Genomic DNA, 57671 nt, shown 5'->3' with positions numbered 1-57671 from the left:
CAGCCTCTGCCGGATTGAGGATCGCGTTCGGGTTCGAGATGCGGAAGACATCGGTGGTGGGCAGATCGGCATAGGGCGGTAGCTGCCAGAGCTGACCTTCTGCAACGGCCGGCGCCGTCAGGTGATCTGGAAGCATACCGATACCGACATTGGACATGATCAGCCGCATGACCTCTTCGACATTGCAGGAGACGGCGCGGACCTGCTGGCCGAAGGATCCGACCGCGCGCACCGCGGTCACAGAGTTCATGTGCTGGCCACCCAGCACGTCGGCAATGAAGGCGATATAGGGATTGCCCCTGAGGTCGTTGAAATCGATGCCCTCGGCGCCGAACAGCGGATGACTTCGGCCGCAATAGAGGGCGTAGCGCTCGCGCACGTGGAAGCGCTTGTTGAGCCAGTCGGGGATGTTGCCGTCGCAAAGGCCCATCGTCGCAACATTGCGTTCGACCGCGCTTAAGACGTCGACGGTCGTCGCAACTGTGACCGACAGGGTCACCTTCGGGTGCAGGTGGAAGAAGCTTTCGAGCTTGCTGTCCCAGGCGGGATTGTGGGCGTGGCTGACGGAGTGGATGTTGAGGTGGCCGGTGACTTCTTCGCCGGCGGTTTCGAGAACGTTCGGCAGCCGGATCACGGCGGCGAAGATGTCGCGGCACTGGGCATGCAGGCGGGCGCCGGCGTCCGTCAGATTGAAGCGCCCGGGGCGCCGGTCGATGAGCTTCTGGCCGACGGTCTGTTCCAGCCGCTTCAGCGCCATGCTGACGGCTGGCTGCTGCAGGAGCAGCCGGTTTGCGGCAGCCGTGATGCTGCCTTCCTCGACGAGCACGACGAAGGTGCGCAGCAGATTCCAGTCGAGATTGTGCGCGAAGCGTTCGAGGCGGTCATTGGCCATGGTTGTGGCTTGCTTCTAATCTCTGGCGTTGCACTGGCCCTTCGTTCTGCAATGGGGGCCGGCAGAGCGAAAGACGTCCGTTCTTGTCGTCATATTCTAGCGAATTTGCAACATGAGGTGGCCCGGCCGGATGCGGGGCCATTCCCTGAACGCATGAGGCGGTGCCTCAATTTCGTTTGAAACAGCATGCACCCCTTGCGATAAGACAGGCGGAATAATCCGATGGGAGAGAAACATGGCCGGCAAGACGCAATTTCAATGGGATGATCCGTTCCTCCTCGAAGATCAGTTGACCGAGGACGAGCGCATGATCCGCGATACCGCGCGGGCCTATGCGCAGGACCGTCTGCAGCCGCGGGTCATCGACGCCTATCGCGAAGAATCGACCGATCCCGAAATCTTCCGCGAGATGGGCGAACTCGGCCTGCTCGGCGTGACCGTCTCCGATACCTATGGCGGCGTCGGCGCCTCCTATGTCGCCTATGGCCTCGTCGCCCGCGAAGTTGAGCGCGTCGATTCGGGCTACCGCTCGATGATGAGCGTGCAGTCGTCGCTGGTGATCTATCCGATCTATGCTTACGGCTCGGAAGAGCAGAAGCAGAAGTACCTGCCGAAGCTGATCAGTGGCGAGTGGATCGGCTGCTTCGGTCTGACCGAGCCGGATGCCGGTTCAGACCCGGCCGGCATGAAGACGCGCGCGATCAAGACCGAGAGCGGCTATCGCCTCGTCGGCTCGAAGATGTGGATCTCCAACGCGCCGCTCGCTGATGTCTTCGTCGTCTGGGCGAAGTCTGAAGCTCATGGCGGCGCCATCCACGGCTTCGTGCTCGAAAAGGGCATGAAAGGCCTTTCGGCCCCGAAGATCGCCGGCAAGCTGTCGCTGCGCGCCTCGATCACCGGCGAAATCGTCATGGACAATGTCGAGGTCGGCGAAGACGCGCTCTTGCCGAACGTTGAAGGCCTCAAGGGGCCGTTCGGCTGCCTCAATCGCGCTCGCTACGGCATTTCCTGGGGCGCGCTCGGTGCCGCCGAGTTCTGCTGGCATGCGGCACGCCAGTACGGTCTCGACCGCAAGCAGTTCAACCGACCGCTCGCACAGACGCAGCTCTTCCAGAAGAAGCTTGCCGACATGCAGACGGAAATCACGCTCGGCCTGCAGGGTTCGCTTCGCGTCGGCCGCCTGATGGACGAAGGCCGCATGGCCCCGGAAATGATCTCGATCGTCAAGCGCAACAATTGCGGCAAGGCGCTCGATATCGCCCGCATGGCCCGCGACATGCACGGCGGCAACGGCATCTCCGAGGAATATCAGGTCATGCGCCATATGGTGAACCTCGAGACGGTCAATACCTATGAAGGCACGCACGACGTCCACGCGCTGATCCTCGGCCGCGCCCAGACCGGCCTTCAGGCCTTCTTCTGAGCGGTGCCGACATGGAAGCGCCGTTGAAGGGCATTCGTGTCCTGGAACTAGCCCGCATTCTCGCGGGCCCCTGGATCGGCCAGACTCTGGCCGATCTCGGAGCCGACGTCATCAAGGTCGAAAGCCCGGCGGGCGACGACACCCGCACCTGGGGCCCGCCCTTCGTTGCGGGCGATGATGGCGAGACGCTCGACGCTGCCTACTTCCACGCCTGCAACCGCGGCAAGCGCTCCGTCGTGCTGGATTTCACCACGGAGGAGGGGCAGGAGGCCGTGCGACGTCTTGCGGCGCAGTCGGATGTTCTGCTCGAAAACTTCAAGGTCGGCGGGCTCACCAAGTATGGGCTCGACTACGAGAGTCTGAAGAAGGTCAATCCGCGGCTGATCTATTGCTCGGTCACCGGCTTCGGCCAGGACGGGCCCTATGCCCACCGCGCCGGCTACGACTATATCGTCCAGGGTATGAGCGGCATCATGGATCTGACCGGCGAGCCCGAGCGCGAACCGCAGAAAATCGGTGTCGCCTTTGCCGATATCTTCACCGGCCTCTACGGCGTGATCGCCGTGCAGGCGGCCCTTACCCAGCGCGAGCGCACCGGCGAGGGACAGCAGATAGACATGGCGCTGCTCGATTGCATGACCGGTGTGCTTGCCAACCAGGCGCTGAACTTCCTGGTCTCAGGAAAGGCACCGCGCCGCCTCGGTAACGCTCATCCGAATATCGCGCCGTATCAGGTCTTCCCGACATCTGACGGACACCTGATCGTCGCGGTAGGTAACGACCGGCAGTTCGTGAAGTTCTGCGCATTGCTTGGGAGAGCCGATCTCGCAGCCGACGAGCGTTATCTGACCAACGCCTTGCGGGTGCAGAACCGCGAAACGCTGACACCCGAACTGGCAGCCGAGACCGCGAAGATCGAACGCGACACGCTCTTGAAGTTGCTGGAAGATGCCGGCGTTCCCGGCGGTCCGATCAACACCGTCGCCGACGTCTTTGCCGATCCGCAGATCGAGCATCGGCAGATGCGGGTGGATACGCCGCACTCGGGCGCTGCTGCCGGTACCTCGCCGGGTGTGCGGACGCCGATTCGCTTTTCGGCCGCTGAGCTTGCGCTCGACCGTGGGGTGCCACGGCTCGGAGAGCATACGGCCGAGGTATTGGCGGAAATTGGAATGCAAATCCCAACATCCGAGTAACATCGCGTGAGCGCCGAAAAAGCGTGCTAAGGTGACGCTGAAGAAAACAGAGAAAAGCCCTGGAAATCCAAGAGATTTCCAGGGCTCTTTTGTTAGGATTTGAGCGCGCGATCAAAGACGCGCGACAGCCGTTCGGCGAAGCCGCGCGGGTCCTGCGGCTTGTCGCCGTCGAGCACGCGTGCCTGGTCGAGCAGCAGTTGAACAGCATCTGCCCGGAACGCCGTGTCGCCAGCGGGGCAGGCGGCGATCGCGGTGATCAGCGCGTGGTTGGGATTAATCTCGAGGATCGGCTTGGGAGCCTCATCAAGACGGCCGGCACCCTGCAGCATCTTTTCGAGCTGACGATCCGGTCCGTGCTCCGGCGCCACCAGGCAAACTGCGCTTTCCGTCAGCCGCTCCGAGGTGCGAACATCCGATACGCTGGTGCCGAGCGTCTCCTTGGCGAAGGCGACGAAATCGATGACCAACTGGCTGGCTTGCGGGGCATCTTCCTTGCTGCCTTGAGGCTTGGCGATGTTGCCGAGATCCGCAGCACCTTGCGTGATCGACTTCCACGGCTTGCCGTCGAAATCGGGAGCCGACGTCACCCAGAAACTGTCAACCGGATCGGTCAGAAGCAGCACTTCGATGCCACGGGCGCGAAAACCTTCGAGCTGCGGCGAGGCCTTCAGCTGGCCGACATTGTCGCCCGTCAGATAATAGATCGCCGACTGGCCTTCCTTCATGTCCTTGACATAGTCGGCAAGGCTCCGCCGGCCTTCATCCGAAGTGGTGGTGCGGAAGCGCGACAGCGCGATCAACTGTTCGCGGCGCTCGTAATCCTCGTAGATGCCTTCCTTCAACACACTGCCGAAGTTCTCCCAAACCTTGTCGAAGGTCTCGGGTTCGCTTTCCGCCAGTTTCTCGATCGCCGTCAGCACGCGGTTGGTCACGCCCTTGCGGATGCTCGCGAGCAGCGGGCTCTCCTGGATCATCTCGCGCGAAACGTTCAAGGGCAGGTCGGAGGTATCGACGAGGCCGCGCACGAAGCGCAGATAGCGCGGCAGCAATTCCGCCTCGTCCGTGATGAAGACGCGCTTGACGTAGAGCTTCATTCGGCCCTTGCGGTCCGGGTCGAAGAGATCGAATGGTTTCGAGCCGGGCACGAAAGCGAGCGCCGTATATTCGTGGCGGCCCTCGGCACGGAAGTGAACCGTGAGCGCCGGGTCGTCATACTGACCGGCAACGCCGCGGTAGAAATCTGCGTAGTCTTCCTTGCTGATCTCGCTCTTCTGCTTGGTCCAGAGTGCGGTGCCGTCGCCGACCTGAACCGGTTCTGCACCGGGCTTTTCCAGAATGGAGATCGGCACCGGTACGTGGCCGGACTGATCCTTGACGATGCGCTCGACAGTCCAGCGCGACGTGTAGGTCTTGGCGTCTTCCATCAGGTGGAGCGTGATGCGCGTGCCACGCGCGGGAGCATCGGCAAGATCGGCGGCAGAAACGGTGTAGCTGCCCTTGCCGTCGGAGGACCACAGCCAGGCGTGTTCCGACCCGGCGCGGCGTGACACCACGTCCACCTTGTCGGCAACCATGAAGGCGGAATAGAAGCCGACGCCGAACTGGCCGATCAGCTGCGCGCCTTCCTTGCCCTGCGCGGCCTCGATGCGCTCCATGAAGGCGCGCGTGCCCGAGCGGGCGATCGTGCCGAGCGCTTCGACCAGTTCGTCGCGGCCCATGCCGATGCCGTTGTCTTCAACGACGAGGCGGCTGTTTTCCTCGTCGAGTATCAGAGTGATGCGGGAAGTGGCGTCGCCGGCAAGAAGTTCGGGCGAGACGATCGATTCATAACGCAGCTTCTCGCAGGCATCCGCGGCGTTCGAAATCAGTTCGCGGAGGAAGACGTTCTTGTCGGAATAGACCGAATGCACCATCAAATGGAGCAGTCGCGCCACATCGGCTTCAAAGACATGTTTCTCGACGGACATTTCGGTTTCGCTCATCGCCTTGGCAACTCCTTTGCTTTTGCGCCCCAATTGGCAAGCTGTGTCGTGAATTTCAAGGGTCGTCTTGCGCGGTACCCATTTCTGTATGATGCTGCACTGCGAAAGGAGCGCTGAGCACCGCCAAAACGTATGCACCTTCAACGCGGTTCAAGGCGAAGACGCAGCGAAGGCGACAAATCGCCGTAACACTCCACTATTATGATCTTGAGGCCCGGGCAGACGTTCTCGGGTCATCTAGGCCGAGTTCATACCGCGGCTCAGCCGCCTGGCTCTTTGACTAAGGTCAATGCGAGACGAATTGCGTCGTTGTATTGGCTTTGACGACGGGGCCGGCCTTCAATCGCACCGAGGAGTGGACATCATGCCCAAGCATTCCACGATCCCGACAATACCGACATTCGCTGATGCCTATTCCTATTCGCTCGATGCCTGGCAGCGATCGGTCCTCTTTCTTGACGTGATGCGGCAGCGCGGCGCTCAATACGAGGAGCATCGGACGCAGACGGCTCCGAACGTGCTGGAGTTCGAGGCACAGCTTGTGCGCGACGGGCGCACGCTTGCGCGGCCGGTGAACTACGCGTTGGTGAGCATAGTTCCGCCCGAGGGCGTGGCGATCGATCCGTCGAAGCGCCCCTTCGTTGTCGTCGATCCCCGCGCCGGGCATGGCCCGGGCATCGGAGGCTTCAAGGCAGATAGCGAGATCGGCGTGGCGATGAAGGCAGGCCATCCCTGCTATTTCATCGGCTTCCTTCCTGATCCGGTTCCCGGGCAGACGATCGAGGATATCGCTCTTGCCGAGGCCTCATTCCTCGAAACCGTCATCGATCGCCATCCGGACGCGGACGGCAAGCCCTGCGTGATCGGAAACTGCCAGGCGGGCTGGGCCGTGATGATCGTTGCTGCGCTGAGGCCGGAACTCTTCGGCCCCATCATCATCGCCGGAGCGCCGCTTTCATACTGGGCCGGTGTCAAAGGGCAAAACCCGATGCGATACTCCGGCGGGCTTCTTGGCGGCAGTTGGCTAACCGCGCTCACAGGCGATCTCGGCGCCGGCGTTTTCGACGGCGCCTGGCTCGTCCAGAATTTCGAGAACCAGAACCCGGCGAATACGCTCTGGACCAAACAGTACAATCTCTATTCGAAGATCGACACGGAGGCGGCCCGCTACCTTGGCTTCGAGCGCTGGTGGGGTGGGCATGTGACGCTGAACGCCGAAGAGATGCAGTTCATCGTTGATGAACTCTTCGTCGGCAACAAGCTCGCGGCAGGCGAGATCCGGACATCCGATGGCACTGCGATCGATCTGCGCAACGTTCGTTCGCCGATCGTCGTGTTCTGCTCGAAAGGGGATAACATCACCCCACCGCAGCAGGCGCTCGACTGGATCCTCGATCTCTACGACAGCGTCGACGAAATCCGCGCCTACGGCCAGACGATCGTCTATACCGTCCACGAGACCGTCGGACACCTCGGCATCTTCGTATCTGCCGGGGTCGCTCGTAAGGAGCATGACGAATTTGCCTCGAACATCGAACTGATCGACGTGCTGCCGCCAGGTTTGTACGAGGCGGTGCTGACGCCGGCAAGCAACGTGGCCGAGGGCAGGGAACTCGTCTCCGGCGAATGGCTGATGCGTTGCGAGGCGCGAACGCTCGACGATATCCGTGCGCTCGGCGGCAACGACATCGAGGACGAGCGTCGTTTCGCTGCCGCGGCGAAGCTTTCGGAAGTCAATCTGGCGCTCTACCGCACCTATCTGCAGCCGCTGGTCAAGGCAGCGGCGACGCCACCTGTCGCAGAGGCAATGCGGAGCATGCACCCGCTGCGGCTGCAATATGCGTTGTTCGGGCCGGACAATCCCCTCATGGCCTGGACGTCAGCGCTCGCCGACTATGTCCGCGAAAATCGCGAGCCCGCGGCCGCGAGCAACCCGTTCATCGCCTGGCAGGAGGCTCTGTCGCAGCAGGTTGTCGACGGTCTCGACACCTGGCGACGGACCGCCGAGTATCTGTCGGAACAGAGCTTCCACGCCATCTACGGCGCTCCGACCCTGCAGGCCGCACTCGGTATCGATACGAATTCGGACCAGCCGCCGCGCAGGGCCGGGAAGAGCCTGCTTCATCAGGCGCTCGTCGAAGCGCGGATCGCGGACCTCAGAAAGAAGTTTGCGGACGGCGCAACCTGCGAAGGTCTGGCTCGGGCATTGATCTTCGTCGGCATGGCGCGTGGCGGTGCCGATGAGCGCGGGCTCGAAGCGGTTCGCAGGCTCCGGCGCGCCCATCCCTCGGCAAAGCAGTTGACCCTTGCCCAGTTCAAGGCCGTGATGCGCGAACAATATTTCATGCTGCTGATCGACGAGGACGGGGCCCTTGCTGAGCTTCCGAAGTTGCTGCCGGAAGCGATCGAGGAGCGCCGTGCCGCCTTCACCGCTCTTCGCGAGGTGCTTGAGGCCTCCGGCGCGCTCACAGGTCTTGCGGCCGAGCGGCTGCAACGGGTGGCGACGTTGTTCCGGCTGGACAGCGAGCCGCCTGTAGCGATCGACGCCGGCAAGGCCGTCCGCAATCGTGCCGCATCCTGATCGAGAAGGAGATTCGATGTGCCCGAGGTAGCCGCACTGCCGCTTGAGCAGTCCAAATACGATCTCCTGATTGCCACCGCGCGCGATGAAACACCGGCGGTGACCATTGTCGCGCACCCTTGCGACGAAACCTCGCTGCGCGGCGCGTTGGAGGCAGCCGAGACGGGACTGATCACGCCCGTGCTCGTCGGCCCGGAAGCGAAGATCCGCAGCGTCGCTGCCGAACACCGGCTCGACCTCGGAAGCTACGAGATCGTCGATGTGCCGCACAGCCATGCGGCGGCAGCGCAAGCAGTGGCGATGATCCGCGAGGGCCGCGGCGAGTTGCTGATGAAGGGAAGCCTGCATACGGATGAGCTGATGCGCGAGGTCGCAGCCTCCGCGACCGGTCTGAGGACCGATCGAAGGATCAGCCACGTCTTCATAATGGATGTGCCGGGCCATGCCGAGACGCTTTTCATCACCGATGCGGCCATCAACATCTTCCCGGATCTCGAAGCCAAGCGCGACATCGTGCAGAACGCGATTGATCTCTGGGTCACGATCGGGCTGGGCGAGCCGCGTGTTGCCATTCTTTCGGCTGTCGAAACCGTGACGACGAAGATCCCGTCGACGATTGAGGCCGCAGCCCTCTGCAAGATGGCCGAGCGCGGCCAGATCACCGGTGGCCTGCTCGAAGGCCCGCTTGCGTTTGATAATGCGATCGACCCGGAGGCTGCGAAGATCAAGGGCATAGAGTCCCCAGTTGCCGGCCGTGCGCAGATCCTGGTGGTGCCGGACCTCGAAGCCGGTAACATGCTTGCCAAGAACCTGACCTTCCTGTCCCATGCCGACGCAGCCGGAATAGTTCTCGGTGCCCGCGTGCCGATCGTGCTGACGTCGCGGGCAGACTCTGTGCGCACACGTCTCGCCTCCTGCGCCGTGGCCTCGCTCTACGCGGCACGGCGGCGCACTGCGCAAGTTGCGGCGGTGTAGCCATGGACGCACTTCTCGTCGTCAATGCCGGATCGTCAAGTCTGAAGTTTCAGGTCTTCGGGATCACAGATGCCGGCCCCGAGCGCCGGGTGAAGGGTCAGATCGGCGGCATCGGTACGCGACCGCGCCTGCAAGCGAAAGCGGCCGACGGAACGGTGCTCATCGACCGGAGCTATGAAGCCGGCGTTGTCCGCGACCTGCCGGCGGCCATTGCCGCGGCGCGGGACTGGCTGCTCACCCTTGAAGGCTTCACATTGCGTGCGGTGGGCCACCGGGTGGTGCATGGCGGCCCCGACTATGCCGAGCCGGTGCTGATCGATGCCACGGTGCTCGATTGCCTGGCGAGTTACCAGGATCTCGCCCCGTTGCACCAGCCCAACAACCTGGCCCCGATCCGCCAGGCCATGGCGATCAATCCGGATGTGCCGCAGGTCGCCTGCTTCGACACCGCCTTCCATCACGGCCATCCGAAAGAGGTGAACTGTTACGCCATGCCGCACAGCTATTATGACGATGGCGTGCGGCGCTACGGCTTCCACGGTCTGTCCTACGAATACATCTCGGAACGCCTGCGCGAAGTCGCGCCTCAGGTGGCGGGGGGCCGCGTCATCGTTGCGCATCTCGGCAGCGGCGCCTCGATGTGTGCCCTGCGCAATGGCCACAGCATCGAGAGCACCATGGGCTTCACCGCGCTCGACGGCCTGCCGATGGGAACGCGGCCCGGACAGCTCGATCCGGGCGTCGTGCTCTATCTGATCCTCCAGCGCGGCATGAGCGCGCAAGCCGTCTCGGATCTGCTTTATCATGAGGCAGGCCTCAAGGGGCTCTCCGGCGTGTCGAACGACATGCGCGATCTTCTTGGCAGCGAGGATCCGCATGCCAAACTCGCGATCGACCATTTCCTCTATCGCTGCGGGCTCAATGCCGGCATGCTCGCGGCCGCGCTTGCCGGTATCGATGCCTTCGTCTTCACGGCGGGCGTCGGCGAAAACTCGGCGCCGATCCGCGCCCGCATCGCAGAGAACCTTACTTGGCTCGGGGCCGAACTCGATCCGGCGGCGAACGCAGCGGGTACTACGCTGATCTCCACGCCTTCAAGCGGCGTCGCACTCTACGTCATTCCGACCGACGAGGAACTGATGATCGCGCGCCACACGCTGGCACTCCTCCAAACCCGTGCTGCCTGATTCACCGGAGACAATCCATGTCCATTCCTGTCGCAAAGGCCAAACTTCTGGACGGCCGCAAGGGTCTGATTGTCGGCATCGCCAACGACCGGTCGATCGCCTGGGGCTGCGCCCGTGCCTTCCACGCCTTCGGGGCGGAGGTCGCAGTCACCTATCTGAACGACAAGGCCAAGCCCCATGTGGAACCGTTGGCGCGTGAAATCGAAGCGCCGATTTTGATGCCTCTCGACGTTGCCGTTCCGGGTCAGATGGAGGCGGTGTTCGAGAAGATCGAGAGAACCTGGGGTGAGCTCGACTTCGTCGTGCACTCGATCGCCTTTTCGCCGAAGGATACGCTGGGCGGTCGCGTGGTCGACGTGCCGCGCGACGGTTTCTTGAAGACCATGGACATTTCCTGCTGGTCCTTCATCCGCATGGCGCATCTCGCCGAGCCGCTGATGAAGAACGGCGGCACGCTCTTCACCATGACCTATCATGGCTCACAGGTGGTGGTCGAAAACTACAACATCATGGGCGTCGCCAAGGCGGCGCTCGAAAGTGCGGTGCGCTATCTGGCGGCCGAACTTGGCCCGAAGGGCATCCGTGTCCATGCGATTTCGCCCGGAGCGCTTGCAACGCGCGCCGCCTCCGGCATCCCGGAATTCGACGCGCTGCTCGAAAAGACCAAGGTCAAGTCACCGTCCCGCGAACTCGTCGACATCGACGACGTTGGGGTCGCGACGGCTTTCCTGGCGCATGATGCCGCCCGGCTGATAACGGGGCAGGTGCTTTATGTCGACGGCGGCTACCACATCATCGATTAGCCGCCGTCTAAGTCTGCTTGGGTCAGATGTTGCCCATGCAGAGGTATTTCATCTCGAGATAGTCTTCGAGCCCGTGGCGGGAGCCCTCGCGGCCGATGCCCGATTGCTTGATGCCGCCGAAGGGGGCGGCTTCCGACGACATGCGGCCGGTGTTGATGCCGACCATGCCGTATTCCAGCGCTTCCGCCACATGCCAGACCCGCTTCAGGTTCTCCGCGTAGAAATAGGCGGCAAGACCATAGATCGTGTCATTGGCTTCCGCGATCACCTGCTCGGCGGTCTCGAAGCGGATGATCGGAGCGATCGGACCGAAAGTTTCTTCCTGGGCGACCCGCATATCGGTCGAAATGCCGGTTAGTACGGTCGGCTCGAAGAAGGTGCCTGAGGTGCCGATCCTGTGGCCGCCGGCACGCACCCTGGCCCCTTTGGAAACGGCGTCGGCGACATGGGCCTCGATCTTCTCGATCGCGTGCTTGTCGATCATCGGGCCGATGGTGATGCCCGGGGTGAAGCCGTCGCCGACAGTGAGCTCGGCGACGCGTTTGACGAATTTCTCGGCAAAGGCGTCGTGGACGCCCGATTGCACATAGATGCGGTTTGCCGACACGCAGGTCTGGCCGGCATTGCGGAACTTCGCCTGAACGGCGCCATCCACGGCCTCGTCGATGTCGGCGTCGTCGAAGACGATGAACGGGGCGTTGCCGCCAAGCTCCAGGCTGACTTTCTTGATCTGGTCGGAGCACTGCCGCATCAACAGCCGCCCGACTTCGGTCGAGCCGGTGAAGCTGATCTTGCGCACCTTCGGATTGCTGCAGAGTTCACGGCCGATCGCAGCGCCTTCCGAGGCATAGAGCAGGTTGACGACGCCCATGGGGAAACCGGCCTTTTCGGCTAGCACGAACATGGCGCCGGCAACGAGCGGTGTCTGCTCGGCGGGCTTCAGGACGATGGTGCAGCCGGCGGCAAGCGCCGGCGAGATCTTGCGGGCGATCATCGAGGCCGGGAAGTTCCAGGGCGTAATGGTGCCAACGACGCCCACGGGTTGCTTGATGACGAGCATGCGCCGATCGTTGGCAGGTGCCGGGAAGGTCTCGCCATAGATGCGCTTGGCCTCTTCCGCATACCACTCGACATAGGCTGCGGCGTGCAGCACTTCGCCCTTCGATTCTGCGATCGGCTTGCCCATTTCGGCGGTCAGGATCGCCGCGAGGTCGTCGGCATGTTGCACGATCAGGTCGTGCCAGCGCCGAAGCACCGCGCTTCTATCTTTGGCGGGCTTTGCCGCCCAGAGAACCTGCGCCTTTGCCGCGGCTTCGATCGCCGCATGCGCCTCTTCGATACCCATGTCTGGAAGGGTTGCCAGCAGCTCGCCGGTCGACGGGTTAAAGACGTCGAAGGTTGCGCTGGTCCAGCCGGCGGCGGCATGTGCAATGGTGTGTAGCGGCGCGAATAGGTCGGCGGCGCGCAGGTGCTTGGTCAAGGCGGGGGGCAAGGTCATGGGCGGGCATCCTCCGGCGATGGCCCACCGTGAGGCGGCAGGCCCGCTTTTGCTTGTTTTTGCGGAGGCCGATTGATGTCGGCACCCGAGCTTCACATGTCTGGATTGACGCGCAGCATCTGCCGCGCCGCGCGTCCTTCAAGATACGCCAAGCACTTTGAACTGCTGCACAATTTTGCCCTCAAGTCGATCCCGATTTAAGGAATTATGCAGCAGACAATCGCGTTAGCGGTCGCCCGTTCGGGCGTCAACCACGCGCGGCGAGGATCGACGCTTCGAGAATGTCGAGCGCTTCGGCGAAGACCTCGTCCTGGATGGTGATCGGCGCCAGGAAGCGAATGACGTTGCCATGCACGCCGCAGGTCAAGAGGATCAGGCCCTTTTCCAGCGCGATCAGGCGCACCTTGTTGGCAAAGTCGGCACTCGGCAGATTGGTCTTCACGTCGTTGAACTCGACGGCGTTCATGAAGCCGGGGCCGCGGATGTCGGCGATTTCGGGCGCTTGCTCGCGGATCGCGGCGAGGCGCTGCTTGAGCCGACCGCCGAGATGCTCGGCGCGCTCGCAGAGCTTCTCCTCGGCGATGACATCAAGAACCGCATGCGCGGCGGCGATGCCGAGCGGGTTGCCGCCATAGGTGCCGCCAAGGCCGCCGGGGGCAGGCGCGTCCATGACTTCGGCGCGGCCGGTAACGGCGGCCAGCGGGAAGCCGCCGGCGAGGCTCTTTGCCATGGTGATGAGGTCAGGCGCGACTTCGTGGTGGTCCATGGCGAACATCTTGCCGGTGCGGGCAAAGCCGGTCTGGACTTCGTCGGCGATCAAAAGAATGCCGTGCTGGTCGCAGATTTCGCGCAGCGCCTTCAGGAAGGCGGCAGGAGCGGGGTAGAACCCGCCTTCACCCTGCACGGGCTCCAGGATGATCGCGGCGACGCGGCCCGGATCGACATCGGCGGCAAAGAGCTTCTTAAGCGCGGCGAGCGACTGTTCGGTGGTGATGCCGTGCAGTTCGATCGGGAAGGGGGCGTGGAAGACGTCGCCCGGCATCGCGCCAAAGCCAACCTTGTAGGGAACGACCTTGCCGGTGAGCGCCATGCCCATGAAGGTCCGGCCGTGGAAGCCGCCCGAGAAGGCGATGACCGCCTGGCGGCCGGTCGAGGCGCGGGCGATCTTGACGGCGTTTTCGACGGCCTCGGCACCGGTGGTCACAAAGATCGTCTTCTTGGCGAAGTTGCCCGGCGTCAGAGCGTTCAGGCGCTCGGCGAGGTGCACGTAGGATTCGTAAGGCACGACCTGATGGCAGGTGTGGGTGAAGCGATCGATCTGCGCCTTGACCGCTTCAACGACCTTCGGGTGGCGATGACCCGTGTTGACGACCGCGATACCGGAGGCGAAGTCGATGTAACGGTTGCCTTCCTTGTCCCAGATTTCCGAGTTTTCCGCGCGCTCGGCGTAGATCTGGGTGGTCATGCCGACGCCGCGCGAGATAGCGGCGTTCTTGCGGTCGGTGAGGGTGGTCATGGCGCGTTCCTGTCACGTCTGGAGTTAATATATTGCATTTTTTCTGCAAGTTTATTCTGGAAGTGGTACACCTTTCACAGTCGATTGCAAATCAAATTTGGTGATCGAGACACCACGGGTGCTGATGCGCCGTTCTTGTCAGATCTCGATCGCGGTGGCTAAGGTTGCCGGCACTTTGGCGCGACATGGATTCGTGCCAGCGCCGACAGTTAGTGAAGGATGCAAAGAATGGGCGCGGTGCGCTACAAGGTTGCCGAGGCGGCGCGTCTGGCGGGGGTTTCCGCTTCGACGTTGAGGCTGTGGGAGACGCAAGGGCTGGTCGTGCCCGAGCGCTCGCCGACAGGACATCGGCAATATACGGAGGGTGATCTCGCGAGGCTGAAGCGCATCGCTTGGTTCCGGGCGGAACGTGGCCTGAACCCGGCGGCGATCCGCGAGTCGCTGGAGGCGGAGGTATCCGCAGACGATCAGGCAGGATCACCAGCGGGGGAGGGTTCCGACAACCAGGTGGGACGCAAACTTCGTAGTCTGAGGCACGCCGCGGGCAAGACGCTGGAGCAGGTTGCTGGCGATATCGGCATCGCCGCATCGGTGCTTTCGACGCTCGAACGCACCTCGCAGGGTGTTTCGGTCGCCGTGTTGCACAACATCGCGGAGTATTTCGGGACGACGGTCTCCAGTCTGTCGGGTGAGGAAGAGGCCGATGCGCGCGCTGTGGTGCGGGCCGGCGAATGGCGGACATGGCCGCGCACGACACCGGGCGTGACCGTGCAGCTCCTCGCCGATGGCCGCAATCAGATGGATTGCCACCGTTTCGTGCTGGAGCCGGGGGCTTCCAGTGAGGGCGCCTACCGGCATGAGGGCGAGGAGTTCGTCTATGTGCTGTCCGGCCGGGTCGAGTTCATCCTCGACAGCGATCAGTTCTACGACCTCGGCGTCGGCGATTCCCTGTACTTCGAGAGCAAGAGGCGCCATGCCTGGACGAACCGGCACGACGGCGAAACCGTGTTGCTCTGGGTCAACACGCCCCCGACGTTCTAGGGTGATCTCCGCGCACCGCCAGGCCAACACGTTCAGGATGCGTCACTGGACTGACGGCGATCGCCGGAGGTTCGGACCTGGCATTGCCTAGCAGTAATAGACACCGGCGGCACAACGTCGCGCGGTCCGGCGAGCGACCCCTGCCACGCTAACCGGCGTCAATGGCCGGCCAACTCTGGCAATGGCAGGGGTGACGAAGCTCAGGTCCGCTATGCTTGGCGTGTCGGTTGCCAATTCGCCGATGCAGAGTAGGGCGGCCAAGGCGAGCCAGACGAACCCCGCGCGTTTACAGAAGCTCATTTTTCATCTCCCACCACGAAATTATCCGGCAGTTCACTCAAACTCTGCTTGAGGGCGTTCACGTCGGCCTTTTCGGCATTCGTCGCATTCTTGAAGGCGAAATCATCCGCGGCCACGTCATTCCCCGATTTCCAGTCCCTGATCTGGATGCTGTACTCTGGCTCGCCCTTGACCTTGCTCGAGGTGATGACCAACCGGCAGGGGTACGGTTGATCGCCATGCGCCACCCAGATCTGGAAGTCCACGTCGTCCTTACGGAAGGCAAGGGAATCGCACTCCTTGCCGTTGACGACGCCGCTTCCCAGATCCTTGGAGTCATAGACGCCCTTCATCAACTCCTCATATGAATTGGTCATCAGCAAGTCTGCAGCTGGCAACGGCAGTCCGTGCTTGTCTTTCAACTCGTCTATCAGCTGATCGACCGTCCCATGCATTTCCACCTGTGTGTACTTGTTGATGTTCTTTCCAAGAAGCGTGAGCGTTTTTCCGTCGAACAAGGTCTCGGTATCGACAAATCCGCCCGAACGGGTCGTATGCACCCGGTCTGGCCGGCTAAGGTTCACGGTGCCGGAACTCGATAGCCCAAGCTTCTGGTCCGTGTTGGTGACGACCTGAAGATTGGCATCATAGCTGAACGACAGGGCCTTCTGAGAGGCCAGGTAGTCCGACATGGCCTTCAGTAATTTCTTGGCCTCGGGCGAGTCGGTAACTCTCATGAGTTCGACCCGACGGTTGAGAGCCCGACCTTCAGCCGTCTTGTTGCTGGCAACTGGCATAGTCTGACCGGCACCGGTGGCCATCAGCTTGTCAGCGGAAATTCCTCTTTTGACCAGCGCCGCCTTGATCATGTCGGCACGTTCTTGAGAAAGGCGTTGGTTGGTTTCCGCATTGCCGCTCGCATCGGTGTGGACGACAATTCTCAAGCTCCAGTCAGGGAACTTCTTGAGCACGGCAACAATGTCGTCAAGAAGCTGTTCTGCGCCTGCCCGCAAGGTGGACTTTGCTATGGCGAAGCGCAGGCCTGGCATATCGTACTGTTCTCGTGTCTGTAACGCCTGCTGCAAAGCTTCCTTGCTGTGCTGCATATTTGCGCCGCCCGTGTCCCGGGCCCACGCACCTGGCGCGGCGGAAAGAACAAGGAGCGCAAGGGCTCCCCGAGCGAGGCGTCTCTTGATCGATATATCTTGGCTGATTGTCCTGCGGAGGTTGAGGAGTTTTCCGCAATCAGGCAGGCAGGCTGGCGCACTCGACATCGCAACGATCCTTCTCAAGTTGCTGAGAATTAAATTACAATGCACTTGCAACGCTAACGGCGTGGAATTCTTGGTCCTCGCTGACCGTTTGGGTTCGGCCCCCGCGAGGCAAGGGATCAGTTCTCTCCGGTCCAGACGCAACTGTCGGCCCGCCTTCACCGAGCAAGCAGTGTTCGCTGGAAGAGGGGCCTCTGCCAAGCGGGCAGAGGCTCGAGATGCAGTGTGGTCGTCACGCCTCCGAAGCAACCACAGCCGCGTATGGTACATCTGCCCGATTGGCGCGCAATTCATCCTATCTGATTAGGGACAGTTACAGGCGAGAGTGGTGGCGCCGGCGCTGTCCGACGACTGTTCGCCCGTGGCTGCTGCCGATAGACCTGAAGTGTCCGGCCGCACAGCTTGCGGTTTCAGCCTTCTGTCGATCTCAGAAAACCACCGTAAAAAGATCGGCGCGCGCCCCGTGTGCGGAGCGCGCGCCGATCGATGTCTCTCTATATCCGGCTGCCCTGTTTCGACTAGCGCCGAAAAAGGACTGGGGGATCTATGGATCAGGCGGCCGCGTAGCGCTTTGCCATTTCCGACAGGCGCAGCGCGCGGATCTTCGAGGCCTTGCCGGCGGTGCGGAAGGCTTCGAAACGCTGTTTGCAGACTTCGGTCATCAGCGCGGTTGCCGGCTTCAGGTAGTTGCGCGGGTCGAAGTTCTCCGGGTTCTCGGCAAAGTTCTTGCGGATCGTGCCGGTCATCGCGAGGCGCAGATCGGTGTCGATGTTGACCTTGCGCACGCCGAGCGGGATCCCCTTCTGGATTTCGGAGACCGGAACACCCCAGGTCGGCTTCATCTTGCCGCCATAGGTGTTGAAGAGGTCCTGCAGATCCTTCGGCACCGACGAGGAGCCGTGCATGACGAGGTGCGTGTTCGGCAGCTTCTTGTTGATCTTGGCGATCGTCTCGATCGACAGGATGTCGCCATCGGGCTCGCGGGTGAACTTGTAGGCGCCATGGCTGGTGCCGATCGCAACGGCGAGCGCATCGACGCCGGTCCTGGAGACGAAGTCGAGCGCCTGGTCCGGATCGGTCAGAAGCTCTTCGCGCGACAGCTTGCCTTCGAAGCCGTGGCCGTCTTCCTTGTCGCCGGCGCCGGTCTCGAGGTTGCCGAGGCAGCCGAGCTCGCCTTCGACGGAAACGCCGGCCGCATGCGCGATCTTCACGACTTCGGCAGTGACGGCGACATTATAATCATAGCTCGCAACGGTCTTGCCGTCCTTTTCGAGCGAACCGTCCATCATAACGGAGGTGAAGCCGTTGGTAATCGCCGAGATGCAGGTCGACGGCTGGTCGCCGTGGTCGAGGTGCAGACAGACAGGGATATGCGGGTACTCTTCCGCAGCACCCAGGATCAGGTGGCGCAGGAACGCATCGCCTGCGTAGGAGCGGGCGCCGCGGCTTGCCTGAAGGATGACCGGACTGTCGGTGGCATCAGCAGCGCGCATGACGGCCTGAATATATTCAAGATTGTTCACATTGAACGCCGGCAGCGCGTAGTCGTTCTCCGCCGCATGGTCGAGCAGTTGCCGCAATGTGATCAATGCCATTCGCTATTCTCCCTTGGTGCTTAAGCGCACCTTCCCGGTGCACTACAAAAACAATCCGGCTTAAGACGCCGCATGGCATCATCGCGGGCAGCGATGGCCGGTTCTCCGTGCGGTGTGACGGCGTGCGCGAATTGGTCGCGCCCACCGAAGTCCGGCGCACAATAGTTCATCGAAGTGGTTTGACAACCGGGCAAAAGGCAGGTTGCCAGAGGTCGAAAGTCGCTTCAATCGATTTTACTGTGGACTGGATGCAACACCCTTCCGGTGAACTGGTTTCACTTTCTGGTGGTGCCCTCCAGTCGAGGGAAGTGGCGATCGTAAATGCAATCTATAGGGGCATAGAGATTGCTGTACACTATGTGAATGGGTGTGGTTGAGAAACAGTCTGTCGACAGGCTGTGAACGCCTCGCAAGAAGATTGCGGCGAAACGCTTCTTTCTTTTCGCACATTACGTAAACTGCGGCTGAAATTCACAAACTTTGCATTGCGGCCGATTCGCCATCTTCTCTGATCGCACTTCGCCGATAAAAATAATCGACCTAAAACGTTGCAGGAGATTTCGTGAAAATGCCGCGCTTGCGTCATATGTCCGTCGCAAAGGCGACGAAAAGAATCGCAAACGAAATACAACTATAAGGATAGGTCGAGTCCCGCTTTATAGATAAAGATGCAAACGGCCGCAGAATCCGCCTTGCCTTTGGGGGCGATTTGCACTTCTCTCCTGCGATCACAAACCCAAAACAAGGGGAAGGAGAGAAAGAAAATGGCCTCACTGAAACTCAACCTGCGTGCTGCTGCGCTGATCGGCTCGCTGCTCATCGGAGCAAGCCCGGCGCTGGCCGAAGCTGTCCTGCATCGCGGCAATGCGGGTGAGCCGCAGACGCTTGACCAGCACCACACCTCGATCAACATCGAAGCGTTCATCCTCAAGGACCTCTACGAGGGCCTGACGATCTATGACGCCTCCGCGAAGATCGTCCCGGGCGTTGCTGAAACGTGGGAGCTTTCGGACGACGGTACGGTATATACCTTCAAGCTGCGCGCTGATGCCAAGTGGTCCGACGGTTCGCCGGTAACGGCCGAAGATTTCGTCTTCTCCTTCCGTCGCGTCGAAGACCCGAAGACGGCTGCCGGCTACGCCAACATTCTCTTCCCGATCAAGAACGCCGAGAAGGTCAACAAGGGCGAACTGCCGACAGACCAGTTGGGCGTAAAGGCGATCGACGAAAAGACCGTCGAAATCACGCTCGAGCGTCCGACTCCGTTCTTCCTCGAACTCCTGGCGCACCAGACGGCACTTCCGGTCAGCAAGGCAAGCGTCGAAAAGAACGGCGCCGACTTCGTCAAGCCGGGCGTCATGGTTTCGAACGGTGCATTCACGCTTCAGGCCCACGTTCCGAACGACAGCCTGACGGTCGTCAAGAACGCCAACTACTGGGATGCGGCCAACGTCAAGCTCGACAAGGTCGTCTTCTACCCGATCGACGACCAGGCCGCTTCGGTCCGTCGCTTCGAGGCCAAGGAAATGGACCTGGTCTATAACTTCTCGGCTGACCAGATCGATCGCCTGCGCACCTCCTACGGCGAGCAGGTCCACGTCTCGCCGTCGCTTGCGACCTATTACTACGCCTTCGACACCCGTCAGGAACCCTATAGCGACGTTCGCGTCCGCCAGGCTCTCTCGATGGCCGTTGACCGCGACTTCCTTGCCAAGGAAATCTACGCCGGTTCGCAGCTGCCGGCCTATTCGATGGTTCCCCCGGGCATCGAAAGCTATGGCGAGCCGTCCAAGGCTGAGTTCGGCACCCTGTCGCAGCTCGACCGCGAAGACAAGGCCATCGCCCTGATGAAGGAAGCTGGCTACGGCGAAGGTGGCAAGCCGCTCGACATCGAGCTGCGCTACAACACCAACCCGAACCACGAGCGTGTTGCAACCGCTGTCGCCGACATGTGGAAGAACACCTTCGGCGCCAAGGTCTCGCTGGTGAACCTCGACGTGTCCTCGCACTATGCCTACCTGCAGGAAGGTGGCAAGTTCAACGTCGCCCGCGCTGGCTGGCAGGCTGACTACGCGGACGCCGAGAACTTCCTGGCGCTCAGCGTTGGCTCAAACAAGACCTTCAACTACGGCCACTTCGAGAACGCCGAGTTCGACGGCCTGATGAAGAAGTCCTACGACGAGCAGGATCCGGCAGCCCGCTCGAAGCTGATGCATGAGGCGGAAGCGCTGCTGATGAAGGAACAGCCGATCGCTCCGCTCCTGACCCAGGCCGATCTGTGGCTGGTCGCCAGCCGCGTCAAGGGCTGGGCGGACAATGCTCCGAACGAGCACCTCAGCAAGTTCCTGAGCATCGCCGAATAACGAACAGGAACGACGCGCGGCGAAAAGGCCGCGCGTCGCCTCCGGAGCACGTCCATGATTTCCTTCATCCTTCGCCGATTGGCGAGTGCGGTGCCGACCTTGTTTATCGTCGTCACCATTTCGTTTTTCCTGATGCGGTTCGCCCCTGGCGGTCCCTTCAATCTCGAGCGTCCTCTTCCGCCACAAACGATGGCGAACCTGATGAAGACGTATCAGCTCGACCAGCCCCTATGGCGCCAATACACGCACTATCTTAGCAATGCGGTGACCGGCGACTTCGGTCCGAGCTACGTCTACAAGGACAACAACGTCGCCGAACTGATCGGCAAGGGCTTGCCCTATTCGATGGAACTCGGCTTCTATGCCCTGCTTGTCGCGCTGATCGGCGGTGTCACCGCCGGTACGATCGCTGCACTCCGGCAGAACAGCGCTCTCGATTTCGCGATCATGTCGTTTTCGACGATCGGCGTCACCGTGCCCAACTTCGTTGTTGGCCCGGTATTGACGCTGGTCTTCGCGATCATGCTTGCATGGCTGCCAGCCGGCGGCTGGGGTGATGGATCACTGCGCTTCCTGATCCTGCCGATGATCGCTTTGGCGCTGCCGCAGCTTGCGGTGTTTGCGCGGCTCACGCGCGGCTCAATGATCGAGGCGCTCCACACCGACCATATCAGGACGGCCAAGGCCTATGGCCTGCCGTCGCGAACTGTGGTGGTGACCCATGCGATGCGCGGCGCCATGCTGCCGGTTGTTTCCTATCTCGCACCTTGTGCTGCGGCGCTCTTGACCGGCTCGGCCGTCGTCGAGACGATCTTCACCATTCCCGGTGTCGGCCGCTATTTCGTACTCGGCGCCATCAACCGAGACTACACGCTGGTGATGGGCACGGTCATTCTCGTTGCCATCTTCGTCATCGTCTTCAATCTCCTGGTCGACATTCTCTACGGCCTGCTCGATCCGAGGGTTCGCCATGACTGATATCGTCCAGACCCCGGTGGTGACACCGGAAACCAAGGGGCGCAGCCTCTTCCAGCTCGCGGCCATGCGCTTCAAGCGCAACCGCGCCGCCATGGCCGGCTGCTTCATGCTGGCCCTGATCGCACTCTTCTCGTTCCTCGGGCCCTTGTTCGTTCCGCACACCTACGATCAGGTCTTCCCGTCCTATGTGTCGATCGCTCCGAGCCTGGAGCCGCGCCCGGACACCACGACGCTCAAGGACGTGATGGAAGGGGTCGCGACCCGCGCCCGCGTCACGCTGAAGGAGTTCAACCTCGAGGGCGAGACCTTCACGGCGACGATCACCTCCGAACAGCCGATCGATTCCCGCGCAACGCGCTATTTCGACCGCGCCAACGAGTTCCGCGACACCCAGGTGGTGGCAACGGAAGACGACGGGAAGACGCTGAAGGTCACCGGTCAGGTCGACCGCGAGTACTTCCCCTTCGGCACCGACAGCAACGGGCGCGACCTCCTGGTCCGTGTCATGCTCGGTGGCCAGATCTCGATCGCCGTCGGCCTGCTCGCAAGCCTTGTGTCGCTTGGTATAGGCGTCGTCTACGGCGCGACATCGGGATACATCGGCGGCCGCGTCGACAACGTGATGATGCGTCTGGTCGAGATTCTCTATTCTCTGCCCTTCGTCTTCCTCGTCGTCGTGCTCGTCGTCTTCTTCGGCCGCTCGTTCATCCTGATCTTCCTGGTGATCGGCGCGGTGGAATGGCTCGACATGGCCCGTATCGTGCGTGGCCAGACACTTGCGCTCAAACGCCGCGAATTCGTCGGCGCCGCGCAGGCGCTCGGTCTCACCGACTGGCAGATCATCCGCCGGCACATCATCCCCAACACGATCGGCCCGGTCATCGTTTTCGTGACCGTCGTCGTGCCCAAGGTGATCCTGCTCGAGAGCTTCCTCTCCTTCCTCGGCCTTGGCGTTCAGGCGCCGCTGACGAGCTGGGGCGCGCTGATCTCGGAAGGCGCAAACAACATCCAGTCGGCGCCGTGGCTTCTGATCTTCCCGGCCATCTTCTTCGTCCTGACGCTGTTCTCGCTGAACTTCGTCGGCGACGGCCTGCGCGACGCGCTCGACCCGAAGGATCGCTGACATGGCAGATACAAAAGAAACCATCCTGGCCGTCAGCGGTCTCAAGGTGAACTTCTCAACGCCCGACGGCACCGTCGAAGCGGTCAAGGGCATCGACCTCGATGTCCGCACCGGTGAAACGCTTGCGGTTGTCGGCGAGTCCGGCTCCGGCAAGAGCCAGACGATGATGGGCATCATGGGCCTGCTCGCCAAGAACGGCGAGGTCACAGGCTCGGCACGTTACCGCGGGCAGGAGCTCGTCGGACTGCCGCCGAAGGCATTGAACCAGGTGCGCGGTGCGAAGGTCACCATGATCTTCCAGGAGCCGATGACCTCGCTCGATCCGCTTTATCCGATCGGCCGCCAGATTGCCGAGCCGATCGTCCATCACCGCGGCGGCACGTTCAAGCAGGCGCGAAAGCGCGTGCTGGAGTTGCTCGAACTGGTGGGCATTCCGGAGCCGGCGCGGCGCATCGACAGCTATCCGCACGAGCTTTCGGGCGGTCAGCGCCAACGCGTGATGATCGCCATGGCGCTTGCCAACGAACCGGACCTTCTGATCGCCGACGAACCGACAACGGCACTCGACGTGACCATCCAGGCGCAGATCCTCGATCTCTTGAAGTCGCTGCAGCAGCGCTTCGGCATGGCGATCGTGCTGATCACCCACGACCTCGGGATCGTCAAGCATTTCGCGGACCGCGTGGCCGTGATGCGCCGTGGCGAAGTGGTGGAAAAGGGCACGACGGCCGACATCTTCGAACGGCCTCAGGCCGACTATACGAAGATGCTGCTGGCAGCCGAGCCGAGCGGCCGCAAGGCTTCACCGGCCGACAGTGCGCCGATCATTCTCGAAGGCCGCGACGTCTGTGTCGACTATCAGATCGGCGGCGGTCTTTTCCGGGGCGGGAAGTCTGTTTTCCGTGCGGTGGATAAGGTCAATCTGCGCCTGCAAGAAGGGCAGACGATCGGCGTCGTCGGCGAGTCCGGTTCGGGCAAGTCGACCCTCGGTCGCGCGCTGCTGCGGCTTCTGCCGAGCAGCGGCTACTATCGCTTCGGAACCACGGATATCTCCGGCTTCGACCGCGGCCAGATGCGGCCGCTGCGACGCACGCTGCAGCTCGTGTTCCAGGATCCCTACGGCTCGCTGTCGCCGCGGCGCACCGTCGGCGAGATCATTACCGAAGGTCTGCACGTCCACGAGCCCGAGCTCAGCCGTGCCGATCGCGACCGCCGGGCGTCCGAGGCGCTGAAGGAAGTGGGGCTCGACCCAGCATCCCGCAACCGCTATCCGCACGAGTTCTCGGGCGGCCAGCGCCAGCGTATCGCCATTGCCCGCGCGATGATCCTGAAGCCAAAGGTCGTCATTCTCGACGAGCCGACATCGGCGCTTGACCGATCGGTGCAGGGGCAGGTGATCGAGCTCCTGCGGGACCTGCAGCGTTCACACGGGCTCTCCTACATCTTCATCAGCCACGACCTCTCTGTCGTGAAGGCGATGTCGGACTACGTGATCGTCATGAAGAACGGCAAGATCGTCGAGGAAGGTGAAACGGACGCCATCTTTGAAGCGCCGAAGCAACCTTATACCAAGACGCTGATCGGCGCGGCGTTCAACGTCTGAGCCAGTCGCAAATACCTTTGACGGGGACGCGAGCGATCGCGTCCCCGTTTTGATTCCAAGGTTTCCGGTGCAGGCGCGGCTTCGTCCGTCTTTCCGGTGTTGTTTCCTGCTTGTGCAACCGCGATGATGCGTGTGCCAGCCGCTTGCGAATTCCCGCATCGAGACCGACCGTCACCCCATTGGGGTCCCCAAATGTTGCAGAGGAGCAGGAGGCAACAGGCATTTCACGGCTGCAATCACACTGCACGGAGAGACCGGCCAATGCTTCATCATATCGAGATCTACGTATCGAACCTCGGCATCTCGCATAGCTTCTGGACATCCCTTCTCGCCGAGGTCGGATACGAAGAAAGCGGTCGTTGGGATGACGGTTTCACGCTTGCCCATGGCCACGACGCCTACCTGACATTTGTGCAGGTCGGTGAGAAGCATGCCTCTCGCGACTATCATCGGTGCGGGGTCGGGCTGAACCATCTGGCGTTTCGCGTAAAGGGCCGTGAGACCGTCGACAGGCTGAGGCGATTTTGCCAGGAGAACGGCATTTCTTGCCTCTATGACGACCCATATCCGTTCGCAAACGGCGGAAGCGACTATTACGCGCTGTTCATCGAAGATCCGGATCGTATCAAGGTGGAGTTCGTTGCAGCTTCCGCTGGGTGAACGGCGTTACACTTCACTGCATCCAGCCTGGCGATCCGGAGTTGGGATTGCGCGCCCAAGGCTGATGAGTCCGGCACCCGATTGGGTCAATGCTCCCCGTCGGTGGAAAAATCCGCGGCGACGAGCTTCTTGTCGAGCCCGAACTTCTGCATTTTCTCGTAAAGCGTTTTGCGCGAGATTCCGAGTGATTCATAGACCGGCTTCAGCGCTCCGCCATGAGCGGCGATCGCCGTTGCGATCAGACCCTTCTCATAGGCGGCAACCTTGTCAGCGAGGCGGCCGCCATTCTCTGCTCTCGCCGTGTCGTCGGGAGCAGCGTCGAGACCCAGCACCAGGCGCTCGGCCGCGTTGCGCAATTCGCGGACGTTGCCCGGCCAGTCGCGCTCCGCCATTTCAGCCAGCATCGCCTGCGAGACCTCGGCTTCGTCGCGGCCGTAGCGAGCGGCGGATTCCCGCACAAGCTGAAGGAAGAGCAGAGGGATATCGGCGCGCCGCTGGGCAAGCGAGGGAACTCTGAGCGTCGCGACGTTGAGGCGGTAGAGCAGGTCGGCGCGGAAGCGCCCGGCAGAGACCTCCTTTTCGAGGTCGACCTTGCTGGTCGCGATGAAGCGCACATCGAGCGGTACGACTTCGTTCGATCCGAGCCGGGTGATGACACGCTCCTGGAGGACGCGCAGGAATTTCGCCTGAAGATCGAACGGCATTGAGCCGATCTCGTCGAGCAGGATGGTGCCGCCGCGACCATGCTCAAACTTGCCGTAGCGCGGCCGGATGGCACCGGGAAACGCGCCAGGCTCATGGCCGAAGAGTTCGCTTTCGATCAGGTTTTCCGGCAGTGCCGCGCAGTTGATGGCGATGAACGGGCTGTTGGCACGGGCGCTGAGATCATGCAGCGTGCGGGCCAGCACCTCCTTGCCGACACCGGTATCGCCGATGATCAGCGTGTCGGCGTCGGCTGCGCCGATCGCGCGGATCCGATAGCGCAGGTCGACCATCACCTGGCTTCGTCCGGGCAGCCGCTGTTCGATGTCGTCGCGTTTGCCGGCGACAGCCTTCAGCCGGCGGTTTTCAAGAACCAGCGCGCGCCAGTCCAATGCGCGGCGAATGGTGCCGGCGAGCATCTGTGCCGCAAAGGGCTTCTCGACAAAATCATAGGCACCTTCGCGCATCGCGCGCACGGCAAGCTGCACGTCGCCATGGCCAGTAACAAGGATGACCGGGACCTCGGCATCGATCTCGCGGATGCGCTGGAGCAGCGTCATGCCGTCCATGCCGGGCATGCGGATATCGCTGATGACGACGCCGGCAAAGCTGTAGCTGATGAATTCCAAGGCATGTTCGGCGGCGGCGAAGGTATCGACGCGGAATCCGGCGAGTTCCAGCGCTTGCGCGCTCGAATGGCGCACATCCTCTTCGTCGTCGACGAGCAGGATCCGGCTCTCGATCATTCGGCAGCCTCCCGGGCATTGCTGTTTTCGGCGGTGAGTTCGATCCGGAACTCGGCACCGCCTTCCGGTAGGTTAGTCGCGATAAGACTACCGCCGAAATCCTTGATAATGTTATAGGAAATCGAAAGACCAAGGCCCAGCCCCTTGCCGACGCCCTTGGTGGAAAAGAATGGATCGAAGATGCGTTCGGCAATCGCCGGCGGAATGCCGGGCCCGCGGTCGCTGACTGTCAGCACCACCTTGCCGTCCTCCTGTCGGGCGCGAAGCCGAATGGTGCGGTCGTCAAGCCCCTCGACGGCATCGGCCGCATTGGAGATAATGTTGACCAGCACCTGTTGCAGGCGGACTGAACCGGCACGCACGACGAGCGGTTTATCGCCGACATCGATGTCGATGGTCGCCGCTGCGGCTTTCAGGCGAACTGATACGATCTCCATCGTATCGCGTACCACCTCTTCGACCGAAACAGGCCCAAGCTTCTCATTCGGCTTGCGGGCGAAATTTCGCAGATGCTTGCTGATCGCCGCCATTCGGTCGACGAGCCCGGAGATCCGGCGGATATTGTCGGTCGCCTCGTCGGAACGGCCACGTTCGATCAGCAGGGCCGCGCTGTCGGCATAGGTCTTGGCGGCGGCAAGGGGCTGATTGAATTCATGCGACAGCGCCGCGGACATTTGTCCGAGACCTGCCAGCTTGCCCGCCTGGACCAGATCGGCCTGCGTCCGGCGCAATTGCTGTTCCGTCAGTCGGCGTTCGGCGATTTCTTCTTCGATCTGCACGTTGACACGCGCGAGGTCGGCTGTGCGCTCGTCGACGCGGCGCTCGAGCTCCACCTGTGCCTCTGCCTGCATCGAGATGCGCTCGTTGAGCCGCGCGCGCCTCTGCAGCACGATGGCCACGCCCAGTCCGGCGAGGCAGATGAGCAGCAGCACGGCAATGACGGTCGTCAGCGCCTGCGTGCGCACAGAGGCGGTGTCGACGAGAACGTTCACGGTCCAATCGGCATCCGGCATGGGTTGCGACAGCATAAGGTATTCGCGGCTCGAATTGCCGGAAGACACGGTCAGGAAATGGTGATCGGAGGCCGCGCGCTCCGACACCGGCAGGGCGCGCACGGTGGCATCGGCGTAGCGCCTCGATGCTTCGGTTCGCGCCAGCCGCTCCGCCGTCAGCGGCAGGATCGAGGAATAAAGCCAGTCCGGATCGCCGGACATGAAGATGATGCCTTCAGGATCGGAGACGAAGATCTTGTATTCGCCGCCCTGCCAGGATGCTTCGATGCTTTCGACGTCGACCTTGAAGACCATGACACCGCGGATATCGTCGCCGACACGGATCGGCGAGCCAAAGAAGTAACCGCGTTTCAGCGATGTGGTGCCAAGTGCGTAGAAGCGCGATTGGTGCCCGCGCAGCGCTTCCTGGAAATAGGGCCGGTAGCTGAAGTTCTGGCCGACGAAACTCGTCGGCCCGTCATAGTTGCTGGCAGCGATCGTGTCGCCATCCGGCGTAATCACATAGATGTCCGATGATTGGAGCAGGCCGTTGATGTCTTTGAGGTAGGCGTTCACCGCCTCCCGCAGTCTGCGATCGCGTGGGCGGGTGACGAGTTCCTGGACATCCTCGTGATCGGCGATCAGCGCTGGCAGTGCCTGATAGCGATTGAGGTGGCCATCGAGCGCCGTGACGGCGAGCCGGAGAGCGGTGGTGGCTTGAGCGGTCGCTTCGCGCAGATAACTGTCGGTCGTAACTGCATAGCCTTTCCAGGCCAGCATGGTCGCAAGCAACGGCAGCAACAGGAATCCAAGGGCTAGGCGATATTTCACAGGTGTCTGCGCGCCTCCTCGCGTGCTGACGACAACATGCCGCGAAGCGATCTTAAAGCATCGGCGCAGCGGGTCACAAGCGCAGCACCGCGGCGTTCATGATTGTTGACGAGAGCGTAGTGCTGTCAACGAAGCGTTGACAATGCGTTTGGCCGCAGCCGTCTTTCGCCGACGGCCGGATGAGCGCATCTATCACCCAACGGAGCGCCCGGTGGCGCCGGAGAGAAAGGATCACGGCAATGCTCAATCAGATCAAGGGTCTGCATCACGTCACTTCGATGGCCGACGATGCGCGCGAAAACAATGTGTTCTTCACCAGGTCGCTCGGCCTGCGTCGCGTGAAGAAGACAGTCAACTTCGATTCGCCGGATGTCTACCACCTCTATTACGGCGACGGAGCTGGCACACCCGGGACGGTCATGACCTATTTCCCATTCCCGAACATGCCGCGCGGCCGTGCCGGCACCGGCGAAGTGGGGACGACTGTTTTCTCGGTGCCGCAAGGCTCCCTCGGCTTCTGGAAAGATCGCCTGACGACGCTTGGCGTGACCGGTCTCAAGGATGAAGAGACCTTCGGTGAAAAGCGGCTGAACTTCGCTGGCCCTGATGGCGACGGCTTTGCCCTCGTCGAGGTCAAGGACGACCAGCGCACGCCATGGACCGAAGGCGGCATCTCGGCGGATCATGCGATCCGTGGCTTCCATTCCGCGGCACTGCGTCTTCGCGATGAAGGCGCGACGTCCGAACTCTTGAAGTTCATGGGCTACGAAGAGCTCGACCGCAAGGATGGCGTCACGCGTTTGATCGTGCCTGGCGGCAATGATGCGCGGGTCATCGATCTCGAGACGATGCCGAATATCGGACGCGCGTCTCAGGGCGCCGGCTCGGTGCATCACATCGCTTTTGCCGTCGAAAACCGCGAAAAGCAGCTCGAAGTGCGCAAGGCGCTGATGGATACGGGCTACCAGGTTACCCCGGTCATCGACCGCGATTACTTCTGGGCGATCTACTTCCGGACACCCGGCGGCGTTCTGTTCGAGATCGCCACCAACGAGCCGGGCTTCGATCGGGACGAGGATCTCGCTCATCTCGGTGAGGCGTTGAAGCTGCCGCAACAGCACAAGCACCTGCGTCCGATCCTGGAAAGCCACCTGCAGAAGATTGACGACTAACACGCTATGCAGGGAAGGCTCGCCGTTGTAGCGAGCCTTCGGCACCGGATTGTACGGAAAGAACGGTTCACGGCGTCGTCGGAACCGTGAATCCAAGGCTCTGAAATCAGACAATCTCGGACGGGACGTTTACCCGTTTCCGGAAATTCTCCAGGAGACTAAAAATGGTCGATCATGGTTACGTTCACAAGCTGAAGGCCGGCAAACCCGGCCAGCCGATCTTCTTCGTCTTCCACGGGACGGGCGGAGATGAAAACCAGTTCTTCACCTTCGCGTCCGAGCTTCTGCCCGACGCGACGATCGTCTCGCCGCGTGGCGACGTGGCGGAATATGGTGCCGCACGCTTCTTCAAACGCACGGGTGAGGGCGTCTACGACATGGCGGATCTTGCACGGGCGACCGAGAAGATGGCCGGTTTCGTCAAGTCGCTCGCGACCGAACACGGCGCATCCGAGGTGATTGGCCTTGGTTACTCCAATGGCGCGAACATTCTTGCCAATGTGCTGATCGAAGGCGGTGTCTTCGACAAATCGGTGCTCATGCATCCTCTGATCCCGTTCCGGCCAAAAGACAATCCGGCGCTTCAAGGGCGCCGGGTGCTGATCACTGCCGGCGAACGAGACCCCATCTGCCCGGCGCCGCTGACCCAGACCCTGGCAGACTATTTCCAGGGGCAGGGTGCGGTGACGCAAACCGAGTGGCACCCGGGCGGCCATGACATCCGCCAGAACGAGGTTGCGGCAATCGGCCGTTTTCTGAAGAGCTGAGACTACTCCAACCGACGGCGAAACAGCCATGAGGCGGCCGAGAGGGTAACGACGGCGATCAGCAGCAGCGGGATCGTCTGTCGCGCCACCTCGACCGCCGGAATGTCCTTGAGGAACACGCCTTTCACGATGACGAGGAAGTAGCGCAGCGGATTGACGTAGGTGATTGGCTGCAGCCAGGTCGGCATGTTCTCGATCGGTGTCGCAAAGCCCGAGAGCAACATCGCCGGCACCATGAAGAGGAAAGCGCCAAGGATCGCCTGCTGCTGCGTCATCGACAGCGCCGAAATGAACAGGCCGAGGCCCACCACGGACGCAAGGTAGAAGACTGCGCTGCCGTAGAGCAGGAACAGAGAGCCGCGCAGCGGTACGCCGAAGATGAAGACGGCGGCCAGGATGTAGATCGTGATGTGGAACAGGCCGATCATCATCGGCGGGATCAACTTGCCGATCAGGATCTCATGCGTCCTCAGCGGAGAGACCATCAGCTGATCGAACGTGCCGAGTTCGCGTTCGCGCGCGATCGATAGCGCGGTCACGATCAAGCCGATCAAAAGCGCTATGCTGGCGACCAGGTTCGGCACCATGAACCATTGATAGGTGAGGTTCGGATTGAACCAATTGCGCGCGACGACGGTCACCGCTCCGGATGCCATCCGTTTGCCGGCGGGCGTTTCAGCGGCAAGCGTGCCGACGATACGGCTGAGATAACCGGAAACGATCTGTGACGCATTCGAACGGCGTCCGTCGAGGATGATCTGCACGTCGGCTGGCCGGCTCGCCTCGATATCGCGCGAGAAGGTGGGGCCGATTTCGATTGCGGCGATGACCTTTTGGGTGTCGATCGCGACGCGCACGTCGTCGGGACTGCTGGTGAAGCGGATGCTGCGGAAGGTTGGCGACCCCTGGATCTCCTGCACGAGGTCCTGGCTCCAGTGGCCGTTGTCGCGGTTCAGCACCATGACGTCGACATTCGTCACTTCCAGCGTCGCGGCGTAGGAAAACACCAGCAGCTGCAGGATCGGCGGCACGATCAGCACGGTGCGTCCCTTGGGATCACGCAGAACCGCAAGCAGTTCCTTGACGATCAGCGCCTTGAGCCTTGTCCACCACATATCAGCCAATCCTCTTGCGGGTACTGCGGGCGGCGAGCGCAAAGAAGACGCAGCCGATCAGGAGCATGACGGCGATGGCGCGCGTGAACATCGGCCAGATGTCGCCGGCGAGAAACACGGTCTGCAGGCTGGGGATCAGGTAGCGCGCCGGCACGATGAAGGTGATCCATTGAATGACCGTCGGCATCGAATTGATTTCGAAGAGAAAACCCGAGAGCAGGAACGCCGGCAGGAAGGCCGAGATCAGCGCGAGCTGCGAGGCGAGGAACTGGTTCTTTGTGGCGGCCGAGATCAGCAGGCCCTGTCCGAGCGCCGGCATCAGGAAGGTTGCCGAAAGCGCATAGAGTGCTGCGACCGATCCGCGGAAGGGGACGCCGAAGAGGAAGACGGCAAGCAGCACGCACAGCGTCATCGACGTGAGTCCAAGGATAAAATAGGGCAACAGCTTACCGGCCAAAAGTTCGGCGGCCGAGACCGGCGTCGCCATCATCGCCTCCATTGTGCCGCGCTCCCATTCGCGGGCAACGACGAGCGAGGTCAGCAGCGTGCCGACCAGCGTCATGACGATGGCGATCGACCCGGGTACAAGGAAATTCCGGCTGGTCAGCTCCGGATTGAACCAGAAGCGTTGTTCCGCGGCGATGGCCGGCGGGTGGCCGCCGCCGTCGTTCAGGCGCTGTCGTTCCCAATTGGCAACCGTCGCCTGAGCGTAGTTCTGAACGAAGTTTGCCGTGTTCGGGTCGGAGCCGTCGACGAGTACCTGCAAGGCGGGATGTCGTCCGGCCGTATGGTCGCCCATGAAGCCGGCAGGGATAACGACGATGCCGCGCACGCGACCGAGCACCAGGTCTTCCTCGAATTCGCGGCGGTCGCGACCAACCGCAACCTGGAAATAGCGTGACGCCTGAAAGCCGGCGGCAAGATCCCGCGTCAGCGGCGCCTCCTCCTCGATGACGAGGCCGATGCGGGTCCGGGTGGTGTCGAGCGAGACACCATAGCCGAACAGAAACAGGAGGATCAGCGGCAGCACGAAGGCGATCAGGATGCTGCTCGGATCGCGGACGATCTGGTAGCTTTCCTTGCGCACGAGCGCGCCAAAACGCCTGATGCGGGCGGACCGGCCTTCGGTCGTGGAGGGCTGTGCGGTCATGCGGCCTCCGTCTTCTCTGAGCCTTGGACGAGGGCGATAAAGGCATCTTCCATCGTCGGGTCAGGAAGCTCGGCGCTGGCAACCTGCGCCTTCAATTCGTCCGGCGATCCGAGCGCGATCGAACGGCCGCGATAGATGAGCGAGATGCGGTCGCAATATTCGGCTTCGTCCATGAAATGGGTGGTAACGAGCACGGTCACGCCCTTTTCGACCAGCCCGTTGATATGGGTCCAGAATTCGCGCCGGGTGATGGGATCGACGCCGGAGGTGGGCTCATCGAGAAACAGCGCCTCCGGCTCGTGCAGTACGGCGCAGGCAAGGGCCAGCCGCTGCTTCAGCCCGAGCGGCAGGTCCTTGGCCGACATGTCGAGCAAGCGGCCGAAGGCGAAGATGTCGATCATCAGCTGGATTCGTTCGCGCTTGCGCGGACCGGAAAGTCCATAGACGCCGGCGAAGAAACTGAGGTTCTGCGCGACGCTTAGGTCGCCATAGAGCGAGAACTTCTGCGCCATGTAGCCGAGCCGGTTGCGGGCCTCCGCCGCGTCGCGGCGCAGGTCGAAGCCGGCAACGCGGCCCTCGCCGGCGGAAGGTTTCAACAAGCCACAAAGCATCTTGAAGGTCGTCGATTTTCCGGCACCGTTCGGGCCGAGAAGTCCGAAGATCTGCCCGCGCGGAATGTCGAAGGTGATGTCGTCGGCGGCGGTGAAATCACCGAAGCGTTTCGTCAGACCGTGGGCCTCGATGACGGGTTTGCCGTTCTCGATTTTAAAGGGTGTCTGGGTTTCCGCCAGCTTCGAGTGGCCACCCGGCCCACCGCCGAGCATGTCGATGAAGGCATCCTCGAAGCGGGGCGGTGTGGTTGTCACGTCGGGCGGTGACGAGCCGTCGTCCGGTGACGGCGGTTTGGTGTCCGGCTTCATCACCAACCGGATCGCTTCGCCCTGGATGACACCGTCGACGACATCGGCGTCATCGAGAAAGCGCGCGAGCTTCTGGCGTCGCCCGTGTGCGACGCCGGAAACCTTGAAGACGCGGTCGGCGACCCGGGCGGTGAGATCAGCGGGGCTGCCGGCAAAGAGCAGCTTGCCCTCGTTCAGCAGCAGAACGCTGTCGCAGGCCTCGGCTTCGTCTAGATAGGCGGTCGACCAGACGACGCCGATCCCCTCCGCCGTCAGGTTCTCGACCATCTTCCAGAGGTCGCGGCGGGAGATCGGATCGACGCCCACACCCGGTTCATCCAGGAGAAGCAGGCGAGGTTTGCGCAGCAGGGCGCAGGCGAGGCCGAGCTTCTGTTTCATGCCACCGGAGAGTTTGCCGGCAAGCCGTTCGGTGAAGCGCTTGAGGTCGGTGAATTCGAGCAGTTCATTGAAGGTCGCGGCACGCTCGGCGAGCGGCAGGCCACGCAGATCGGCGTAAAGGTTCAGGTTCTCCTGGACGGAGAGGTCTTCATAGAGGCCGAAGCGCTGCGGCATGTAGCCGATCGCCGCCTGGATGTCGGCGGCATTGGTCACGGTATTGAAGCCGAGAACCTCGACCTTTCCCTCGTCCGGCACCATCAGCCCGGTCATCAGCCGGATGAGCGTGGTCTTTCCCGCACCATCAGGGCCGACGAGCCCGGTGATCCGCCCGCCGAGGATTTCGCCATCGATGTGGTCGAGCGCCGGCGGGGCATCGCCGAAGCGCTTGACCACGTCCGCGATCCGGACGAACGGTGCGGCGTCGTTCATTGTCTTGCCTCTGTGGTGTCGGGCAGGTGCACCGTCACCGGCATGCCCTGCCTGAGATCGGCACCCGGCTTGTCGACCACGATGCGCAGACGATAGACGAGATCGGTCCTGAGTTCCGGCGTTTCCACCGACTTCGGGGTGAACTCGGCGACGGGCGAGATGAAACCGACCGTCGCCTTGTAGGGGCGATCCGGCGCACTGTCCGACGTGACTTCGACGGCCATACCTGGATGCACCCGGCCAAGATCCGGCTCTGCGACATAGGCCCGGACCCAGACCGGTTCGTTGAGAGAGACGACATAGACCATATCGGACGGCGCGACGATGGCGCCGACTTCGCGTACCCGGGATAGAACCGTGCCCGCGCTTGGCGCGAGCAGGCGTGTATCGCCAAGCGACGTGCGGGCGCTTTCGAGCTTGGCTTCGGCCGCCAGCACTTGTGCTTGAGCTGCCTCGATGTCCTCGATCCGGCTTCCCTCTTCGATGAGCGCCAGTGCCTCGCGGGCGGAGGTGGCGCGCGCAGCCGCAGCAGCTCTGTTGGCGCTTGCCTCGTCGAGGTTGGCCTGAGAAATGGTGCCGTTCGGACGCAATTGCCGCGCGCGCTCATAGGCCAGGTTTGCGTTTTCCAGGTCCGCCAGACGTTCCTCATGGGTGGCCCGCGCCTGGGCGATTTCGGTTGGTCGTGCGCCTGCTTTCAGCTTGGCAAGGTTGGCCTTGAGCGCGCCGAGTTCGGCTTCGGCTGAGGCCACCGCCTGTTCGAAGGGAACGGCATCGAGCGTCGCAAGGACATCGCCCGGCTTCACCGCGTCGCCTTCGTCGACGCCGAGGCTGGCAATACGGCCATTGACGCGGAAGCCAAGGGAGACCTGGCGGATGTCGATGTTACCGTAAAGCACCGAGGCTCGCTCCGGGCCGGTCCAGCCGAGCCGCTGAGGGACACCGAACCACCAGGCACCGGCCGCGGCGCCGGCGAACAACAGAAGGACGATTGCCGGCTTGTTCATCGTTGGCCCTCCTTCTTGCCGCCAAGTGCGGCGACAAGCTCGGCGACATGGCGACGCAGGGTGTCGAGTTCGTCGGGGCCAACGGCCTGCCAGCTCATCTGGCGAAGCATGGCCGCATGGGCCATGCGGAACACGAGAATGCTGCCGACGAAGGAGAGGGTCTTCAGCCGAACGTGTTCGGACTGTGGTGGCTCGTCGAGAATGGTCGCCACCAGCCTGCCGGCCATGCCGATCATCGGGCCCATGACATTGGCGTAGACCCGCTCGAATGCCTCGGTCGGTTCCATCTGCTCCCGGATGATGAAGCGCGCCCAGCTCTCGGACTGCCGACTGACGAAGATGGCGACCATGCGTTGCGCCATCTGGGTCAAGAGATCCCGCGCTTCCTCGGGCGACATTGCCTTGCCTTCGCCATCGAGGCGGGCAAGGCGCTCGAGGATCGCAATTCTGAGGTCGCCGACATGGCCGACGATGACCGATGCAAGGTGTTCTGCGGCGGCGATGTAGAGGCCTTCCTTGCCGCCGAAATAGTAGGGGATCGCCTGCAGGTTCACGCCGGCGGTTTCCGCGAGCATGCGCGTGCTGGCACCGTCGAAGCCGTAGCGTCCGAAAACATCGATGGAGCTCGTCAAGAGCTTCTCACGCGTGACGTCGCCGCGGTCCTGCTTGGGTGTTTGGGTGGAGGTTTTGTTTTTCATCATGTCCTTAAATTACATCATTCCATTGATTAAGTCAATCGAATGAATTTTTAAACGATGAGCACGACGGGAGCGGTTCAATTCTAGTTTTGCAGCTGCGGAATACTCCCTTGCTGCCGCTCGGGTCGATGCTGGGCAAGCCAAGCGGGACCTGCATTGGAAAGTGCGCAAGCGGGTGAGGCGCGCCGAGCGACGCGGAGCAAGGCCATCAGTGGCTCGGGCTCATTCCCCAAAAGCTCACCCGATTGATAGACATCAGACCGTGGCGGAAAAGTCTATCGAGATCCTGGTGCCGCGCTCCGGCGCCGTATCGATCGAAATCGTCGCCTGGTGAAGCTCGCTGATGCGCCGGACAATCTTCAGGCCGAGCCCGAGTTGGCCGGAACTCTTCACGTAGCCGAGGTCTTCATGGTGCTCGGGCAGGTCGACGAGCCCCTTGCCATTGTCCTCGACCGAGACCACCGGGCCTGGACCACAGACAAGAATGATGCGTGTACCCGGCGGATTGTGCTTCACCGCGTTCTCGATGAGATTTCGCAGCATGTTCTCGACAAGCGCCGGGATCGCGGTGACCGGCGGCGTTCCTTCGTCGACGAACTCGAGCGACTTGTCGTGGTCGAAGACGAATGGCGCGATCGCTTCCGCAACGGCCGCTCCGATTTGCGACAGGCTTGTGCGTTGGTAGGCGGAGGGATCGACGGCATCGGCCCGCGCCAGGGAGGTGAGTTGCTCGAGAATGTGCGTCAAGGCGTCGAGGTCCCGCTCGGCATTGCGGGCCCTTGGGTCGCTTATGCGGCTCAGCTCCATCTTGGCGATCGACACCGGTGTCCGGATCTCATGGGCGATCGAGGAGGAGAACAGTTTCTGCGACTGGATGAGATCGGCAACCCGCGTGAGCATGCGATTGACTGCGGACACCAGCCGCGCGATCTCCTGCGGCATCCGCGTCAGCGGCAGGCGCGCATTGCCGTCGCGCGGGTCCAGCGCATCGGCTGCCCGGGCGGCCATGGCGACGGGCTTCAGGGCGCTGCGAATGGACCAGATCGTCGCACCGATGACGAGGCAGAACATCAGCGTCATCGGCACGATCATCGAATCGAACATCTCGTGCAGCAGTGCTCCGTATACGAAGCCGTTTGGGTCGTTGAGGATCGCAAGTTCGATCAGCACGGTCGTGCCGCCAATTTCGAAGGTCTGTCCACCTGCGACGCTGAAGGGCTTGCCGGGCGCGATCAGGCGCTTCCAGAACTGCGGCGCATCCACGCCGAGAGGCAGGAAATGTTGGGCGCATTCGCTCGTGCAGTTCGAATAGACGATCACACCCGAGGCCGTACGGATACGGAGGAAGATCGCGCCATTGCCGTCTTGGCGGTCCTCGTAGTGCTCGCGCATCTCGTGGTTGGGTTCGTAGCTTACGACGCCATCGCGAACCTGGACATAGCCAGCCAACTTTTCGGTTTCCTGCTGAAGCATGAGCACGCTCAGCTTGTCGTCGTCGAACCAGTAGTCGGCGAAGACGACGCCGATCTGGATCGCCATGGCAATCAGCGAAAAGGCGATGATGCGGCGGGCGACGATGCCGATCAGCGACGGGTTGCGGGGTTTCATGAGGCACGCCTGAGCAGATAGCCGATACCGCGTACGGTCTCGATCTGTACGCCGGTGTCAAGCGGCTGCAGGCGCTTGCGCACGCGCGACACCGCGAGCTCGAGCGCATTGGGCGTGACCTCCTGCCCATATTCGGAAAGTGCCGTTTCGAGTTTGCGCTTCGGCACCACGCGGCCGACTTCGCGCATCAGGATTTCCATCAGCGAACGCTCTCGCGGCGGCAACGGTACCACGATGCCGTCACAGGTGAGGTCTGCGGTCGCCGGGTCATAGCGCAGTGCGCCGGCCTCCAGAACGGGCTGGACGGCCTGCGGGTTGCGCCTCAGCATCGCCCGGCACCGGGAGAGAAGCTCCCGATGGTGGAACGGCTTTACGAGATAGTCGTCGGCACCGGCATCGAGCCCGGCGATACGCTCGTCGACAGATCCCTTGGCAGTGATGATCAGCACAGGCAGCCCCGGATAGTCGTGCCGGAGGCGACGAAGCAGGGACAGACCGTCGCCGTCTGGCAGGCCGAGATCGAGCAGCACAAGATCGTGCTCTCGCCCGGCGATCGCCGTTTCGGCGTCCGCAACGGTTGAAACGGAATCGAGCCGCCAGCCAGCGTCCCGCATGGTTTCTCCGACCAGTTCTACCAGTCGCGGGCTGTCTTCAACCAGGAGCAGGCGCATTGAATCGTCTCGATATTACAGGGGCCGCTATCGACCATATGGACTTTCGCTTGGGCTGCCAACTCCTGGTCGCAATACCCACCCTCGCGTGCATGAAGCGGCCAATAAGCAATCTTGACGGGGTTTGGACAGCTTGCACGTCGTATCTCGACCGGTGAGGGGGAGGCTGTAACTGAACAGGTGGCCGTATCGCGGTCTCCGCCCCGACTGAATGCCCGCGCCTGCATTGACCATCTCCGGTGGTCGCGCAGTCGCCGCTGGAGACGCCGTTTTGATTTTTACGAGACTTCGCCGGCCAGAGATCGGTAGCATTGCTCTGAGCGCGCTCGTCAGCGCCTATCTGCTCGTTGTCACCAACAATTCCTTCTGGACACACACGGTCGCCTACTTCAACGATTCTGTCGTGGCGCTTGTCTCCTTCAGCGCGGCACTTTGCCTCCTGACCTTGGCGGGTCTTACGATCGCTTCCGTCAGATATGTGATGAAACCGGTGTTGATCTTCTTGATCATGGTTTCGGCGTCGGCTTCCTATTTCATCGACACCTTTGGCGTCATCATCGACAAGGACATGATTGGCAATGCAGCCGTGACGACGCAGGCGGAGGCCGGCCATCTCTTGACCGGTAGCCTGGCGATGCACCTGCTGCTCTATGGCTTGCTTCCCTCATTTCTGGTCATGTGGGTCAAGGTTCGCCGCCGCGCCTTCCTGGCCAATGCCGCGGTCAATCTGGTGGTGATCATCCCCTGCCTCTTCGTCAGCAGCGGGCTGGTCTATGCGAACTTCGCGAACGTCGCCTACGTGATCCGCGAGCACAAGGACCTGATGAAGCGGTTCAATCCGACGGGGCCGGTCTCGGCCGCCGTGCGGTACGCCGCTTCGACCTTCAAGGAGCGCAATATCGTTGTACAGCCGCTCGGCACCGACGCCCGCCAGGGCCCACGGATCGCGGCGGCCGGCAAGCCGGTGGTCGTTGTCGTCGTTGCCGGTGAGACGGCGCGTGCAATGAACTTCTCTCTGAACGGCTATGCGCGCGAGACCAATCCGGAACTGAAGGCGCTTGGCGTGGTCAACTACACCGACACCACGAGTTGCGGCACGGCAACGGCGATCTCACTGCCGTGCATGTTCTCGGTCTATCCGCGCAATGAATACAGCGACTGGAAGGCCCGTTCGACGGAAAATCTGATGAACGTGCTGACGCGTGCCGGCGTCTCGGCCACCTGGTGGGACAACAACACCGGCAGCAAGGGCATTGCCGATCTCATCAGTTTCGCCAGCATGACCAACCAGAAGAACAGCCCCCTTTGCAAGAACGGGGAGTGCCTGGATGAGATCTTCCTCGGCGAACTCGACAAGAAGCTCCAGGCAACCACGTCGAACAGCGTGATCGTCCTGCACCAGCTCGGCAGCCACGGGCCGTCCTATTATCTGCGTTACCCCGAGAAGTTCCGTCGGTTCACGCCGGATTGCCGGACGCCCGAACTGATGAAGTGTTCGGTTGCGGAAATTACCAACGCCTACGACAATTCGATCCTTTACACCGACTACGTGCTGGCAAGTGTTGCCCGTCTGCTGGAAAAGCATCAGGACCGCGTGGCGGGCGCGATGATCTACATGTCCGACCACGGCGAGTCGCTTGGCGAAGACGGCATCTATCTGCACGGTGCGCCTTACGCAATTGCGCCGCGGGAGCAGACGCAAGTACCGTTTGTCGCCTGGTTTTCGAAGCCCTATCAGGCAGCCATGGGGGTCGATACGGCCTGTCTCGCCAAGGACACGGCGCAGCCGAAGTCGCACGACAATCTCTTCCATACCGTTCTCGGCATGATGAACGTCGAGACGAAGGTCTACAAACGTGACCTCGACGCTTTCGCAAATTGCACGCGGAAGCCGGCCGGCGGTCCGGCGTTCCAGTCGGCGGACACCACAAACGATCTGCCGTCCAATGTGACGCGTCCCGTCGCCCTGCCGGGCGAACTCTGACCGCAATTGCGACCGGCCGTCGCGATTTTTCCAGGTTCTCGGAACAAAAGCGCCTCACGGACGCTTCCTAGCTTACATGTCCTCGATTCCGCGCGGACGGTCGGCGACCCCTTCCTGCCATATCCGTCCGGTGGACAGAGGCGCCAATCCGCACGCAGGAGGATCAGATGCGCGTCGTCGGTATACAGGTTTCCGTGGAAAGAGCCGGTCGAGCCGGATTTAGCATCGAGTTTGTCGGCGATGGCGGCGAAGTGGTGTCCGTGCTGTGCCCGCAGGATGATGCTGGCTCCTTGAACCGGCTCAATGCCATCGCCAAGGCAAAGGATATGCTCAGAACGGCACTCGCGGCAGATGAAGCGTTACAGGCCGTGGGCGGCCAGAAGGGTTCACTTCGGGGCCAGCTTCCGAATGCACGTCGGGCGCACGATCGGGACGCGATGGAAGAGCAGCTCGAAGAGGGGCTCGAAGATACGTTTCCGGCGAGCGACCCGGTATCGATCGCCACTTCGACGATCGCAAGGGGCCATTCCCACCGCTGAGGACTCAGAGACGATGCCGCTTGGCGCTCCACAGGCGGCGAACATGCCTTTCGCGATCTCGTTCGAAAGCGCACCTCTGCCCAGTTTCGGCCACCGCTGCGGACTATCGCAAAATTGTCGGGCACTTTGACGTGAGTCGGTTGTTTCGATCGATATCGCGCGCATACGTTTCGACGAAAGACTTGTTATAGTGTTTTGATTTATCGATATTTTCCCTTGGATCAGCCCGGTTCAAGGGTTCGATGCATGTGTGGAGAGTAGACGCATGGCCGTCCGGCAACTCACCTTCGCTATCGGCGACATTCATGGTTGCCTCGACCAATTGCGCTTGCTTCTGCAAGCGATTGAATCCTATGCGCCGGCCGGCCGGGTGATCTTTCTCGGTGACTTGATCGACAGGGGGCCGGATAGCCGCAGTGTCGTCGAGTTCGTCATGGCTGGCCCGTCCAGGCCCGGTTGGAGCTGGCTGACACTCAAGGGCAACCATGAAGAGATGTTGTGGGGCGCCAGCAGCGGCGAGAGCGACGTTGATTGGTGGCTCATCAACGGCGGCCAGGAGACGCTGGTCTCCTATAACGGCGTCGTTCCCGGTCGGCACCTGAAATGGATCAAGGAGCTTCCCACGATCCTTGTCGAACGGCACCGCATTTTCGTGCATGCGGGTGTCGACGAGACGCTGCCGCTGGAGGAGCAGGGCGACGAAATCTTCCTCTGGATCCGGCGGCCCGAGGACTATTCCGGCGAGTACTGGGGAAAACATCTCTGCCATGGGCATACACCCAGCACTGCCAATCCGCGCACGATCGGAAACCGGACCAACGTCGATTCCGGTGCCGTCTTCACTGGCGTTCTCTCCTGTGCCGTCTTCGATGACGATCAGCCCGGTGGACCGATCGATTTCCTCATGACGACGCAAATCCAGGCCGCAAGCTGAGCGACATCGCTGGCGGACGCGGCGCAAATGTCATTGTGTGTCCGGCCGTCCGGTAGTAGGTGTGCCTTCTCCATAGGGCGATGTTGCTGCCGCCCGTTTCATCATCTCAGGGGATCGCATTGGACGCCGCGCCTTCATCCGTATTCACGAAGAATTTTGCTGCCCTGCTGTTCGATATGGATGGCACCCTGCTGAACTCCATGGCCGTGGTCGAGCGCGTATGGGGCGCCTGGGCGGTGCGCAACGGGATCGACCCGATCGAGTTCATCAAGACCGTTCATGGCGTGCGCGCCGTCGATACGATCCGCAACCTCGAACTGCCCGATGTCGATCCGGAAAAGGAAGCCTATGATCTGGCGCTCGCCGAGATCGCCGACGTCGAGGGCATCGTCGAAATCCCCGGCGCCGTCGCCTTCCTCAATTCACTGCCGGCGGAGAAATGGGCGATCGTCACGTCCGCACCACTGGACCTGGCTGTGCGCCGCCTTGCCGCTGCCGGTATCCCGACGCCGCAACTGATGATTACGGGCGAAGATGTTTCGGCCGGAAAACCCGATCCCCAGGGATACCGGATGGCGGCCGAACGTCTGGGCGTACGACCGGAGGACTGCCTGGTCTTCGAAGACGCGCCCGCAGGCATTCTGGCAGGCATTGCGGCCGGCGCCGACGTCATCGTCGTGACCGGCGCGCACGCGGTTGCGGAAGGTACTCCGCACCTGACGCTTGACCGCTATCACGAGATCGAGGTGGAACTCGCCAGCGACGGCATGCTGTCGCTGCGTCAAACGTTCTGAATGCTTGAAGTAAGCCGAAGGTCGGCGACGGCCTTCGGCTTCCGATTTGCTTCAGGCGTTGAGCCAGCATTTCGTCAGAGCGTGGCCGCCCATCAGTTCGCCGTTCGGATCATCGACCCAGCCACCAACCTTGTCGCTGGTAGCGTCGATGTAGTTGTTGAACATCGGCACGATGACGCCGCCTTCGTCCCGCAGGATCATCGCCGCCTGGCGATAGAGCGCCTTGCGCTTGGCCGTGTCGAGCTCTCCGCGCGCCGTGAAGATCAGCTTGTCGAAATCGTCGCGGAAGAAGCGCGTGTCGTTCCACTCTGCCTTTGACAGGTAGGCGATGGAATAGACCTGGTCCTGTGTCGGCCGCCCGGTCCAGTAGGACATGCTGAAGGGTTGCTTGTTCCAGACGTCCGACCAGTAGCCGTCGCCCGGTTCGCGCTTCAGGTCGATAGTGATGCCGCATTTGGCCGCGCTCATCTGGAAGAGCTGTGCTGCATCGACAGCGCCGGGGAAGGCGACATCCGAAGTCCGGAGCAGAACCGAGCCGCTGTGGCCGGACTTCTTGTAGTGGAACTTGGCCTTGTCCGGATCGAACACCCGCTGTTCGATGTCGTTGTCGAAGAGCGGATAGCCCTTGATCATCGGCGTGTCGTTGCCGACGGCGCCGTAGCCGGCGAGCACCTTGGCGACCATCTCTTCGCGGTCGACGGCGTATTTCAGCGCCAGGCGCAGGTCGTTGTTGTCGAAGGGCGCCGTGTTGCAGTGGGCGATGAAGACGTAGTGCCCCTTGCCCGGCACGTTGCGAATGACGACGCCCGGCAGGCGCTGGATCAGGGACACGACCTTCGGTTCGATGCGGTTGATCATATGGATCTGGCCGCTCTGCAAGGCGGCGGTGCGCGCCGTCGAATCGTTGATGACGGCGATTTCGATCTGGTCGGCATGGCCGCGCTCGGCGGAGCCCCAGTAACCTTCGTGGCGTTCGGCGATGTGTTTCACGCCTGGCTCGTTGGAGACCACCTTGTAGGGCCCGGTGCCGATGCCCGCCGTCGGATCGTCCTTGCCACCGTTCGGTTGGATCATCAGGTGATAATCGCTGACGACATAGGGCAGGTCGGCGTTCGGTTGACGCAGCGTGATGACGACACTATCGCCATCGGCCTTGATCGTCTCGAATTCCTGGACGAAGGGCAGGGCCGCCGATTTGGAATCGGCGTCGCCGTGACGCTCAAGTGTCGCCACCACGTCGGCCGGGGTCAGTTCCTTGCCGTTGTGAAAGGTGACGTCCTTGCGGATCTTGAAGCGCCATGTCTTGGCGTCGGGCGTTGCCTCATAGGATTCGGCAAGCCGGTATTCGATCTCGCCGGCTGGCGACACTTCGAGAAGCTGCTCTCCCCAGCAGCGCCCAAGTGTGTAGGGGACCTGGCTTGCCCAGGTCGCGGGATCGAGGCTGTTCGTCGATTCCCCACCGACGAGGCCGGCCTTCAGTGTTCCCCCTTTGACAGGCCCGGCCGCTCGGGCCGCGTGGCCGAGCAGCAGGTTCGCCGACGCGACGGTCACGCCCAGCGCTGCGGCGCGCCCGAGAAACTCCCGTCGCGACAGCCGCCCCGCGGCCACCTGTTGGCTCATGAATTCCAGTTCTCTTGGCATGGCTCACTCCCTCCCTTGTAAGACCCGCCCGGCGCACCGGTATCGTTGCAGGATATTGGAGGCAGATATCGCGTCTGGATTCTTGCGGCGCGACAGTTGGTGCCGCAGATCGACTTGAGAACGTCGTATCTTCGACTACTCGCACCGTTGACGGAGAGGGGCGGGTGTCAGCCCTTGCTCGCATAGCGTTGCAGAACGGCAGAGATATCCGGCTCGGTCTTGTCGATGTCGAGTTCGGCGCGCAGTTCGACGGCGTGGAGATGCTTGAGCATGATCCGCTCTGCCGTGGCGGTGTCGCGCGACTGCAGCGCGCGAATGATCCTCACATGTTCGTCGACGGCGCATTCAGGAGAATGCAGCCGCGCGAAACGCGCAAGGATCAGCGAGCAGCGCGAGACGATCTCGCGGACAAAGCGTGCCAGGGCCTGAGAGCCCGTGAGTTCGGCAAGCAGGATGTGGAATTCGCCTGCAAGCCGGATCGAAAGCGGGCCGTGATCGGAAAGTGCGGCCTCTTCCTGCTTCACGTGCTGCTCCAGCCGCTTGACGTCGGCGCTGCCGAGATCGGCCACCAGCCGCCGGATCACCTCGGCCTCCAGCATGCGCCTCAGCGCGAAGATATCGCGGGCTTCCTCCAGCGTCGGCTCCGCTACGCAGGCGCCCTTGTTCGCTCTGAGATCGACGATGCCCTCGGCGTTCAGCCGGACCAGGGCCGCGCGAACGCTGGTGCGGCTGACCTTGAAATGATCGGCAATTGTGTCTTCGGAGAGCTTTGTTCCCGGTTTCAAGGCCTGCTCCAGGATCGCCTGGCGCAGGAGCTTGTAGACGACGTCGCTGCGGCTCGGTTTCTCAGACAAGGTTGCCTCCCCTCAACGGGCTGATCGAGTATTGGCCGAGCATGCCCTGCACCTCGATAGCGCCCGAATATTTCGTCGTCAATATTGTATACAATCATGTTGATGTTTGTATTCGTCTATCGTATGCAATTGATGACGCTGACAATTAGGGGTCGGTGTCGATCGGTTCGGGAGGAGGCGTGCGATGAGGACCGCACGACCAGGACCGGCCAGGACAAGGAAAAACCAAAGGGAGGGAATTCATGAAAAACAGGATCCTACAGCTTTGCGCGACCGTTGCCGGTATTGCCGTCGGGCTTGTGGCCGCAACGTCTGCGAACGCGGCGACGACGCTTGAAACGGTCAAGGCGCGCGGCAAGCTGATCTGCGGCGTCTCGATGAGCACGCCCGGTTTCGCCACCGCGGATGCCAAGGGTCATATGGGGGGCTTCGACGTCGACGTCTGCCGTGCCGTGGCCGCTGCCGTTTTCGGCGATCCGGAGAAGGTCGACTTCGTCCTGACCAATATCAACACGCGCTTCCAGGCGCTTCAGTCCGGCGAAATCGACATGCTGTCGCGCCAGACGACGCTTACCTTCTCGCGCGAAGTTTCGCTTGGCCTCGATTTCGGACCGACCGTCTTCTACGACGGCCAGGGTCTGATGGTGCCGAAGTCGCTCGGCGTCAACAGCGCCAAGGAACTGACGGACGCGGCGATCTGCACGCTGCCGGGCACGACGACGGCGCAGAACCTCAGCGACTTCTTCCGCTCGATCGGCGGCAAGTTCGAACTGGTCGTCTTCGAAAACCCGGACGAAAACCGCAACGCCTTCTTCTCTGGCCGTTGCGAGGCGATCTCGTCCGACCGTTCGGATCTGGCTTCGATCCGTGCCGTTGCCAACAACCCGGATGATTACGTCGTTCTGCCGGAAACCATCTCCAAGGAGCCGCTGGCGCCTGCTGTTCGCCAGAACGATTCGAACTGGCGCGACATCGTATCCTGGTCCGCCTGGATGCTGATGGCGGCCGAGGAGCGCGGCATTACCCAGGCCAACGTCGACGAGATGGCCAAGAGCGAGGATCCGGAGATCCAGCGCATGCTCGGCGTCAACGAAGAACTCGGCAAGATGCTGAACCTCGACAACAAGTGGGGCTACAACATCATCAAGGGCGTCGGAAACTACGGCGAAGTGTTCGAGCGCAACCTCGGCACCAAGACGGCTCTTGGTCTGACGCGCGGTCCGAACACGCGCTGGAGCGAGGGTGGCCTGCTCTACGCACCGCCGTTCCGTTGACGATTGACGGGCCCGCGCTTCGGCGCGGGCCTATCTTTCTGCTGCAGAAATCCAAAGTGCCACAGTGACCTCTGCGTCCCCGGTAAGACCGGCGGCGCTGTAGGTCCTGCCTAAGGGTCGGGTGCCCGATGCCCCTGTTTTATGATGCGCGCATTCGCGCCTATCTCTACCAAGCGATCGCCGTCGGCGTCGTGTTGCTCGTCGCCTGGGTGATGTTCAGCACCGCGAGCGCCAATCTTGCCAAGCAGGATATCGCGACCGGGTTTGGCTTCCTGGCCCGCCAGGCCGGATTCGTCATCACTGAAACCGCGATCACCTACGAGCCGACCGACACGATCGGCCGGGCGATCCTTGTCGGCATAGCCAACACGGTCAAGGTCTCGCTGCTCGCGGCGCTGCTGGGCACCATTCTCGGTCTGCTGGTCGGCATCGGGCGGCTGTCGCACAATCCGGTGCTGTCGCGGCTGATGCTTGCCTATGTGGAGGCGCTACGCAACGTGCCGCTGCTGCTTTACCTGCTGCTCTGGTATTCCCTGATCATCTCCACCTTTCCGCCGGTCAAGCAGGCGATCCAGATGCTTCCGGGGGTGTTCCTGTCGAACAGCGGCCTGGTCATGCCGGCGCTGCATTGGGAGAGCGGATTTGCGACACTGGTCACGGCACTTGTTGTCGGGATCATCGCCGCCACCTTCGTCGCCCGGATCCTCGGTCGCAGGCGTGTCGTCACAGGCACGGACAGACCGATCGCTTTGATCGCGACGATCGCGCTTCTTCTGCCGCTCGTGGCAGCCTTGCTGCTCGCCGACATTTCCGTCACCTGGGACGTGCCGGAGCTCGGCCGGTTCCGCTTGAGTGGCGGCTATCACCTGCGTCCGGAATTCGTGGCGCTTCTCCTCGGGCTGACGCTCAGCGTCTCGGCCAATGTTGCGGAGATTGTCCGGGCCGGTATCCAGGCGGTGAGCAAAGGACAGTGGGAAGCGGCGACGGCACTTGGTCTCTCTCGCACGCGCACCCTGAAGCTGGTGATCCTGCCGCAGGCACTCAGGATCATCATCCCGCCGCTCACCAACACCTATCTGACCGTCTTTAAGAACAGCTCGCTCGCGATCGCCATCGGCTATCCGGACCTGGTGATGGTGTCGAACACGATCATGAACCAGACCGGGCAGGCGATCGAATCCATCGCCATTTTCATGGGTGTCTACCTCGGGCTGTCGATCCTCATCTCTCTGGTGATGAACTGGTACAACGCCAAGGTCGCGCTGAGGGAGCGCTGAGCCATGACACAGATCGATACCCTCATCGGCGACGCGTCGCTCGCATCCCATCGCGAAGCGCCGCCGGCACCGAAAGGCCGCTGGCTCACCGCCTATTTCGGAACGCCCGGCAACGCGCTGATCACGATCCTGTGCCTCGGCACGATCTTCGCAGTTGCCAAACTGGCGATCGGCTGGCTGTTCGTCGACGCTACCTTTGTCGGCACACCGGCGGAATGCAAGGCGACGAGTGGCGCCTGCTGGCCGTTCCTGTCAGCGAAGATGCGCTACATCTTCTTCGGCTTCTATCCGTTCGAGGAGCAATGGCGGCCGCTAACGGCGATGCTCCTGTTCTTCGGCGCCTGTATCGTCTCGATGGTCCCGAAGCTCTGGGGACGGGCGCTTTTGATCGCCTGGATCGCCGTGATCCTGCCGCTGCTCTATGTGCTGATGGCAGGCGGATTTTTGGGTCTGACGGTAGTCCCGACGACGCAATGGGGCGGGCTGCCGCTCTCCTTCATGCTCTCCTTCATCGGCCTTGCCTGCGCGCTGCCTCTTGGAATCGCGCTGGCACTCGCGCGCGCCTCCAGCCTTCCGGCCATCCGTATCCTGGGGGTCAGCTTCATCGAGATCGTGCGCGGCGTGCCGCTGATCAGCATCCTGTTCATGGCAACGGTCATGCTGCCGCTGTTCATGCCCAGTGGCATTACGATCGATAAGCTCATCCGCGCGCAGGTGGCGATCATCCTCTTCGCCGCCGCCTATATCGCCGAGATCGTTCGTGGCGGCCTGCAGGCGGTTCCCAAGGGGCAGGTGGAGGCCGGCCATTCGCTCGGGCTCCACTACTGGCAGATCATGCACAAGATCGTGCTGCCGCAGGCTCTGAAGAAGGTCATTCCGCCGCTCGTGAGCCTCTTCATAGGCTTCTTCCAGGATACGACGCTGGTGACTATCGTCGGCCTGCTCGACTTCCTGGATACCGTTCGCACCGCCATGCGCGATCCGCAATGGCAGGGCATCGCGGTGCTGGAAGGCTATGTCTTCGCGGCCGTCGTCTACTTCGTTTTCAGTGCTCTCATGGGAGCTTACAGCCGTTTCCTCGAACGATATTTCAGGACCACGCATGACTAAAGAGATCCATGTCATCCGCAATGTGCACACGCTCGTCGCCTTCGACAGCGAGCGCAATGGCCATATCTACCTGCACGACGCCGACATCGCCTATGACGACAAGGGCTTCGTCCACGTCGGCGGTTCCTACGACGGGCCGTACCACAGCGAAAGCTCCGGCCGTGACCGGATGATCATGCCGGGCTTCGTCAATGTCCATTGCCACTCCGGCGAGGAGCCGATCTCCAAGGGCATCTTCGAGGACATGGGCACGGCAGCCCTTTGGGGCAACGCGCTCTACGAATACTCCAACCTTCTGGAGATCGACGACGATGCCATCGAGGCATCGCTGACCGTGATGGTCGGCGACCTGATGCGCAGCGGCGTTACCACGCTGCTCGATATCGCCGGCCCGCATGAAAGCTGGCTGCCGACGCTCGCGCGAAGCGGCGCACGTGCCTTCGTCGCGCCGGGTTTCCGCGAAGCGCAGTGGCATGTCGAGGATAGCCATCGTCTCGATTTTCGCTGGGACAAGGCGCGCGGGCGCGAGGCCTTTGCGCGTGCGCTGGAAGTTGTCGACGCGGCGACCGCGCACCCCTCCGGGCGGCTTGGGGGCATCGTGGCGCCATCGCAGATCGAGACCTGCTCGCCGGAACTGCTGCAGGACGCGGTGGCGGCAGCGCGCAAACGCGGTGTTCGGGTCACCATCCACGCCGCCCAGACGATGGCCGAGCACGAGGAACTCCTGCGCCGGCACGGGCTGACGGCTGTACAATATCTCGAAAGCCTGGGCCTGCTCGGCAAGGATCTGATCCTCGGCCACTGCATCTTTGTCGACAGCCATTCCTGGACACGCCAGCGCACGGAGGTCGACCTGCGTCTGCTGGCCGATCGCAACACGACCGTCGCCCATTGTCCCGTCACCTTCTCACGCAGTGGCATGGCGCTGGAATCGGTCGGCCGCTACCGCCGTGCGGGCGTCAACGTCGCGCTTGGAACGGACAGCTATCCCTTCAACATGCTCGAAGAAATGCGCCAGGCGATGATCTGCGCGCGTCTGTCCGGCAAGTCCGTCTTCGATGTCGCGACCGGCGACATCCTGGAAGCCGCGACCATCGCCGGCGCCAGGGCGCTCGGCCGCGATGATATCGGCCGCATCGCCTTGGGTGCAAAGGCGGATTTCCTCGTCGTTGATCTTCGCCACCACGCGATGCAGCCGGTCTACGATCCGCTGCGCAATCTCCTGCATTGCGCCGCCGAGCGGGCGATCGAGCGGGTCTATGTCGATGGCACCTGCGTCGTCAGCGGCGGACGTCCGACCCTGATCGACTATGATGGGGCGCTCGCGAAGCTGCAGGAGGCGCAAGACTACGCCTGCCGCAAGGCGCCTGAAAATGACCCAAAGGGCCGCGGAATGCGGACGCTCGCGCCGCTGTCCTTGCCCACGGCCGGTCCGGGACGCGCGTAAAACTCTGCGGAACGTCGTCGCCACCTGAAGAGGCGGGCGGGACGAATATCAGTAGAAAAAGCGGTGAGCGGCGAAGAGGCAAATCAGGATCGCCGCCGCTCCGCCGGCCAATGCGCTCAGCCGCCGCTCGAGAAAATCACGGATCTCCTCGCCGAAGCGGCGCAGCAGCCAGGCGAGCAGGAAGAAGCGCGCGCCGCGTGCAACGATCGCCGACACGATGAAGAAGCCAAGGTTGATGTTGGCCGCACCCGAAAGGATGGTCACGACCTTGATCGGCGGCAAATGCGCCAGACCCGAGGTCACGAGCAGCAACGCCAGCATTTCCGAGTCGACCGACGCCTTCAGATGCTCGAACGTATCAAGCTTGCCGTAGAACTCCAGCAGCGGCCTTGCGAGCGTATCGAACGCATAGTGGCCGAGATACCAGCCGGCAATACCCCCAAGCACGGACGCGATGGTGGCTACCAGCGCGTAGCGCCAGGCCCGCTCGGGGCGCGCCAGCGCCATCGGGATAAGCAGCAAATCCGCGGGGACCGGAAAGATCGAGCTTTCGACAAAGGCGATGATGCCAAGCCAGACTATGGCAGTCTCTCGTGTCGCGAGCGACATCGTCCAATCATAGAGGCGTCGGAGCATGAATTACGGTTCGCTGTTGGTGGTAAGCCTCTCTATATGCGCCCGAGCAGGGTGTAAATGTGGCCGCCTTCGGCATTTGAGGGATTTCTCACAAAAGGCAATACCCGGCCACGGCTAGGCGGCAGTCATGCGGGCATAACGGCTTGGTGGCTGGCCGACATGGCGGCTGAAGGCAGTGCTGAAGGTGCTGGCGGAACCGTAGCCGATACGCTCGGCAACCGAGGCGAGATCGACGTCGCGCCGTCGCAGCAGATCCTTGGCGAGCGCCATGCGCCAGACGAGCAGATATTCCATCGGCGGCACGCCGACGGCGCGGGTGAAGCGCTCGAAGAACACGGAGCGGGAGAGTGCCGCCTCATTCGCAAGTTCCGCAACGGTCCATGCGTGCGCCGGATCGGCGTGGATCTGACGAATGGCAACCGCCAACCGCGGGTCACCCAACCCGCGCAACAGGCCGGGCGTGGCGCTTTCGCCTTGAATGGACCGAATGGCCTCGATCAGCATCACTTCCACGAGCCGTGCCAGCACCAGGTCCCGGCCCGGCCGTTCGTCACGTGCCTCGTCGCCAACCAGGCGGACGAGCGTCGAAAGTCGCTCGATCCCGCGTAGGTGCATCAACGCCGGCAGCAGCGAGACAAGCAGTCCAGCATCGGGCGAATCGAGCACGAAGTAGCCACCGAGCAGGCGCACGTCCGGTTCGCCGTCGTGCCGGCCGTGGCGAACCTCGTCCGCCGGCGCTGGCGTCGCCTTGGGATCGATGAAGGTCGGCTGCACCGGTTCGAACCCCGACAGGGTGAAGCCCGGCGTCGTCGGTAAAAGCACGAAGTCCCCGGCCTCCAGCGTGACAGGTGTCTCGCCATCGACGGCCAACCGGCATGTCCCCTCGACGACGGTACAAAAGCTCGGCTGTCCGAATTCGGCATAGCGCACGGCCCAGCGGCCAGCGCCGCTGATGCCCTTGGTGAAGACCGTGCGCGGGCGAAGAAGCTGAATGAGTTGTGAGAGTGGATCGATCATGTCAGGACGATAGCAAATTAATTCAGGACTTCCAGCCGTAGCTCGTCCGGATCTGTGGCGATATTCCTTCTCCATCGAAACAACAGACAGGAAATCGCGATGAAGACCGTACTGATTACCGGCTGCTCCTCCGGCTACGGGCTGGAGACGGCGCGGCGCTTTCATGCCGAGGGTTGGAATGTGATTGCCACCATGCGCGCGCCGCGGCGAGACATTCTGCCGAAATCGGAGCGGCTGCGTGTTCTGGCCCTCGATGTCACCGATCCCGCGAGCATCTCGGCTGCGATCGAGGAAGCCGGCCCTATCGATGTGCTTGTCAACAATGCCGGCATTGGTGTCGTTGGCGCCTTCGAGGCGACCCCGATGTCCCATATCCGCAAGGTTTTCGACACCAATACCTTCGGCGTGATGGCGATGACCCAGGGGGTGATACCGCAGTTCCGCGCCCGCCGGTCGGGTGTCGTGGTCAACGTCACTTCCACCGTGACGCTTACCGCCATGCCGCTTGCTGCAGCCTATACGGCCAGCAAGACGGCAATCCAGGGCTTCACCGCCTCGCTGGCCCACGAATTGCAAGCTTTCAACGTGAGGGTCAAACTGGTCGAACCCGGCTACGCGCCGACCACCCGCTTCGCCCACAACACCACGATGCGCGTCGAGGACCTGATCCCTCAGGCATACGCCGAATTCGCTGCGCCCATCTTCGCGCAGTTTGCGGACCCGCCCTTGGTCACGACCGAGGCCGATGTGGCCGAGGCCGTCTGGCAGGCGGCAAACGATCAGTCGGGCCAGCTCCATTTCCCGGCCGGCGCCGACGCCGTGGCGCTCGCCAAGGCGAGCTGATCGCGCCTTCCGATGCGGGCCGCGACAGCACGCGGCCCGTAAGGTGCTAAGCGATCAGCCGGGTGCGAGCGTCCGTCTCCGTTTGGTTTCGCACGCCGGATGTCGTGCGGAAACGCTCGACGAGATCGAACAGGCCGGACGCCTGGCATGAGAGCCGATGGGTCATGGCCGTACTGTCTTCCACCATCGCATTGTTCTGCTGCGTCACGGCGTCCAGCGACAGCATGGTCTGGTTGATGTGCTGCAGGTCGTTTGCCTGGTCGCGCGCGTCGCCGGCAATCTGCTGTGTCTGCTCGTTGATGGCATGGATCTGGCCGGAGATCTCGTCGAGTGCATCGCCTGCGGCCCGGACCAGCGAAACGCCCTTCGTCACTTCTTCGGCCGAAGTGGTGATGATCGCCTTGATTTCCCGGGCGGCGAGGGCGGATTTCTGCGCCAGCTCGCGCACTTCATGCGCGACGACCGCAAAGCCCTTGCCAGCTTCGCCGGCGCGGGCCGCCTCGACGCCCGCATTCAGTGCCAGCAGGTTGGTCTGAAACGCGATGTCGTTGATGGTGCCGATGATCTGGGAGATGGCGACCGATCCCTTTTCGATCTGGGCCATGGCGCCGACGGCGTTCATGACCACATGGCCGGAGCGGTCAGAGCTCGCCTTGGCGGCGGCCGCGATCGTCGTCGCCGATGTGGCGTGTTCGGCGGTGCGCCCGATGGTGGCCGTGATTGCGCTCAGGGCCGCGGTTGCTTCCTCCAATGTCGCCGCCTGATGCTCAGTTCGCCTGGCGAGCTGACCGATGGCGTCGCGCATCTCGCCGGTCTCACCGTCGATCTCAGCGCTTCTCGCCTTCACGTCGCCAAGCGTGGCGGCAAGGCTCTCCAGCGACTGGTTGAAGTCCGAGCGCAGCCGGTCGAAGCCGGCGCCGAAGGGCCGGTCGATGCGGGCAGTCAGATCACCCCGCGACAGCCGTTCGAGCCCCGATGCGAGCATTTCCACGGCCTCGTTGATCTGGCGCGACACCTCGGACTGGGTCGTCTCGCGAACCTGTCGTTCCTCTTCGATCATCGTCCGCGTCTCCTCCGCCTCGGTTTCAAGACGGGCGCGATCGAGAAGCGCATCGCGGAAGACCAGAACGGACCGGGCCATATCGCCGATCTCATCCTTGCGGTCCCGGCCGGCGCCACCGATGCTAGTGTCGCCGTTGGCAAGTTGGCTCATATCGCGAACGAGACCGGTGATCGGGCGCGTCAGCCGGCGCGAGTACCAGATGGAAATCGCCAGCGCGGCGGCAAGGACGGCAAAAGCCGTAGCGAGCGTCCAGTTGCGCAAGGCGGTGACGGCAGCGAAGGCCTCTCTTGACGTCATGACGGCGGTCATGGTCCAGCGGGTGCCGAAAGCATCGAGGCTGGTCGCAGCAATCTGCGCTTCCTCACCGCGGAAATCGGCGAGCTTGCTGCTGACGATGCCATCGTCCGCAGGCTGATCCGGTGCGATCCGGGCCTTGAGCATATCGTTGTCGGGTGTAGCGGCGCTGTCTGTAAGGAAAAACCCGTCGCCGTCGAGCAGGATCGTTTCACCAGTCTCGCCAAGTCCGGTGCGGTTGCCGACGATCTCCGCGATGCGCGTGTCCGGCATCTCGAGGATCAGGGTGCCGATCTTGCCGTCGATCGATTCCAGCGGGATGGCGATGAACGCCGCGGGGCTGCCGCCGAGCGGCGCATAGGCCTCATAGGACGCAAAGGCCAGTTTGCTCTTGTCTGTTCCTTCGGCGGTCTCGCGGAAGATGCGGCCAAGCCCGGTGTCCTTCCAGGACCCGTCCTTGAGGTTGACGGCGAAGTCGCCCTTCTTGTTGAGGGTGTAGATGACGTCGCCGCTGAGATTGGCGAGCAGCACGTCGCGATAGCCATGGGCCTCTGCGAAGCGGCGGAAATACGGGTGATAGCGCGCATGGAGCGCGTCGTAGTCGTCGACGCCGGCCGTACTGTAAAGCGCACGCTTGTCTTCTGGATTGGGATTCTCCGTCGCGTAGCGACGCTGCAATTCACTCGCGACCTTGTCGCCGAACTTCGCTGCAGCGCCATTCAGATCGCTGAGCGCCTTGGAGACCGATTTCTGCGCCTGCAAATTGCGCAGATCATTTTCCACGGTGGTGAGGTAGTGGCGAAGCTCGTTGCGGCGGGCATCGGCAAGCGCCTCCAGCTTCTCGATAGCTGCGCGCGACGACAGATCGCCGCTGACGGTCAGGCTGGCCAGACTGGTTGCAGTAATGGAGAAGGCAGCCAGAGCCGCCGCTGCGAGGGGTAGCTTCGCGGACAAACGCATAACAATCACCGGGCTTGAAGGGAGGAGGCTATGCCGAAGGGCTGGTCGCGACGCCTCATGCGCCCGGCGGGGCGAGCTCCCGCGCGGAGAGTTATACGGTCTCAGGTTACAGTTTGATGACGCCTGGATGACAGCGCGAAAGATTGGCTGTGGACGACAGCCGCGGAGCTATCTTGGTACAGTACCAGACAAGAAGATCTCAGCGCAAACTTCCGCGCGGGTGATGATCGTCGCTTCGTCGATCGTACTCACGCGTCCCATCATGACGGCGCGTTGCGGCTCCATCGCCATCATGCCGCGCAACATACCAGCCGTCTGATAAGGGCAGGCGATGATCAGCCGGCCAGCCTCCGATTGCCTCTTGAGCCAATGCTCCAGCGTCGCATTCGTCCGTTCGATCGCCTTTTCCCAGAACGTGGCAGCGATCTCCGGAAAGCGCTCTGCCTCGGCAAGCACCAGGCGGATGATGGCAATCGTGTCTGCCGCAAGCACGAGGTGCCCGTAGGCGGCGAGCAGGCGCACGAGACCTGCCTTCAGGCCCACCGCGTCCAGATGCTCCTCGTCAACTTCGATAACGAACTCGGAAATCCTGAACGAGATGACACATTCGAAAAGATCGGCCTTCGTCGGAAACAGCCGATAGAGCGTCTTCGTGGAGACGCCGGCATTCTGGGCGATGACATTGATGTTGGCGGTCTCATATCCAAGATCGCAGAACTGTCTTTCGGCAGCCAATACGATCACCTGGCGGGTCTCGTCATCGGGACGGATTTGGGGCCGGCCGCGAGAGCGTGGTGCTTTCGGTTTTTCGATCATGGCGACTTTCCAAATTCCACTGCAGTGTTAATCGAGGCGATATTGGAAAGCAACAATTTTCTGAAATAAACTTCTGTATGTTCAGATACCATCAAGCCTGCCTAGCCGCATATTGCGGCCTCTGCAAACACGCCCTAGCTTTGCGATATGGCGACGTCGAAGCTCAAGGCCTACCGCGCAAAGCGGGATTTTTCCAGGACTCCGGAGCCTGCAGGCAGGACCGGCGGGGAGGGCAATCGTTTTGTCGTTCACAAGCACCACGCGACGGCCGATCATTATGATCTCAGGCTCCAGGTCGGTGACGTGCTGAAAAGCTGGGCGGTCCCAAAGGGACCGTCACTCAATCCCGCCGACAAGCGGCTGGCGGTCGAGACGGAGGATCATCCGCTCGACTATATCGACTTCGAGGGGCTAATTCCGGAAGGCGAGTATGGCGGCGGGCCGATGATCGTCTGGGATACCGGCGTCTGGGCGCCGATGGACGATATCGAAAAGAGCCTGAAGACCGGCGCCTTCAAGTTTCGTCTCGCCGGCGAAAAGCTCAATGGCGGCTGGATGCTGACGCGGCTGAAGCCGAAGCCGGGCGAGGACGGTCAGCGCAATTGGCTGCTTTTCAAGGAACATGACCTTGCAGCCGAACCTGATGTCGACATCCTGACGTCGCGTCCCGAAAGCGTGAAAAGCGGCCGGCGGATCGAGGAACTGGTCGAGCCGCCGAAGAAGACGGCAAAGCGGGTCGTTCTCAAACCCGGCGCGCTGCCGGGTGCGGTGAAGGGCCCGAAGCCGCAGCGGATCGAACCGCAGCTTGCCAGCCCGACGCCGAAGCCACCTGGTAGCCCGCCAGAGAAGCCGGACTGGCTGCACGAGATCAAATTCGATGGCTACCGGACAATGGCGGATATCTCGGATGGCAACGTCAGGCTGATCACCCGCAGCGGGCTTGATTGGACGAAGCGCTATGGCGACCTACCCGATGCCTTTCGGAAGCTGCCCTACCGCGAGGCGATCATCGATGGCGAGATCGTCGTTCTCGACGACAAGGGGATCAGCCGTTTCGAGCTGTTGCAGGATGCACTTTCAACCGGCGCCGACAGCAAGCTCGTCTTCTATGCTTTCGATATCCTCTATCTCGACGGATGGAACCTCACCGGCGTCCCGCTGAAGGAGCGGAAGAGGCTGTTGGCGCAACTGCTTGAGGGGCAGATCTCCAGCCGATCGGCCATCCAGTTCAGCGACCATGTCGAAGGTGACGGACGCGGACTTTATGATCAAGCGTCTGAACTCGGGCTGGAGGGGATCGTCTCGAAGCGTGCCTCGGCGCCCTATCGAAGTGGTCGCACGCAGACCTGGACCAAGACGAAGGCGCTGAAGAACGAGGATTTCGTCATCGCCGGTTACACCACCTCCGAGGCTGCCGAAGGGCTTGCTTCTCTTGCTCTCGGCGAATGGGAAGATGGCGAGCTGCACTATCGCGGCAAGGTCGGAACCGGGTTCGATGCGCAGACGGCGGGGCAGTTGCTGACACGGCTGGAGGCGTTGCGTGGCGAGGCCGCCGCACTTGAAGGCGCACCGAAGGAAATCACCTGGGTTCGCCCTGTGCTGAGCGCCCGCATCCATTATGCCAATCGCACGACCGACAACGTCCTGCGCCATGCGGTGTTCAAGGGGCTTCGCGACGTCGAGCTTTCGGCGCCGTCGCGCGCCCCACGCAAGCGGCTGATCACGGATGCCGATCTCGCGAGCATCCAGGTCACCAATGCGGACCGTCGGGTGTTCGGCAAATCCGGGCCGACCAAACTCGACATCGCCGTCTACTACGCACTCGTCGGTGACTACATGCTGCCGCACATTCTCGGCCGGCCGGTATCGCTTTTTCGCTGCCCGACAGGAAAGCGCGCGGATTGCTTCTTCCAGCGCCATCCGTTCACCGGTATGCCGGCCTCGATCATCAGCTTCGACTCGACCAACTCCGAAGGCGAGACCAATTCCTTCCTCTCGATCGAAGGCACGAAGGGCTATCTGGCGCTCGCTCAGTTCGG

The 57671-nt window shown here is 62.1% G+C and carries 46 protein-coding genes (2 of these 46 running past the window's edge); 24 read left to right on the top strand and 22 right to left on the bottom strand.

The features are described 5' to 3' along the window. A protein-coding gene (locus tag PWG15_RS26085; protein ID WP_275027030.1) for a LysR family transcriptional regulator crosses the window boundary here: on the bottom strand, positions 1–892 show its 5' portion. The gene continues 62 nt to the left of window position 1, outside the view; only the first 892 of its 954 coding nucleotides appear in the window; the start codon lies at positions 890–892; the stop codon falls past the left edge of the window. Between the two features lie 235 nt (positions 893–1127). Here PWG15_RS26085 and PWG15_RS26080 point away from each other — a divergent pair, with 235 nt between their 5' ends. After that, a complete protein-coding gene (locus PWG15_RS26080; protein WP_275027029.1) occupies positions 1128–2315 on the top strand; it encodes an acyl-CoA dehydrogenase in 1188 nt (395 codons plus the stop codon). Between the two features lie 11 nt (positions 2316–2326). Then, positions 2327–3511 carry a CaiB/BaiF CoA transferase family protein gene (locus tag PWG15_RS26075; RefSeq protein ID WP_275027028.1) on the top strand — a complete coding sequence of 395 codons (1185 nt, stop codon included), beginning with the start codon at positions 2327–2329 and terminating at the stop codon, positions 3509–3511. Positions 3512–3603: 92 nt separating this feature from the next. On the opposite strand, the gene htpG is transcribed toward PWG15_RS26075, so the two are convergent. Then, positions 3604–5493: a molecular chaperone HtpG gene (gene htpG / locus PWG15_RS26070; RefSeq protein ID WP_275027026.1), complete on the bottom strand. Its 1890-nt coding sequence runs from the start codon at positions 5491–5493 to the stop codon at positions 3604–3606. A 364-nt stretch (positions 5494–5857) separates the two neighbouring features. Here htpG and PWG15_RS26065 point away from each other — a divergent pair, with 364 nt between their 5' ends. The 4 genes from PWG15_RS26065 to fabI are packed head-to-tail and all read left to right on the top strand — an operon-like array spanning position 5858 to position 11039. Then, positions 5858–8074, top strand: a complete 2217-nt coding sequence (locus PWG15_RS26065; RefSeq protein ID WP_275027024.1) for a DUF3141 domain-containing protein — start codon at positions 5858–5860, stop codon at positions 8072–8074. A gap of 18 nt (positions 8075–8092) precedes the next feature. After that, the gene (locus PWG15_RS26060; RefSeq protein ID WP_275027023.1) at positions 8093–9049 is read left to right on the top strand and encodes a phosphate acetyltransferase; all 957 of its coding nucleotides are present in this window, start codon (positions 8093–8095) and stop codon (positions 9047–9049) included. A 2-nt stretch (positions 9050–9051) separates the two neighbouring features. Next, the gene (locus tag PWG15_RS26055; protein WP_275027022.1) at positions 9052–10236 is read left to right on the top strand and encodes an acetate/propionate family kinase; all 1185 of its coding nucleotides are present in this window, start codon (positions 9052–9054) and stop codon (positions 10234–10236) included. A gap of 17 nt (positions 10237–10253) precedes the next feature. After that, complete coding sequence (fabI, locus tag PWG15_RS26050) at positions 10254–11039, top strand: enoyl-ACP reductase FabI (RefSeq protein ID WP_275027021.1); 786 nt, start codon at positions 10254–10256, stop codon at positions 11037–11039. A gap of 22 nt (positions 11040–11061) precedes the next feature. Here the strand turns inward: fabI and PWG15_RS26045 are convergent, their stop codons facing one another. Next, complete coding sequence (locus PWG15_RS26045; RefSeq protein ID WP_275027019.1) at positions 11062–12537, bottom strand: NAD-dependent succinate-semialdehyde dehydrogenase; 1476 nt, start codon at positions 12535–12537, stop codon at positions 11062–11064. Between the two features lie 247 nt (positions 12538–12784). Continuing rightward, positions 12785–14053 carry a 4-aminobutyrate--2-oxoglutarate transaminase gene (locus PWG15_RS26040; RefSeq protein ID WP_275027017.1) on the bottom strand — a complete coding sequence of 423 codons (1269 nt, stop codon included), beginning with the start codon at positions 14051–14053 and terminating at the stop codon, positions 12785–12787. A gap of 219 nt (positions 14054–14272) precedes the next feature. On the opposite strand from PWG15_RS26040, the gene PWG15_RS26035 reads away from it, so the two are divergent. Further along, positions 14273–15094: a MerR family transcriptional regulator gene (locus PWG15_RS26035; RefSeq protein WP_275027016.1), complete on the top strand. Its 822-nt coding sequence runs from the start codon at positions 14273–14275 to the stop codon at positions 15092–15094. Positions 15095–15181: 87 nt separating this feature from the next. Here the strand turns inward: PWG15_RS26035 and PWG15_RS26030 are convergent, their stop codons facing one another. The 3 genes from PWG15_RS26030 to fba all read right to left on the bottom strand — a co-directional run bounded on the left by PWG15_RS26030 (position 15182) and on the right by fba (position 18239). Continuing rightward, entirely contained in the window at positions 15182–15394 is a 213-nt protein-coding gene (locus PWG15_RS26030; protein WP_275027014.1) for a hypothetical protein, read from the bottom strand. Beyond that, positions 15391–16479 carry a DUF2092 domain-containing protein gene (locus PWG15_RS26025; RefSeq protein ID WP_275027012.1) on the bottom strand — a complete coding sequence of 363 codons (1089 nt, stop codon included), beginning with the start codon at positions 16477–16479 and terminating at the stop codon, positions 15391–15393. The genes PWG15_RS26030 and PWG15_RS26025 overlap by 4 nt, the downstream gene beginning before the upstream one ends. 716 nt (positions 16480–17195) lie before the next feature. After that, positions 17196–18239: a class II fructose-bisphosphate aldolase gene (gene fba / locus PWG15_RS26020; RefSeq protein ID WP_275027010.1), complete on the bottom strand. Its 1044-nt coding sequence runs from the start codon at positions 18237–18239 to the stop codon at positions 17196–17198. A 764-nt stretch (positions 18240–19003) separates the two neighbouring features. Between fba and PWG15_RS26015 the strand changes: the two genes are divergently transcribed. From PWG15_RS26015 to PWG15_RS25995, 5 genes are all read left to right on the top strand, one after another. Beyond that, entirely contained in the window at positions 19004–20602 is a 1599-nt protein-coding gene (locus tag PWG15_RS26015) for a peptide ABC transporter substrate-binding protein (protein ID WP_275027008.1), read from the top strand. A 54-nt stretch (positions 20603–20656) separates the two neighbouring features. Continuing rightward, positions 20657–21580 (top strand): oligopeptide ABC transporter permease OppB, encoded by a 924-nt coding sequence (gene oppB / locus PWG15_RS26010; RefSeq protein ID WP_275027005.1) that lies wholly within the window; start codon positions 20657–20659, stop codon positions 21578–21580. Then, complete coding sequence (locus PWG15_RS26005) at positions 21573–22703, top strand: ABC transporter permease (protein ID WP_275027003.1); 1131 nt, start codon at positions 21573–21575, stop codon at positions 22701–22703. Before oppB ends, PWG15_RS26005 begins: the two co-directional genes overlap by 8 nt. Before the next feature lies 1 nt (position 22704). Continuing rightward, positions 22705–24306, top strand: a complete 1602-nt coding sequence (locus PWG15_RS26000; RefSeq protein WP_275027001.1) for an ABC transporter ATP-binding protein — start codon at positions 22705–22707, stop codon at positions 24304–24306. A 261-nt stretch (positions 24307–24567) separates the two neighbouring features. Then, on the top strand, positions 24568–24966 hold the full coding sequence (locus PWG15_RS25995; RefSeq protein ID WP_275027000.1) for a VOC family protein: 399 nt from the start codon (positions 24568–24570) through the stop codon (positions 24964–24966). Positions 24967–25052: 86 nt separating this feature from the next. Here the strand turns inward: PWG15_RS25995 and PWG15_RS25990 are convergent, their stop codons facing one another. Both PWG15_RS25990 and PWG15_RS25985 read right to left on the bottom strand, forming a co-directional pair. Beyond that, positions 25053–26414 carry a sigma-54-dependent transcriptional regulator gene (locus PWG15_RS25990; RefSeq protein ID WP_275026999.1) on the bottom strand — a complete coding sequence of 454 codons (1362 nt, stop codon included), beginning with the start codon at positions 26412–26414 and terminating at the stop codon, positions 25053–25055. Next, positions 26411–28237 carry a sensor histidine kinase gene (locus PWG15_RS25985; protein ID WP_275026998.1) on the bottom strand — a complete coding sequence of 609 codons (1827 nt, stop codon included), beginning with the start codon at positions 28235–28237 and terminating at the stop codon, positions 26411–26413. The genes PWG15_RS25990 and PWG15_RS25985 overlap by 4 nt, the downstream gene beginning before the upstream one ends. 239 nt (positions 28238–28476) lie before the next feature. On the opposite strand from PWG15_RS25985, the gene PWG15_RS25980 reads away from it, so the two are divergent. Together PWG15_RS25980 and PWG15_RS25975 are read left to right on the top strand one after the other, a co-directional pair. Continuing rightward, positions 28477–29409: a VOC family protein gene (locus PWG15_RS25980; RefSeq protein WP_275026996.1), complete on the top strand. Its 933-nt coding sequence runs from the start codon at positions 28477–28479 to the stop codon at positions 29407–29409. Between the two features lie 164 nt (positions 29410–29573). Then, positions 29574–30176, top strand: a complete 603-nt coding sequence (locus PWG15_RS25975; protein ID WP_275026995.1) for an alpha/beta hydrolase — start codon at positions 29574–29576, stop codon at positions 30174–30176. Between the two features lie 2 nt (positions 30177–30178). On the opposite strand, the gene PWG15_RS25970 is transcribed toward PWG15_RS25975, so the two are convergent. The 7 genes from PWG15_RS25970 to PWG15_RS25940 form a co-directional block, all read right to left on the bottom strand. Then, positions 30179–31291, bottom strand: coding sequence for an ABC transporter permease (locus tag PWG15_RS25970; protein ID WP_275026994.1), 1113 nt, complete (start codon positions 31289–31291; stop codon positions 30179–30181). A 1-nt stretch (position 31292) separates the two neighbouring features. Continuing rightward, entirely contained in the window at positions 31293–32441 is a 1149-nt protein-coding gene (locus tag PWG15_RS25965; protein WP_275026992.1) for an ABC transporter permease, read from the bottom strand. Beyond that, positions 32438–34168 carry an ATP-binding cassette domain-containing protein gene (locus tag PWG15_RS25960; protein WP_275026990.1) on the bottom strand — a complete coding sequence of 577 codons (1731 nt, stop codon included), beginning with the start codon at positions 34166–34168 and terminating at the stop codon, positions 32438–32440. The genes PWG15_RS25965 and PWG15_RS25960 overlap by 4 nt, the downstream gene beginning before the upstream one ends. Next, a complete protein-coding gene (gene hlyD, locus PWG15_RS25955; protein WP_275026989.1) occupies positions 34165–35172 on the bottom strand; it encodes a secretion protein HlyD in 1008 nt (335 codons plus the stop codon). The genes PWG15_RS25960 and hlyD overlap by 4 nt, the downstream gene beginning before the upstream one ends. Next, positions 35169–35873, bottom strand: coding sequence for a CerR family C-terminal domain-containing protein (locus tag PWG15_RS25950; protein WP_275026988.1), 705 nt, complete (start codon positions 35871–35873; stop codon positions 35169–35171). The genes hlyD and PWG15_RS25950 overlap by 4 nt, the downstream gene beginning before the upstream one ends. Positions 35874–36125: 252 nt before the next feature. After that, on the bottom strand, positions 36126–37478 hold the full coding sequence (locus PWG15_RS25945) for a sensor histidine kinase (protein WP_275026987.1): 1353 nt from the start codon (positions 37476–37478) through the stop codon (positions 36126–36128). Continuing rightward, entirely contained in the window at positions 37475–38149 is a 675-nt protein-coding gene (locus tag PWG15_RS25940; RefSeq protein WP_275026986.1) for a response regulator transcription factor, read from the bottom strand. The genes PWG15_RS25945 and PWG15_RS25940 overlap by 4 nt, the downstream gene beginning before the upstream one ends. A gap of 271 nt (positions 38150–38420) precedes the next feature. Here PWG15_RS25940 and PWG15_RS25935 point away from each other — a divergent pair, with 271 nt between their 5' ends. The 4 genes from PWG15_RS25935 to PWG15_RS25920 all read left to right on the top strand — a co-directional run bounded on the left by PWG15_RS25935 (position 38421) and on the right by PWG15_RS25920 (position 42400). Next, positions 38421–40133, top strand: a complete 1713-nt coding sequence (locus PWG15_RS25935; protein WP_275026985.1) for a phosphoethanolamine transferase — start codon at positions 38421–38423, stop codon at positions 40131–40133. A gap of 167 nt (positions 40134–40300) precedes the next feature. Then, on the top strand, positions 40301–40672 hold the full coding sequence (locus PWG15_RS25930; protein WP_275026984.1) for a hypothetical protein: 372 nt from the start codon (positions 40301–40303) through the stop codon (positions 40670–40672). Between the two features lie 265 nt (positions 40673–40937). After that, positions 40938–41606 (top strand): metallophosphoesterase family protein, encoded by a 669-nt coding sequence (locus tag PWG15_RS25925; RefSeq protein ID WP_275026983.1) that lies wholly within the window; start codon positions 40938–40940, stop codon positions 41604–41606. Between the two features lie 80 nt (positions 41607–41686). Then, positions 41687–42400, top strand: coding sequence for an HAD family hydrolase (locus tag PWG15_RS25920; RefSeq protein ID WP_425536820.1), 714 nt, complete (start codon positions 41687–41689; stop codon positions 42398–42400). A gap of 51 nt (positions 42401–42451) precedes the next feature. On the opposite strand, the gene PWG15_RS25915 is transcribed toward PWG15_RS25920, so the two are convergent. Together PWG15_RS25915 and PWG15_RS25910 are read right to left on the bottom strand one after the other, a co-directional pair. Further along, positions 42452–44041, bottom strand: a complete 1590-nt coding sequence (locus tag PWG15_RS25915; protein WP_275026981.1) for an ABC transporter substrate-binding protein — start codon at positions 44039–44041, stop codon at positions 42452–42454. Between the two features lie 167 nt (positions 44042–44208). Next, a complete protein-coding gene (locus PWG15_RS25910; RefSeq protein ID WP_275026980.1) occupies positions 44209–44895 on the bottom strand; it encodes a GntR family transcriptional regulator in 687 nt (228 codons plus the stop codon). 242 nt (positions 44896–45137) lie between these two features. Here PWG15_RS25910 and PWG15_RS25905 point away from each other — a divergent pair, with 242 nt between their 5' ends. From PWG15_RS25905 to PWG15_RS25890, 4 genes are all read left to right on the top strand, one after another. Further along, positions 45138–46169 carry an amino acid ABC transporter substrate-binding protein gene (locus PWG15_RS25905; protein WP_057248512.1) on the top strand — a complete coding sequence of 344 codons (1032 nt, stop codon included), beginning with the start codon at positions 45138–45140 and terminating at the stop codon, positions 46167–46169. 128 nt (positions 46170–46297) lie between these two features. After that, positions 46298–47446, top strand: a complete 1149-nt coding sequence (locus PWG15_RS25900; RefSeq protein WP_275026976.1) for an amino acid ABC transporter permease — start codon at positions 46298–46300, stop codon at positions 47444–47446. Between the two features lie 3 nt (positions 47447–47449). Further along, a complete protein-coding gene (locus PWG15_RS25895) occupies positions 47450–48556 on the top strand; it encodes an amino acid ABC transporter permease (protein ID WP_275026974.1) in 1107 nt (368 codons plus the stop codon). Further along, positions 48549–50003 (top strand): amidohydrolase family protein, encoded by a 1455-nt coding sequence (locus tag PWG15_RS25890; RefSeq protein ID WP_275026973.1) that lies wholly within the window; start codon positions 48549–48551, stop codon positions 50001–50003. Before PWG15_RS25895 ends, PWG15_RS25890 begins: the two co-directional genes overlap by 8 nt. Positions 50004–50051: 48 nt before the next feature. Here PWG15_RS25890 and PWG15_RS25885 read toward each other — a convergent pair whose 3' ends face one another. Then, positions 50052–50639 (bottom strand): YqaA family protein, encoded by a 588-nt coding sequence (locus PWG15_RS25885; RefSeq protein WP_275026972.1) that lies wholly within the window; start codon positions 50637–50639, stop codon positions 50052–50054. Positions 50640–50753: 114 nt separating this feature from the next. Then, a complete protein-coding gene (locus PWG15_RS25880) occupies positions 50754–51656 on the bottom strand; it encodes an AraC family transcriptional regulator (RefSeq protein ID WP_275026970.1) in 903 nt (300 codons plus the stop codon). Positions 51657–51755: 99 nt separating this feature from the next. Here PWG15_RS25880 and PWG15_RS25875 point away from each other — a divergent pair, with 99 nt between their 5' ends. Beyond that, positions 51756–52499, top strand: coding sequence for an SDR family oxidoreductase (locus PWG15_RS25875; protein ID WP_275026968.1), 744 nt, complete (start codon positions 51756–51758; stop codon positions 52497–52499). Between the two features lie 46 nt (positions 52500–52545). Here PWG15_RS25875 and PWG15_RS25870 read toward each other — a convergent pair whose 3' ends face one another. Further along, positions 52546–54816 carry a methyl-accepting chemotaxis protein gene (locus tag PWG15_RS25870; protein ID WP_275026966.1) on the bottom strand — a complete coding sequence of 757 codons (2271 nt, stop codon included), beginning with the start codon at positions 54814–54816 and terminating at the stop codon, positions 52546–52548. Positions 54817–54984: 168 nt separating this feature from the next. Continuing rightward, positions 54985–55632, bottom strand: coding sequence for a TetR/AcrR family transcriptional regulator (locus tag PWG15_RS25865; protein WP_275026964.1), 648 nt, complete (start codon positions 55630–55632; stop codon positions 54985–54987). A 147-nt stretch (positions 55633–55779) separates the two neighbouring features. Between PWG15_RS25865 and ligD the strand changes: the two genes are divergently transcribed. Continuing rightward, on the top strand, positions 55780–57671 hold the 5' portion of the coding sequence (gene ligD, locus PWG15_RS25860) for a DNA ligase D (RefSeq protein ID WP_275026963.1). 571 nt of this gene lie beyond the right edge of the window; 1892 of the gene's 2463 nt are visible here — the first part of the coding sequence; it begins with the start codon at positions 55780–55782; the stop codon falls past the right edge of the window.

Origin of the sequence: Ensifer adhaerens (assembly GCF_028993555.1) — a bacterium.
In the GTDB taxonomy this organism is placed as follows: domain Bacteria; phylum Pseudomonadota; class Alphaproteobacteria; order Rhizobiales; family Rhizobiaceae; genus Ensifer; species Ensifer adhaerens_I.
Note: the sequence above shows the minus strand (reverse complement) of the source record. Positions and strands in the feature narration are given on the sequence as shown.

Coding starts and splice junctions, on each gene's coding strand:
- PWG15_RS26080 (WP_275027029.1), top strand. CDS start 1,128: ATGGCCGGCAAGACGCAATTTCAATGGGATGATCCGTTCCTCCTCGAA.
- PWG15_RS26075 (WP_275027028.1), top strand. CDS start 2,327: ATGGAAGCGCCGTTGAAGGGCATTCGTGTCCTGGAACTAGCCCGCATT.
- htpG (WP_275027026.1), bottom strand. CDS start 5,493: ATGAGCGAAACCGAAATGTCCGTCGAGAAACATGTCTTTGAAGCCGAT.
- PWG15_RS26065 (WP_275027024.1), top strand. CDS start 5,858: ATGCCCAAGCATTCCACGATCCCGACAATACCGACATTCGCTGATGCC.
- PWG15_RS26055 (WP_275027022.1), top strand. CDS start 9,052: ATGGACGCACTTCTCGTCGTCAATGCCGGATCGTCAAGTCTGAAGTTT.
- fabI (WP_275027021.1), top strand. CDS start 10,254: ATGTCCATTCCTGTCGCAAAGGCCAAACTTCTGGACGGCCGCAAGGGT.
- PWG15_RS26045 (WP_275027019.1), bottom strand. CDS start 12,537: ATGACCTTGCCCCCCGCCTTGACCAAGCACCTGCGCGCCGCCGACCTA.
- PWG15_RS26040 (WP_275027017.1), bottom strand. CDS start 14,053: ATGACCACCCTCACCGACCGCAAGAACGCCGCTATCTCGCGCGGCGTC.
- PWG15_RS26035 (WP_275027016.1), top strand. CDS start 14,273: ATGCAAAGAATGGGCGCGGTGCGCTACAAGGTTGCCGAGGCGGCGCGT.
- PWG15_RS26030 (WP_275027014.1), bottom strand. CDS start 15,394: ATGAGCTTCTGTAAACGCGCGGGGTTCGTCTGGCTCGCCTTGGCCGCC.
- PWG15_RS26025 (WP_275027012.1), bottom strand. CDS start 16,479: ATGCAGCACAGCAAGGAAGCTTTGCAGCAGGCGTTACAGACACGAGAA.
- fba (WP_275027010.1), bottom strand. CDS start 18,239: ATGGCATTGATCACATTGCGGCAACTGCTCGACCATGCGGCGGAGAAC.
- PWG15_RS26015 (WP_275027008.1), top strand. CDS start 19,004: ATGGCCTCACTGAAACTCAACCTGCGTGCTGCTGCGCTGATCGGCTCG.
- oppB (WP_275027005.1), top strand. CDS start 20,657: ATGATTTCCTTCATCCTTCGCCGATTGGCGAGTGCGGTGCCGACCTTG.
- PWG15_RS26005 (WP_275027003.1), top strand. CDS start 21,573: ATGACTGATATCGTCCAGACCCCGGTGGTGACACCGGAAACCAAGGGG.
- PWG15_RS26000 (WP_275027001.1), top strand. CDS start 22,705: ATGGCAGATACAAAAGAAACCATCCTGGCCGTCAGCGGTCTCAAGGTG.
- PWG15_RS25995 (WP_275027000.1), top strand. CDS start 24,568: ATGCTTCATCATATCGAGATCTACGTATCGAACCTCGGCATCTCGCAT.
- PWG15_RS25990 (WP_275026999.1), bottom strand. CDS start 26,414: ATGATCGAGAGCCGGATCCTGCTCGTCGACGACGAAGAGGATGTGCGC.
- PWG15_RS25980 (WP_275026996.1), top strand. CDS start 28,477: ATGCTCAATCAGATCAAGGGTCTGCATCACGTCACTTCGATGGCCGAC.
- PWG15_RS25975 (WP_275026995.1), top strand. CDS start 29,574: ATGGTCGATCATGGTTACGTTCACAAGCTGAAGGCCGGCAAACCCGGC.
- PWG15_RS25970 (WP_275026994.1), bottom strand. CDS start 31,291: ATGTGGTGGACAAGGCTCAAGGCGCTGATCGTCAAGGAACTGCTTGCG.
- PWG15_RS25965 (WP_275026992.1), bottom strand. CDS start 32,441: ATGACCGCACAGCCCTCCACGACCGAAGGCCGGTCCGCCCGCATCAGG.
- PWG15_RS25960 (WP_275026990.1), bottom strand. CDS start 34,168: ATGAACGACGCCGCACCGTTCGTCCGGATCGCGGACGTGGTCAAGCGC.
- hlyD (WP_275026989.1), bottom strand. CDS start 35,172: ATGAACAAGCCGGCAATCGTCCTTCTGTTGTTCGCCGGCGCCGCGGCC.
- PWG15_RS25950 (WP_275026988.1), bottom strand. CDS start 35,873: ATGATGAAAAACAAAACCTCCACCCAAACACCCAAGCAGGACCGCGGC.
- PWG15_RS25945 (WP_275026987.1), bottom strand. CDS start 37,478: ATGAAACCCCGCAACCCGTCGCTGATCGGCATCGTCGCCCGCCGCATC.
- PWG15_RS25940 (WP_275026986.1), bottom strand. CDS start 38,149: ATGCGCCTGCTCCTGGTTGAAGACAGCCCGCGACTGGTAGAACTGGTC.
- PWG15_RS25930 (WP_275026984.1), top strand. CDS start 40,301: ATGCGCGTCGTCGGTATACAGGTTTCCGTGGAAAGAGCCGGTCGAGCC.
- PWG15_RS25925 (WP_275026983.1), top strand. CDS start 40,938: ATGGCCGTCCGGCAACTCACCTTCGCTATCGGCGACATTCATGGTTGC.
- PWG15_RS25920 (WP_425536820.1), top strand. CDS start 41,687: ATGTTGCTGCCGCCCGTTTCATCATCTCAGGGGATCGCATTGGACGCC.
- PWG15_RS25915 (WP_275026981.1), bottom strand. CDS start 44,041: ATGCCAAGAGAACTGGAATTCATGAGCCAACAGGTGGCCGCGGGGCGG.
- PWG15_RS25905 (WP_057248512.1), top strand. CDS start 45,138: ATGAAAAACAGGATCCTACAGCTTTGCGCGACCGTTGCCGGTATTGCC.
- PWG15_RS25900 (WP_275026976.1), top strand. CDS start 46,298: ATGCCCCTGTTTTATGATGCGCGCATTCGCGCCTATCTCTACCAAGCG.
- PWG15_RS25895 (WP_275026974.1), top strand. CDS start 47,450: ATGACACAGATCGATACCCTCATCGGCGACGCGTCGCTCGCATCCCAT.
- PWG15_RS25890 (WP_275026973.1), top strand. CDS start 48,549: ATGACTAAAGAGATCCATGTCATCCGCAATGTGCACACGCTCGTCGCC.
- PWG15_RS25885 (WP_275026972.1), bottom strand. CDS start 50,639: ATGCTCCGACGCCTCTATGATTGGACGATGTCGCTCGCGACACGAGAG.
- PWG15_RS25880 (WP_275026970.1), bottom strand. CDS start 51,656: ATGATCGATCCACTCTCACAACTCATTCAGCTTCTTCGCCCGCGCACG.
- PWG15_RS25875 (WP_275026968.1), top strand. CDS start 51,756: ATGAAGACCGTACTGATTACCGGCTGCTCCTCCGGCTACGGGCTGGAG.
- PWG15_RS25870 (WP_275026966.1), bottom strand. CDS start 54,816: ATGCGTTTGTCCGCGAAGCTACCCCTCGCAGCGGCGGCTCTGGCTGCC.
- PWG15_RS25865 (WP_275026964.1), bottom strand. CDS start 55,632: ATGATCGAAAAACCGAAAGCACCACGCTCTCGCGGCCGGCCCCAAATC.